A 49,784-nucleotide genomic window follows, 5' to 3' on the forward strand; every position below is an offset into this window, starting at 1 on the left:
GCCGCCACGTGGGTCGACCGGTGTGGTCGACGTACACGCCGCGCCACAGGCGAGCCCACTCCTTGCGGCGCAGCAGTCGTGCGATGTCGTGCGGCCTGAGCCCGTGGTCCTCGGCCTGGCGCCGCGTGACGACGCCGTCCTGGTGCGTCAGCAATCGCACCAGGTCGGGTGGGAGGGAGCGATCGGGCACACCCGAGAGCCTGCGCCATCGAGGCGCTGTCTCGCTGGACTCACGCTCCCTGCCTGTGGACAGCCCGTCCTGCACCGGGTTTGACCCACCTGGTGGATCAAATCCGGTGCGAGACCTGACCGATGAGTCCGGGGCGCGCCTCTGGTCGGATAGCCCGGAAGCACGGACCGCACCGGAGGAGAAGCGCATGGCCCAGATCGTCGTCACCACCTTCCTGTCGCTCGACGGGGTCATGGACTCCCCGGGCGGCGGCGAGCACCCGGCCGCCGGCTGGACGTTCAAGGACGTCGAGCTCGACGAGGCCGCCTACGCCATCAAGGGTCGCGAGACCGAGGAGGCCACCGCGCTGCTGCTCGGCCGCGTCAGCTACGACGAGTTCGCCCCGGTGTGGCCGACGATGGAGGAGTTCGCCCACTACAACGCAATCCCCAAGTACGTCGTGTCCTCCACCCTCAGCGACCCCGAGTGGAACAACACCTCGGTCCTGCGCTCCCTCGACGAGGTCGCCGCGCTGAAGGAGTCGCACGAGGGGCACATCCAGGTCCACGGCAGCGCGAGGCTCGCCCAGGGCCTCGCCGCAGCGGGACTGGTCGACCGCTACCACCTGCTGACGTTCCCGGTGGTGCTCGGCGGCGGGAAGCGCCTGTTCGGCGACGAGCACCTGCACCAGAGGCTCACCCTCGTCGAGCACGCGGCGTACGGCAACGGCGTCACCCTCGGCGTGTACGACGTGCAGCGCTAGCCCAGCCCCAGGCGCCGGTCCACGCCGATCTCGTCCAGGAACCGCTCGTCGTGGCTGACCACGATGAGCGCGCCGCGGTAGGCGGCGAGCGCCGCGACCAGCGCGTCGTACGACGCCAGGTCAAGGTTGTTCGTGGGCTCGTCGAGCAGCAGCAGCTGCGGGGGAGGCTCGGCGAGCAGCAGGGCCGCGAGGGTGGCCCGGAAGCGCTCACCGCCCGACAGCCCGCCGGCGGGGCGGTCGGCCGCGGCGCCACGGATGCCGAAGCGGGCCAGCCGCGCCCGCACCGTGTTCGCGTCCGCCTCCGGGGCGCGGTCGGCGACGTTCCGGGCCACGGACAGCGACGGGTCGAGGACGGCGTAGCGCTGGGGGAGCAGGCCGTGCGGGACGCCGATCCGCACCGAGCCGGACGCCGGCGCCACGTCCCCGACCAGCGTGTGGACCAGGGTCGACTTGCCGGACCCGTTCGGTCCGGTCACCGCGAGGCGGGTCGGCCCGTCGAGGGCGAGGTCGACCGACAGCCCCGTCCGCAGGACGAGGTCGGCGGTCTGGAGGACCACCGTGCCGCGCGGCACCGCCGTCCCGGGCAGGTCCACGCGGATGGCGTCGTCGTCGCGCAGGCGGGCCTCGGCGTCCTCCAGCCGGCCCGGGCGCCCTCGAGGCGGGCGTCGTGCAGGGCGCGGTAGTCGCCGGCGTTCCTCTCCGAGCGGTTCCGCCAGAAGTCCTGCGCACCCTTGCCCATGTTCGACCGGGCGGCGTTGCGGGCGCCCTGCCGCTTGCGCTGGGCGAGCAGGCGCTCCGCCTCGACGCGGTCCCGCTGCTGGCGTCGTACGTCGGCCCGTGCGGTCGCGACCGCCCGCGCGGCGGAGTCCTGCTCCGCCTCGACCTGGGCGCGGTAGGCGGTCCAGCCGCCGCCGTACCAGGTCACCGAGCCGGCCCGCAGGTCCCCGACGCGGTCGACGAGCTCGAGCAGGTCGCGGTCGTGGCTGACCACGAGCAGCGTGCGCGACCACCCGGCCAGCACCTCGTGCACCCGGTCGCGGGCCTCGGCGTCGAGGTTGTTGGTCGGCTCGTCGAGCAGCAGGACGTCGGGCTGGGCGAGCACAGCCCGGGCCAGGCCGAGGCGCACGACCTCGCCGCCGGACAGCTGCGTCAGCCGCCGCGACAGGACGTCGTCGGGCAGCCCGAGGCGGGCGAGCGCGGCGGTCGCGCGCTCCTCGACGTCCCAGCCGTCGCCGACGGCGTCGAAGTCCTCCGGCGCGACGGACCCGGCCTCGACGCGGCGGAGCGCGTCGAGGGTGTCGTCGACGCCGAGGAAGGCGGCGACCGAGGTGTCGTCCGCCCAGGCGAGGTCCTGGCGTAGGTGCTCGACGCGGCCGGCGACGTGCACGTGGCCCGACGTGGGCTCCAGCTCGCCGGCGAGGACGCGCAGCAGCGTGGTCTTGCCGGCACCGTTGGCGCCGACCAGGGCGCTGCGACCCGGCGGGAGCGCCAGGTCGAGGCCGGTGAGGGCGGTGGTGCCGTCGGGCCAGACGACCTCGACCGAGTCGAGGGTGGCGGCGGCAGGGGAGGACGGACGGGACGAGGGCATGGGTGCTCCAGGGAGTACGCGCGACGGACGGGCGGCGGACTCAACCGAGCAACGGGACCTCGCTGGGCAGACGGCAGGACGTCGTCCACGGTAGGGGCGGTGCGCGGCGGGCGCGACCGGTTTCCTAGCGCTCGACCCGCCCGGGTCGCGCCACGCGGTCGAGCAGTCGGACCCCCTCCCGGGCCTCGACGTCGACGCGGCGGACCACCCGGCCGGACCCCGCCGCCGGGAGGGGGACGTCGTACGCCCAGGGGCCGGCGGCGAGCCGCATCACCTGCGTCACGAGGACGGCGCTGCCGCGACGGGAGACGAGATCGACGAGCAGGACCGGGTCCGTGCCGCCGTTGGTCCGCAGCACCTGGCTGCGCAGGAGCGTCCCGCCGGGGATCCCGTCCGGGGCCCGGGGGTCTGGCGCCAGCGGCGTCAGGGTCGAGTCCGTCACCCGCAGGCCGTCGACACGGACGCAGGGTCCCTCGGAGCGGAGGCGGCGGACCCAGGCGCCGGCCGCGGCGGCGTCGCGGTGGAGCGTCAGCTCCCTGGTCACCGTCAGGCCGTCGACACGACGGAGGTCGGAGACCTGGTCGCGCACGTCGGGGTCCGTCGGGGGACTCGGTCGACCCTGCGGGCCGGTGCAGAGGGTGCCGAAGCCGATGCCGAAGCGGGCGACGACCCCCGGCCGGAGCGCGCGCGCCCGTTCCCGCACGGCGTCGTCCTCGGGCAGCACCCCGATGGTGTCGGTCGGCTCCGGCGGTCGGGCGGCGGGCTCGTCCGCCGCGGAGCAGCCACCGAGCAGCAGCACGGAGGCCGCGATGACGCCGAGCCGCCGCATGGGTCCCCCTCCGGACGAGTGCGGCGAGCATAGGCAGGCCCGTCGAACCTGTGAGGATTCACAGCAAGGTTTGGTGAGGCATACCTAAGTCCGACGGTAGATTCCTGGTCCGTGCTCGCCAACTTCCTCATCGGCCTGCGCGAGGGCCTGGAGGCCGGCCTCGTCGTGTCGGTGCTCGTCGCCTACCTCGTGCGCTCCGACCGGTCCCACCTGCTGCCGCGGGTGTGGGCCGGCGTCGGCCTCGCGGTCGCGGTGTCGCTGGGGTTCGGCGCGCTGCTGACCTTCGGGCCCCGCGGGCTGACCTTCGAGGCCCAGGAGGCGATCGGCGGCACCCTGTCGATCGTCGCCGTCGGCTTCGTGACCTGGATGGTGTTCTGGATGGCTCGCGCGGCCCGCTCGTTGTCCGGGCAGCTGCGCGGCCAGGTGGACGTCGCCGCCGAGGGCGGCTGGTTCGCCCTGGCGCTCATCGCCGCGCTGGCCGTCGGCCGCGAGGGCCTCGAGACCGCGCTGTTCCTGTGGTCGGCCAGCCAGGTCGCGACCAGCGGCGCCGGCGCCGCGACCCCCACCTGGGAGCCGCTGCTCGCCGCGCTGCTCGGCATCCTGGTCGCCGTCGGGATCGCCTACCTGCTCTACCGCGGCGCGATCCGGTTGAACCTGACGCGGTTCTTCACCGTCACCGGCGCCTTCCTCATCGTCGTCGCCGCCGGCGTGCTGTCGTACGGCGTCCACGACCTGCAGGAGGCCGGGATCCTGCCCGGGCTGAACGCCTACCTGTTCGACGTCTCCGCCCAGGTCCCCGCCGGCTCCTGGTACGGCGTCCTGCTCAAGGGCACCCTCAACTTCTCCCCGGCCACGACGTACCTCGAGGCCGCCGCCTGGGTCCTGTACGCCGTGCCGACCATGACCCTCTTCCTGCTCGCCGCCCGGCGTCGGCGTACGGCGCCCGCGCCGGTGGCCCCCGCTCCCGTCCCGTCCAGCACCTGAAGGCCCACCCATGACCCGCCGTCTCACGGCCGCCGTCGCGCTCGTCGCGCTCGCGGTCCCCGTCCTGTCGTCCTGCACCGAGAACGCCCCGGCCGCCGAGGGGAGCGACGGCGACGGCCGGACCCTCACCGTCTCGTCGTCCGCCGACGCCTGCGACGTGTCGGCCACCGAGGCGCCCGCCGGCACGCTGCGCTTCGACGTCACGAACGCCGGTGACGAGGTCACCGAGTTCTACCTGCTCGGCGAGGACGGGCTCCGCATCGTCGGCGAGGTCGAGAACGTCGGCCCCCAGCTGACCCGCCAGCTCGTCGTCAACGCCCCCGCCGGGGACTACGTGACCGCCTGCAAGCCCGGCATGGTCGGCGAGGGGATCCGCTCCGACTTCACGGTGACGCCGTCCGACGAGGAGGTGCAGGTCTCGGCCGACGAGCAGGAGCTCGTCGACGCCGCCGAGTCGTCGTACCAGACCTACGTGCAGGACCAGTCCGACCAGCTGCTGGTGAAGACCCGCGAGTTCGCGGAGGACTACACCGCCGGGGACGACGACGCCGCCCGCGCGCTCTACCCCGTCGCGCGCACGCACTGGGAGCGCATCGAGACCGTCGCGGAGTCCTTCGGCGACCTCGACCCCCGCATGGACGCCCGCGAGGCCGACCTCGAGCCCGGCCAGCGCTGGACCGGCTGGCACCGCATGGAGAAGGACCTCTGGCCGCAGCGCGCCGGCGACTACACGCCGCTGACCGACGCCCAGCGCCGCACCTTCGCCGACGGCCTGGTGGCCGACACCGAGGAGCTCGACCGCCGTATCGGCGACCTCGACTTCACCGTCGACCAGATCGCCAACGGCTCCCGCGGCCTGCTCGAGGAGGTCGCCACCGGCAAGGTGACGGGCGAGGAGGAGTACTGGTCGCGCACCGACCTGTGGGACTTCCAGGCCAACGTCGACGGCGCCCGCGTCGGGTACGACGGCGTCGCGCCCATCGTCGAGGAGAAGGACCCCGAGCTCGCCTCCCAGCTCGAGCTGCGGTTCACCGACCTCCAGGAGCTGCTCGACGCGCAGCGCGAGGGCGACGGCTTCGTGTCGTACGACGAGCTGTCGAAGCAGGAGGTCCGCGACCTCGCCGACGCCGTCAACGCGCTGTCCGAGCCGCTGTCGCGGCTGACCGCCGTCGTGGTGGCCTGACGTCGTGCCCCCGATCAGTCGCCGGGGTCTGCTCGGCGGCGGTGTCGCCGCCGCCGGGCTGGCCGGGGCGGGCGTCGTCGGCGCCTCGCTCGCGGGCGCCTCGGACGGGTCCTCGCCCTGGCCGGGTCCCGGGGTCGCCGAGACCTACCCGTTCCGGGGGGCGCACCAGGCCGGGATCGTCACGCCCGCCCAGGACCGCCTGCACTTCGCCGCCTTCGACGTCACCACCGACGACCGGGAGGCGCTCGTCGCGCTGCTGACGGCGTGGACGGCGGCCGCCGAGCGCATGACGGCCGGCGAGCCGGCCGGTCCGGTCGGGCCCGTCGAGGGCGCCGCGGACCTGCCGCCGGACGACACGGGCGAGGCCATCGGCCTGCCCGCCAGCGGGCTCACGATCACGTTCGGGTTCGGGCCGTCGCTGTTCCGCGACGCCGACGGCAGGGACCGCTTCGGGCTGGCCGGCCGACAGCCCGCCTCGCTGAGGGACCTGCCGCACTTCCCGGGCGACGTCCTCGCGCCGGGACGCAGCGGGGGAGACCTCTGCGTCCAGGCCTGCGCGCAGGACCCGCAGGTCGCCGTCCACGCGATCCGCAACCTCGTGCGGATCGGCTTCGGCACCGTCTCGGTGCGGTGGTCGCAGCTCGGGTTCGGGCGGACCTCCAGCACCAGCTCCAGCCAGGAGACCCCACGCAACCTGTTCGGCTTCAAGGACGGCACCGCGAACGTCCTGGCCGAGGAGACCCAGGCGCTCGCGGACCACGTCTGGGTGGGTGAGGACGACGACCCGGCCGGCTCCTGGCTCGCCGGTGGCTCCTACCTCGTCGCCCGCCGCATCGCCATGACGATCGAGACCTGGGACCGCCAGACCCTCGCCGAGCAGGAGTCCATCGTCGGGCGCACGAAGGGGACCGGCGCGCCGCTGTCGGGCGGCGACGAGCACACCCCGATCGACTTCGCCATGCCCGGCAGCAACGGCCAGCCCGTCGTCCCCGTCGACTCCCACGTGCGCGTCGTCCACCCGGACCACAACGGCGGGGCGCGGATGCTGCGCCGCGGCTACACCTTCGTCGACGGCACGACCGACCTCGGCGGCCTCGACGCCGGCCTGTTCTTCCTCGCCTTCGTCCGAGACCCCCTCACCGACTTCGTGCCGGTCCAGCAGGCGATGTCCCGCCACGACGCGATGACGGAGTACCTCCGCGTCACCGGCTCCGCCGTCTTCGCCGTCCCACCCGGTGCCGGTGAGGGCGAGCACGTCGGGCAGGCGCTCTTCGCCTGAGGGACCGCCGTCGGCGGTCCCGACGCGCCCGACCACCTCCGCGTGAGGTGGTCGAGCAGGCAGCGAGCCATGGCGAGCGACCGCGTCGAGACCGCGGCGCGCTCCAGTGGTCAGCGGCGGGTGGCGAGCACCGCGGAGGCGTCGGGGGCGACCATGACCTCGGCGGCGGTGAAGCGCTCGTCGGTGAGCCACTCCTCGCGCAGGTAGTCGACGCGGCCGCCGGTGATCGGCGGCCACGACTCGCACGGCACGAAGTCGTCGAGGACGACGATGCCGCCCGGGCCGACGAGGTCGGCGATCGCGTCGACGCGTACGCCGGCCGGGTCGCCGGCGTCCACGAAGAGCAGGGAGAACGGAGCGCGGTCGCGCAGGGTCGACCAGTCGGCGCCGATGACCTCGACCTGGTCGTCGCCGTCGAAGATCTCCGCGGCGGCGTCGGCGAGCTTCGCGTTCAGCTCGGCCGTCACCAGCCGCACGTCGTCCGAGCGGACGCCGGAGCGCAGCCAGGCGGTCCCCACGCCGGTGCCGGTGCCGAACTCGGCCATCGTCCCCGTCCGCGTCGCGGCCAGGGTGGCGAGCAGCCGGCCGGTCTCGTTGCGGCAGAACGACGCGTAGCCGGCTCGTCTGGAGACGTCGAAGGCGCGGCGCACGATCTCGGGAAGCTCGGGGGGCGCGCTCATCCACCGAGTCTGGCCGAGTCCCTCATCGCAAGACTCCCGTCTCGCATCGTGAACTTGCGGGAAAACCCCCGAGACAGCCGACGAGTCGCCGGGTAGCGTGCGAAGCACTATGCGCAGCGTGCTCGTACTCATCGACCGCCGCGGCGGGGCCTGACAGAGAGGCCACCTCGCCGCGGCGTTCGGCGTTGCGTCAGGCCTCTCGACCCCCTTCTCAGCTCGACCCCGATCCGCTTCCCGGATCGGCGGCTCCGTGCCGGGTCACAGGCCCACCCGTCTCCTGGCTCGGCCGAGAGCGGTGCCACGCGATCCGTGGCACGTCGTCCTCGCCTCCCCGGTGCGGAGCCCACCACCCTCGAAACCCCCGACGGACCACGCCGTGGTCCGAGACCAGGAGACGACCTGCCATGTACGACATGTATCCCGACTGGGGCCCCGCCCGTCACCACCCCGAGCACCCCTCCAGCACCGACGCGCTGCAGGAGGCGATGGACCGCCGCGACCAGGGTGGACCCCGCCCCGACGACAACTGAGGAGTCGCTAGCGTCCGGGGCATGAACGACAGCGCCGCGACCACTCCGCCGACCGTCACCCCGCCCACCGGCACCGTTGCCCTGGCGGTGATCCCCGGGGACGGGATCGGACCGGAGGTGACCTCCGAGGCCCTCAAGGTCCTGCAGGCGGTGGCGCCGAGCGGTGTCGAGTTCGCCCCGACGACGTACGACCTGGGTGCGGAGCGCTACCTCGCGACCGGCGAGGTGCTCCCGGACTCGGTCCTGGAGGAGGTCCGCGGCCACGACGCGATCCTCCTCGGCGCGGTCGGCGGCAAGCCGGGTGACACCCGGCTGCCCGCCGGCGTCCTCGAGCGGGGGCTGCTGCTGCGGCTCCGCTTCGAGCTCGACCACTACGTCAACCTGCGGCCCACCCGGCTGTTCCCCGGCGTCGTGTCGCCCCTCGCCGACCCCGGCGAGGTCGACTTCGTCGTCGTCCGCGAGGGCACCGAGGGGCCGTACACCGGCAACGGCGGCGCCCTGCGCGTCGGCACCCCGGCGGAGGTCGCCACGGAGGTCTCCGTCAACACGGCGTACGGCGTCGAGCGCGTCGTCCGCGACGCCTTCGCGCGGGCGCAGCGCCGCCCGGCCAAGAAGCTCACGCTGGTCCACAAGACCAACGTCCTCGTCCACGCCGGCGGCATCTGGAGCCGGGTCGTGAACGAGGTGGCCCGGGAGTTCCCCGAGGTGACCGTGGACTACCTCCACGTCGACGCCACGATGATCTTCCTGACCACCGACCCCGCCCGCTTCGACGTGATCGTCACCGACAACCTCTTCGGGGACATCGTCACGGACCTCGCCGCCGCCATCTCCGGCGGCATCGGGCTCGCCGCCTCCGGCAACGTCAACCCCGACCGGACGGCGCCCAGCATGTTCGAGCCGGTCCACGGCTCGGCCCCCGACATCGCCGGCCAGCAGAAGGCCGACCCCACCGCCGCGATCCTGTCGGCGGCGCTCATGCTCGACCACCTCGGCCTGCCCGAGCAGGCGGAGGCCGTCGAGCGCGCCGTCCTCGACGACCTGGCCGCCCGCACCCCGGGCGAGGCCCGTCGTACGGCGGAGGTCGGCGACGCCATCGCCGCCCGCCTCTCCCGCTGATCGCCCGCGGGAGCGGGTGAGCCCCACCACGAGAACGGATAGCGTGCCCGTCATGCAGATCAGCACCACCCCGAACCCCACGCCGGTCCCCGACGAGCGCCTGGCCGAGATCCTCGCCGCGCCCGGGTTCGGGACCCACTTCACCGACCACATGCTCACGGTCGAGTGGACCCCGGACGCCGGGTGGCACGACGCGCGGATCACGCCGTACGGCCCGCTCAGCCTCGACCCGGCCACGGCCGTCCTGCACTACGCGCAGGAGATCTTCGAGGGGATGAAGGCCTACCGCCACGACGACGGCTCGGTCTGGACCTTCCGGCCCGACGAGAACGCCCAGCGCATGGTGCGGTCGTCGCACCGCCTCGCGCTGCCAGTGCTCGACGCCGACGACTTCGTCTCCTGCGTCGACGCGCTGGTGCGCACCGACGAGCGCTGGGTCCCGGACGGCGAGGGGGAGAAGAGCCTCTACCTGCGCCCCTTCATGTTCGCCTCCGAGGCGTTCCTCGGGGTCCGTCCCGCCCAGCACGTGACGTTCATGGTCATCGCCTCGCCCGCCGGCGCCTACTTCAAGGGCGGCGTGCAGCCGGTCTCGCTGTGGCTGACCGAGGAGTACACCCGCGCGGGCCGTGGCGGCATGGGCGCGGCGAAGACGGGCGGCAACTACGCGTCGTCCCTCGTCGCCCAGCAGGAGGCCATCGCCGCCGGGTGCGACCAGGTCGTCTTCCTCGACGCCGAGCACGGGCGGTACGTCGAGGAGCTCGGCGGCATGAACATGTACTTCGTGCACCGCGACGGGCACATCTCGACCCCGGAGACCGGCACGATCCTCGAGGGCATCACCCGGGCCTCGGTCATCGAGCTCGCAGGCAAGATGGGCCACCACGTGGAGGAGCGCCGCTTCTCGATCGACGAGTGGCGCGACGGCGTGACCTCCGGCGAGATCACCGAGATCTTCGCGTGCGGCACCGCCGCGGTGATCACCCCCGTGGGCGAGCTGAAGTGGGACGGCGGGGGCGTCCCCGCCACCACGAACGGCTCGCCGGTCGCGCTGGCGATCCGCCAGGCGCTGGTGGACCTGCAGTACGGCCGCGCCGAGGACACCTTCGGCTGGATGCACCGGGTCGTCTGATCGCCACCGCCGCTCCCGACGCCCGCGTCGAGGCCGCCGGCCCCCGGGTCGGCGCGCTGCCGCTGGTGCTCGCGCTGACCTTCGCGACCGGGGTCGTCGACGCCGTGGGCTTCCTCGGGCTCGACCGCGTGTTCGTCGGCAACATGACCGGCAACGTCGTCGTGCTCGGCATGGGCCTCGCGGGCGCCGACGACCTCCCGGTCCTCGGGCCCGTGCTGGCGCTGGTCGGCTTCGCCGTCGGGGCCTTCCTCGGCGGCCGCCTCGTCCGCGGCTCGGGCTGGTCACGGCGCACCTCGGTGCTCGTGCTCGTCACCGGGCTCGTCGTCGCCGCGACGGCGGTCCTGGTGCTCGTGGCGGGCGACGAGCCGCCGTACGGCGTGACGGTCGGGACGACGACCGCGCTCGGCGCCGCCATGGGGCTGCAGGCCGCGACCGCCCGGGCGGTCGGGGTCAAGGACGTGACCACGGTGGTCGTCACCTCCACGATCACCGGCCTCTTCGCCGACGCCGGCCGCAGCGGCTCGTGGCGCGACGCCGGCCGTCGCTCGTCCGCGGTCGTCCTCATGCTCCTCGGGGCGCTGGTCGGGGCGCTGCTGCTCCTCGTGCACGCCGCGGCCGGGCTGGCCCTGGCCGCGGTGGTGACGCTCGTCGTGGCCGTGCTCGGCCTGTGGCCGGCTCGGCGAACCGACGCCGTGGCCAGGCGCTGACCGGTAGCGTCGAGCGGGTGTCGAGCCCCTTCACCCTCGTCGACTGGCGCGACCGGATGGCCGCCCTGTTCGCCGCCGTCCGCGCCGAGCAGGACCCGGCCACGGGCCACGCGCTGTGGCGCGAGGGCCGCGCGGACCTGTTCGCGCACCACCCGGACAGCCCGCTGCGCGAACAGCCGGAGCTGCGGGAGCGGGGCCTGTCCTACTGGCCCTACGACCCGGCGCTGCGCTTCGAGGTCCGCCTGGCCGAGGCCGGTCCCGACGCGACCGGCCCCGACGAGCTCGGCGTCGACACCGGGGACGACGGCGGCACCACGCTGCGTCGCGTCGGCCGGGTCGACCTGCCCGGGCTCGGCAGCCTCGACGTCTGGCGCCTCCACCAGTACGGCGGCGGGCTGTTCGTGCCGCTGCGCGACGGCACCTCGGGCGTGCCCGGCGACGACGGCGCGTCGTCGTACGGCGGGGGCAGGTACCTCGTCGACACCGCCAAGGGCGCCCACCTCGGCGTCGCCGACGGCACGCTGACGATCGACCTCAACTTCGCCTACCACCCGTCGTGCCGCTACGACCCGCGGTGGCGCTGCCCCCTCGCGCCGCCGGGCAACCGGCTCGAGGCGCGGGTCGAGGCGGGGGAGCAGTACTGAGGTGAACCCGAGCGCAGGGCTCGCCGACCTCGACTACAGGCCCGTCGAACGCGGCGCGGGCCTCGGCGAGCGCCTCCGTGCGGTCGGCAGGAGCCCGCGCCTCGTCATCGGCGGCACCGTCTCCGTGCTGACCCTCGCCGTCCCCGCGGTGGCCCTGGTCGTGATGGTCGCCCGCGGGCACACCGAGGACGGGGGACTGCTCTTCTTCCTCGGGCTGGTCGCGGCGGGCGGCCTGTACGCCATCGCCGACGTCCTCCGGCAGGCCGGTGGCCCGGGAGGCCTCGAGCGGTTCGCCGAGGTCAACGGTCTGCGACACCTCAGCGGCTCGGTCGCCACCCACTACCGAGGCAGCCGGTTCGCGGACGGCTCCCACGTGGTGGAATCCGCGGTACGCCTCGACGGCGACACCCTCGTCGAGGTCGGGGACCTGTTCCCGGTCACCCCGCTCCGTATGGGGGAGTCCGCCCGGGTCGCGACCGCCTACCTGCGGGTGGTCGTCGACGGTGCCCTCCCGGTGGGCGCTGCGGACGTGGCCCGCCGGGTCGTCGACGCCGTCGCGGAGAAGGAGCTCACGGCCCTGTTCGGCCCTGTCGCCGTCGAGGTCGGGTGGCGCGAGGTGACGGTGTACGGCACCCGTGGGTTGAGGCCGAGGGAGAAGGGCCGCCTGCGGAGCGCCCTGGTCCTCGCCGAGCGGATCGGAGTCGCCGCGACCGACGCGGCCGACCGGTCGGGTCCCGCCGCGCGGCGCACCCGTTCGGGCATCAGCATCCCGGAGCCGGCCCGCAAGGCGGCCGCCGGCGGCCGGCGGCTGCACCCCGCGGTCCTGGTGCTCGGGACGCTGGCGGCGCTGATCGTGCTCCCGCTGCTGTTCGCGGTCGTGATGTCGAGCCTCGAGCCCGTGACGCGGGGCAACGGACTCGTCGCCGCGGTCGTGGTCGGCGTCATGGTCGCCGTCGTCCTCGCCGTGGTGTCGCGGCTCGTGCGCCTCGCGCACACCCACCGACGGGCTGGCGACGGAGCGGGACGGGAGGCCCGATGACCGCTCCGACGCCCCGGGTGCGACGCCGGATCGAGGCCGATTTCGGCGAGCGGGCCGACGCCGTCGTCGACGCCGTCGCCGCGGCGGGGAGCACCGAGCGGCTGCAGGCGGCGATCGTCCTCGCCGCCCGGGCCCGGCCGGACCACCTCGAGGCCGCCCTGCGGCTCGCGGCACTCGACTGGCGCGACCTCCTCGTCGACGCCGGGCTGGAGCACGCCGACTGGCCCGCCCGACTGGACGCCGAGCTGGGTCCCTCCTGACGTGGTGAGGTCCCGACGAGCCGAGCATGCCGTGCCCGCTGAGGTGGTCCCGGCACCGCGGCGGTCGAGCTGGTCGAGGTGGTCGAGCAGCGAGGAGCTCTGGCGACGAGCGCGTCGAGACCGCCGGTCGCCGGGGGTGGTCCTGGCACTGCGGCGGTCGAGCTGGTCGAGGTGGTCGAGCAGCGAGGAGCTCTGGCGACGAGCGCGTCGAGACCGCCGGTCGCCGGCGGTGGTCCTGGCACCGCGGCGGTCGAGCTGGTCGAGACCGGGACCTCCCGGTGAGAGTCGGCATGGTCTCGACGGCCGCGCGGTTCCTGAGCCTGTCAACGGGCGCCGGGGGCTCGGTTGCTGCTCGACCAGCAAGCGGCCTCGGCGACGAGCGCGATGAGACCGCCGGTGGCGGGGTGACCGGCCGGGCCGCAGCCGACGACGCCGACGGGACCGACCGCACCGGCTCCGGGGTACCCGCACGGGCGTGGAGGTCGCCGAGCTCGTCGAGAAGCACCCGCGGGTGTTCCACGTCGCGGCCGCGGAGTCGTGGCCGTCGATCCAGCGCCACGGGCTGCTGTCCGCCGAGGCCCTGCTCGACAGGTACGGCGTCACCGGCGAGGAGCGTGACTCGCTGCTGCGCCGACCGCGTCCGCGGTCGGTGACCCTGCAGGACCCCGAGCTCGGCGTCGCCGTCGTCCGCGACCAGCTGCCCCTGAAGTTCATCGAGCGCCTCGTCGAGCCCGGCACCACCGTCGAGGACTTCTGCCTCGCCCTCAACGCCCGCACCTACCTCGCCGCCACCCGCGCGCGCCTGGACCGGCTGCTCGGCGCCCGCGCCTACCGCGGCCGTCCCCAGGTCGTGCTCACTGTCGACACCGTGGCACTGGTGGCCCGTCACGCCGACGCCGTCCGGCTCTGTCGCTTCAACAGCGGCGCCTGCACCCACCTCAGCCACCCGGTCCGCGGCCCCGGCTCGTGGTCGACGATCGCCGACTACCCGTACGACGCCCACCGCCGCCGGTACGGCGACCCGCTGGCCGAGGTGACCGTGCTGGGCGGCGTCCCGGACGTCACCGACCTGGTCACCGACCTCGAGTGGGTCACGCCGTGACGGGGCTGCGCAGCACCTTCGCCATCGGCCGGCCCTTGGCCAGCTCGTCGACCAGCTTGTCGAGGTAGCGGATCTTCTGCATCAGCGGGTCCTCCACCTCCTGGACCTTCACGCCGCAGACCGACCCGGTGATGAGGGAGGCGGAGGGGTTGAGGTCCGCGGCGTCGAAGAAGTCGACGAACGTCGTCCGCCCCTCGAGGTGCCGCTCCAGGGTGGCCTGGTCGAAGCCGGTCAGCCACCGCACGACCTCGTCGACCTCGTCCTTCGTCCGGCCCTTCCTCTCGGCCTTCGTGACGTAGTGCGGGTAGACGTCCGCGACGGCCGTGGTGAAGATCCGGTGCATGTCCGGCACGCTAGCCAGGAGCGGCGACGGCCGCCAGGAGCCCGGCTGCCCTCCCCGTCCGGTGACCGATGTCGGCGGGCTGGGGCACACTGTCGAGGCATGGCGCACGACCGCATGTACGACGACGCCGACCCTCTGCTGACGCGTCTGCGCGAGCTGGCGCTGGCCCTGCCGGAGGCCTACGAGAAGGAGGCCTGGGGGCGCCCGACGTTCCGCGCGGGCAAGATCTTCGCGATCTACGGCGGCGGGGTGAAGGTCGCGCCGGGCGACCACGAGCCGCACGACCGCGCCGTCCTGGTCAAGCCCGAGCCGGGGGAGGTCGCGGCGCTCGACGAGGACCCCCGCTTCTTCGTCCCGGCCTACTACGGGCCGTTCGGCTGGCGCGGGCTCGACCTCGACGGCGAGGACGTCGACTGGACCGAGGTCGCCGAGCTGCTCGACGCCTCCTTCCGCCAGGTCGCCAGCCGTTCGGCCGTCAAGGAGCTGGACTCCCGCTGAGCGGGGCCGGGCCGGGGCCTGAGCGCCACCTGAAGATGACACGCGGGGTCACGGGCCGGGGCGCCTCGCGCCGGTAGCGTGGGTCCGTGACCGCTACCCCCTGGGCTCGCCCTCCCGGCGAGATCGTCGTGGACGGCTACACGCTGCTGTCCAAGATCGGGGAGGGCGGCATGGGGGTCGTCCACCTCGCCCAGCGCCGCAACGGCCCGCGCGTCGCCCTGAAGGTGCTGCGGCCCCACGTGGTGGGCGGAGACGAGGGGCGCGCCCGCCTGGCCCGCGAGGTCACCTCCCTGAGCCGCGTCCGGTCTCGCCGCGTCGCGGAGATCGTGGACGCCGACCCCTGGGGCGAGATCCCGTACGTCGCGACCCGCTACGTCCCCGGTCCCGCCCTGCACGACTTCGTCGCCGACGAGGGCCCCATGACCGGGGGCACGCTGCGGCGCTTCGCCGCCGGGCTCGCCGAGGCGCTGCGCGCCGTGCACGACGTCGGGGTGCTGCACCGCGACATCAAGCCCTCCAACGTGCTCATCGAGGGCCGCGACCCCGTCCTCATCGACTTCGGGCTGGCCCGCCTCGCCGAGGAGGACCAGCGGCTGACACAGACCGGCTGGTTGCTGGGGACCCCCGGCTACCTGGCCCCCGAGATCCTCGAGGGGGACGACCCGACGTCCGCGGCCGACGTCCACTCGTGGGCGGCGACCGTCGTCTTCGCCGGCACCGGCCGCTCGCCGTTCGGCCGCGGCCCCGCGATGGCGGTGATGGACCGGGTCCGCCGCGGCGCCCACGACCTCGCCGGCCTGCCCGGGCCCGCGCGGCGGCTGCTCGAGCCCGCGCTTCACCCCGACCCGCTGGTCCGCCCCACCCTGGACGAGATCGCCGTCGAGCTGGAGGCCCCCCGGCCCCCCGCACCGGCTCCCGTGCCGGTCGTGGACGTCGAGGACACGCTCGAGGACCCCCCGCTGACGCTGCCGTACGCCGCTGTCCTCCGCGACGAGCGCGAGGCCCGCTCGGCCCAGGACGCCGACGCCGCCACCACCGTGGAGCCGCTGCCCCCGACCGCGGTCGAGACCCGCTACGACGACCGGTTCGACGACCGGTTCGACGACGACGACCTCGAGGACGTCGAGGACGGCTACGACGAGGGCGACGACGAGTACGACGGGGGCTACGACGCGTACGACGGGGGCTACGACGAGCGGCCCGTGATCGGGCTGGCTCCGCAGCGCGCGCCGTACCAGCAGCCGCCGCCGATCGACCCCCGGCTGCGACCCGCCGACCCGGACGCACCCGCGTGGGACCCGTACGACCCCCGCGACCCCTACGGTGCACGGCCCCCGTACGCACCGGACGCCCCGCCGCGGCAGAGCGCGGCGGAGCGCTTCCGCTCCTCGCTGCTCGTCGTCCTCGGCGGCGTCGGTGTCGCGGCCGGTGTCGCGGCGTACCCCTGGATCACGCTGATGGTCCTCGTCGTCGTGGTGTGGCTGCTGCGGGCCGTGTCCGCGGCGAGCAGCTCGGTGGCCGAGCGCCGCATGGTCCGCGGCCGCCGCTGGTACGACGTCCCCCGCGCGAGCGCGCTCCTGCCGTGGCACCTCGTGGCGACCGTGCCCGTGACGGTGCTGCTCTGGCTGTGGTCCCTCGGGTTCGCCGGGTGCGCCGCCGTCCTGGCGTGGGGCGTCGGGGCGGGGTCGAGCGCCGTCCTCGGCCTCTTCGGGGCCGTGCTGGCCCTCTGCCTGTGGACCGGGCCCGGTGGCGGACGCCTGCGGCGGCCCGTGCGCGGCCTGTTGCGGCCCGTCTCCGCGGAGGCCGCGTCCTGGGGCGTCGCGCTGCTGCTGGTCGGCGGCGCGGCCGTCGTCCTGGCCCTGCTGGTGTCGTCGCAGGGGACCTCGTGGCTGCCGGCCGAGGCCGCCCCGTGGGACGGCTGGCGCCTGCCGCGACTGCGTGACCTGCTCGGCGGCCGGGCCGGCGCCTGACCGCCCGCCTGACGGTCCCACCCTGGGCCGGACGACGGATCCGTGCCAGACTGCCCGACGTGCGTCACCTCATCGCCATTCTCTAGCGCGTCCGCGAACCTCTCGCCGACGCGCCGACCTCCTGCTCCCACAGGAGGTTTTTTCATGTCCCGAGTCCCACACAGAAGGCCGAACCGATGAACCTGCAGGGCGACTTCCACGTCTACGACACGACGCTGCGCGACGGCGCGCAGCAGGAGGGCCTCAACCTCTCCGTCGCCGACAAGCTGACCATCGCCCGGCGCATCGACGAGCTGGGTGTCGGCTACATCGAGGGCGGCTGGCCGGGGGCGAACCCGAAGGACACCGAGTTCTTCCGCCGCGCCCGGTCCGAGCTCGACCTGAAGCACGCCCGTCTGACCGCCTTCGGCGCCACCCGCCGGGCCGGGGCGAAGGCCGCCGACGACCCGCTGGTCGCCGCCCTGCGCGACTCGGGCGCGCAGACGATCACCCTCGTCGCCAAGTCGCACGACCGCCACGTCGAGCTGGCGCTGCGGACCACGCTGGAGGAGAACCTCGCGATGGTCCGCGACACCGTCACCCACCTGCGTGCCGAGGGCCGCCAGGTCTTCGTCGACGCCGAGCACTTCTTCGACGGCTACCGCGACAACCGCGACTACGCCCTCGAGGTGCTGCGCGCGGCCTGGGAGTCCGGCGCCGAGGTCGTCGCGCTGTGCGACACCAACGGCGGGATGCTCCCGCCCTGGGTGACCGAGGTCGTCTCCGACGTCATGACCGTCGCGAACGAGTCCGGCGGCCGCGTCGGCATGCACGCGCACAACGACACCGGCTGCGCCGTCGCGAACAGCCTCGCCGCCGTCGCCGCGGGCGCCACCCACGTCCAGGGCTGCCTCAACGGGTACGGCGAGCGCACCGGCAACGCCGACCTCGTCACCGTCGTCGCGAACCTCGAGCTGAAGACCGGTCGCCAGGCGCTCCCCGAGGGCCGACTCGCGGAGGCGACCCGCATCGCCCACGCCGTCGCGGAGAACACGAACATCCCGCCCGCGTCGCGCCAGCCGTACGTCGGGTCCTCGGCGTTCGCCCACAAGGCCGGGCTGCACGCCAGCGCCATCAAGGTCGACCCGAACCTCTACCAGCACATGGATCCCGCCGGCGTCGGCAACGACATGCGCCTGCTCGTCTCGGACATGGCCGGCCGCGCGTCCATCGAGCTCAAGGGCCGCGAGCTGGGCTTCGACCTGTCGGCGGACAAGGAGCTGCTCACCACCATCACCGACCGGGTGAAGGAGCTCGAGGCCGGCGGGATGAGCTTCGAGGCCGCCGACGCGTCGTTCGAGCTGCTGCTGGCCGACCTCGCCGGCGGCGGGCGGCCGTCGTACTTCGAGATCGAGTCGTGGCGTGTCATCACCGAGAGCGGCGGCGGGACGGCCGGTCCCGAGGCGGTCTCCGAGGCCACCGTCAAGCTCCGCGCCGGCGGCGAGCGCCACGTGGTGACGGGGGAGGGGAACGGTCCCGTCAACGCCCTCGACCAGGCCCTCCGCGGCGCCATCGGCCGGGCGTACCCCGAGGTCGCGAAGTTCGACCTCGTCGACTACAAGGTCCGCATCCTCGACCAGGGCCACGGCACCGACGCCGTCACCCGCGTGCTCATCGAGACCGCGGACGGCGAGACCACCTGGGTCACCGTCGGCGTCGGGCACAACGTGGTGGAGGCCTCCTGGGCCGCGCTGCTCGACGGCCTCACCTACGGGCTGCGCCGCCACCACGTGGCCTGACCACCGAACCCGGGCCGACCCGGGGGGCCGGTGCTACTCCCGGACGATCCGGCGGGCCAGGTCGGTCCAGGACTCGAGCACGCGGTCGACCGGGAAGTCGGCGCGGCGCAGGTCGGGGTCGAGCAGGGGGACCTCGAGCGGCGCCAGCAGGGCGGTGGCGAGCATGGGCAGGTCGCCGGTGACGCCGAGCTCACGCAGCAGGTGGCGCACGTGCAGCACGGTGAAGAGGTGGGCGGGCCCGGACCGACGTCCGAACCCGCCGGCGGCCCGGATGAGGTCGGCGTTGAGCAGGGTGGTCTCGAGGCGGGAGCGCCCCAGGGCGACGAGGCGGTCCCACGGCGGCGCCCCGGGCCCCAGCGGCGGCTCGCCCGAGATGACGGCGGCCTGCCAGGCCTTCTCCGAGTCGTCGAGGACGGCGGTCATCAGGCCCTCACGCGAGCCAAACCGGCGGAACACCGTGCCCTTGCCGACCCCGGCCTCGGTCGCGACGGCGTCGGTGGTGACCGCCTCCACCCCGCACCGGGCGACCAGGGCGTGGGCGGCGCGCAGCAGGAGCTCGCGGTTGCGCACGGCGTCGCTGCGCTCCGGGGGCGGGTCCCCGACGAGGGGGAGGAGGTCGACCATGGTGCGCCCAACGTAGTGGGGACGCCCCCGGCCAGCCCGGGAATAGAAACGGACTGCGGTCCGGTTAGGGGTGGCGACCGAGACCGACCCCCCAGAGGAGATCCCCATGACCACCACCGTCGCCGTCCTCGTCGGCAGCCTCCGCGCCGACTCCGTCAACCGCCGCGTGGCCGAGCGCCTGCGCGACACCGCCCCGGAGGGCGTCGAGCTCCGGATCGTCGAGGGCCTCGACCTGCTGCCCTTCTACAACGAGGACGTCGACGCGCCCGGCCGCACGCCCGAGGCCGCCGTCCACCTGCGCGAGCAGGTCGCCGCCGCCGACCGCGTGCTGGCGGTGACGCCGGAGTACAACGGCACGATGCCCGCCGTCCTGAACAACGCCCTGGACTGGCTGTCGCGCCCGTACGGCGCCGGCGCCGTGGTCGGCAAGCCGTTCGGCGTCGTCGGCGTCACGCCCACGCCGTACGGCGGGAAGTGGTCCCACGCGGACGCTGCCCGCTCGGCCGGGATCGCCGGTGCGACCGTCGTCGAGGACGTCACCGTCTCCCAGTCGTCGATCGACGTCGACGTGCTCGCCGACGAGCAGGTGCAGCAGCGCCTGAGCGACGCCCTGCGCACGCTGGTCGCCGCCGAGCCGCAGACCGCCGCGGCCTGAGCGAGGGGCCTCGGAGGACCCGCCGGGGGCTGGGGGAGGATGGGCGCATGTCGTCCGTGCGCACCCCCGACCCCAACCCCGGCTGGCTCTCGGAGCTGGCGTTGGAGGAGACCCGGAGCCGGGTCCCGATCCTGTACGTCGAGGCCGTGCCCGTGCGGCTGACGCCCGAGGGCGTCGTGGAGCAGGTCGGCGTCCTGCTGCGCGGGTCCAGCACCGGGGAGATCACCCGGACGCTGGTCTCCGGGCGGGTCTACCACGGGGAGTCCATCCGGACCGCGCTCATGCGGAACCTCGAGAAGGACCTCGGCCCGATGGCGTTCCCCCGGCTCCCCGCGTGCCCGGTGCCGTTCACGGTGGCCGAGTACCTGCCCATGCCCGGGGTCAGCCCGCTGCACGACCCCCGGCAGCACGCCGTCGCACTCGTGTACGTCGTCCCGGTGACCGGGGACTGCGAGCCCCGCCAGGACGCCCTCGAGCTGACCTGGCTGACGCCCGCGGAGGCGCTGAGCGCCGAGCTGCGCGGCGAGCTGGAGGGCGGTCGCGGGCTGCTGCTGACCCAGGCGATGGCCCACGTGGGCGCGAACCTGGCCTGAGGCCGCCTGTCGTGACGGTCCGGCAGAGCACCTGCGCCACCGCGGACGTCGACGCGCCCACGCTCGCCGCGGTGCGTGGCCTGCTGGTCGAGGTCTTCGGGGACGCCGGGGACGAGGGCTTCACCGACGCCGACTGGGACCACACCCTCGGTGGCCACCACGTGCTCGCCCGGGAGGCCGGCGAGGTCGTCGGCCACGCCGCGCTCGTCTGCCGCCGGGTGCTGCACGACGGCCGCACGCTGCGCTGCGGCTACGTCGAGGGCGTCGTCGTCCGCGCCGACCGGCGGCGCCGGGGCATCGCCGACGCCCTCATGGCCGAGGTCGAGCGTCTGCTGGCCGGGTTCGACGTCGGCGCATTGGGCGCGACCGACGACGGGCGCCCGCTCTACCTGCGGCGCGGCTGGGTGCCGTGGCGCGGCCGGTTGTCCGCGCTGACGCCGTCCGGCGTCGTCCCCACCCCGGACGAGGAGGGCGACGTGCTGGTCATGGCGCTGCCCGGCGTCCCGCTCGACCTCGACGGCGGCCTGACCTGCGACTGGCGCCTCGGCGACCTCTGGTGAGCCGCTGAGCCCCGGGCGCTCCGAGCGACCGCGGTGGGTGACGGGAGGGACGACGTCAGTCGTCGCCGACGCCGCGGGCGTGGAGGGCCTGGCCGGTGGCGCGGGCGTTCGCGACGGTGCGCAGGGCCAGGGGGACGAGCAGGGCGCGCAGGTTGCGCTCGAGCCCCCGGGCGCGGGCCGCGTCGCGGGTCTCGCGAGCGAGGTCGAGGGTGGCGGGGACGCCGCGCAGCATCAGCGAGAACGCCAGTGCCACGGCCTCGGGTGAGACCCCCAGGCGGCGCAGGGGGCGCAGCCCGCGGGTGATCGCGTCGAGCATCGCGTCGATCGGGGTGGTCGTGGTGAGGACCGTCGCCAGCAGCACCAGCGTCGCCACGTCCCCCATCCGCTCGACCGCGCGCTCCCACCCCTGGGCCCACGCCAGCCAGGCGCCGAGCAGGACGACGAGCAGCAGGACCCCGCGCAGCGCCCGCCACACCGGTCGGACGCCACCGGCGGTCCAGGCGAGGACGGCGGCCGCCCCGACGACCAGCGGCAGGGCGGTGACGGGTCCGCTGACCACGACGACCACGACCCCGAGCACGATCAGGCCGAGGAGCTTAGTGCCCGCCCCGAGCCGGTGCAGCACCGTGGTGCCGGGACGGTGCAGCCCGAGGAGGTCGCTCACGGGCGTCTCACGCGGTGGCCCGGTAGTGGGCGACGACCTCGTCCGCGGCGCCGTCGGCGACCACCCGGCCGCCGTCCACGAGCAGCGCCCGGTCGCAGCGCGCGGCCAGCTCCAGGTCGTGGGTGACGAGCAGCAGCTGCTGGTCCAGCGACAGCAGCAGGTCGCCGATCCGGCGGGCGTTCGCGAGGTCGAGCAGCGTGGTCGGCTCGTCGGCGACGAGCACGGTCGGGTCCGTCGCGAGCACGCCGGCGAGCGCGAGCAGCTGGCGCTGGCCGCCGGACAGCGTGTGGACGCTGCGGTCTCCCAGACCCGCCAGCCCGTACGCCGCCAGCACGTCCTGCGCCGCGCGGCGCCGGGCGGCGGCGTCGCGGTGGGTGCGTCGCAGCGACAGGGCGACGTCCTCGACCGCGGTCGGCATCACCAGCTGCGCCGCGGGGTCGGTGAACACGAACCCGACCCGCCGGCGGACCTCCCGGCCCGAGCGGACGACGTCCAGGCCGTCGACCAGGACGTGACCGGACGTCGCCTCGACGAGCCCGTTGACGAGCCGGGCGAGCGTCGACTTGCCCGACCCGTTCGGGCCGATCAGGGCGACGCGTCGCTCCGTCAGGTCCAGCGAGGTCCGTTGGAGCACCTCGAGCGGGCCGTCGACGGTGTCGACGACCACCCGTGCGGACTCCAGGCGGATGCTCACGCGGGCGCGGGGTCCTTCGCGGCCGAGGTCGCACGCCGGCGGGGCAGCAGGTCGGGGAACGCCCGGTGCACGGCGGTCGCGACCACCCCGACCGCGAGGTTCTTCACGACGTCGCCGGGCCAGAAGACGAGGTCGACGGCGAACGCCTGGCCCCAGGTCATGTCCGCCAGCAGGACCAGGCCGGCGATGCCCAGGGTGTGGATGAACGCGAAGCTCCCGGCGAGGCCGGACAGCGCGATCAGCGGCACGCTGGTGGCCGCCCGGCGTCGGGGGAGACGCTCGACGAGGAAGCCGGCCAGCGCGGCGGCGAAGGGGAAGCCGAGCAGGTAGCCCGCGGTCGGCCCGACCAGCACCGCGAAGCCCGAGGCGCCGCCGGAGAAGACGGGCAGGCCCGCGGCCCCGACGACGACGTACAGGACGACGGCGAGGAAGCCACGGCGTGCGCCGAGGCAGGCGCCGGCGAGCAGCACGGCGAACGTCTGCAGCGTGATCGGCACGGGGGTGCCGGTCGGGATCGCCGGCAGCAGCGCGCAGACGGCGATCAGGGCGGCGAAGCCGGCGACGAGGGCGACGTCGGCGGGGGTGGATCGGCGGGTGGCCATGGTGCTCCTGCGGTGAGGAGGTCGCAGCGTCAGCGACCTGAACGGCGTTCAGGTTAGGCTGGGCGTCGTCCGGGTGCAACGCGGGGTCGGCAGGAGGTGGGTCGGTGGCGCGTCACCGTCGTGCGGACGTCGTCGACCGCGCCCTCGACGTCCTGGACCGCTACGGACTGGCCGACCTCACGATGCGCCGGCTGGCCGCCGAGCTCGACGTCAGGCCCAGCGCGCTCTACCACCACTTCGCCGACAAGCAGCACCTCCTCGGCGCGGTCGCCGACGCGCTGCTCGCCCGGGGCGGTGTCGGTGCGGCCCCGGACGACGACGTCGCCGCGGCCTGCCGTCGCCTGCGCGACGCGCTGCTGGCCTACCGCGACGGCGCCGAGGTCGTCGCCGCCGCGCTGGCGTTCGGGCTGGGCGGGACGGCGGCCTCCGAGGCCCTGGCGGCCGCGGTGGCTCGCGAGCAGGTCGCCGACGACCTCGCGCGGACGGCGACCGGCGCCCTGCTCCACCTCGTGCTCGGTCAGACCGCGCAGGAGCAGACCCACCTGCAGGCCCACTCCGCCGGCGCGATCACCGGCGACCCCCGCCCCGCGCCGGACGTCGACGCCGCCGTGGGTCTCGTCCTCGCCGGTCTGCGGGCCCGTGACGCGAGTGACGCGGGGGCCGGCGGCTGAGCCGGGACGGCCGGACCCAGCGGCCTCACTCGAGGACGAAGACCACGGCCGGGCTCTCCGGTCCGCTGTCGGGGCGCAGCCCGTGGTCCGGGGTGGCGGCCAGCAGCCCCGCCACGGTGCGGATGTTCACCTGACCGCGCCGGTCGAGCACCCTCACGGTGAGGGCCTGGCCCGCCACGGAGTCGTCGCACTCCTGCAGCCCGAGGCTGCCCTCGCGGCGCGCGGTCAGGCAGTGGGGCGCACCGTCGGTGGTGGCCACCGTGGCCAGACGGGTGGCGCCGTCGTCCCGTGTCTCCAGCCGCCACCCGGTCGGCAACGGCGAGCGGCTCAGGGAGACGACGCTGCTGATGCCGCCCTCGACGTCGGGGACGACCCAGCGGTCCGCGTAGGTCCTGATGTCGACGACCCGGGTCGCGGGGTCGGTCGTCGGGTCGGTCGCGGGGTCGGACGCCACCGGTGCCGAGGGCCCGGTCCCCGTCGTCCGCGGGGCGCCCAGCCCGCCGACCGTCGGGGCCAGGACGACGGCGGCCACCGCGACCGCCACACCCCCGGCCACGCGGCGGTTCCGCCGACGACGGTCGGCCCGTGCGCGCACGGTGGCGGGGCTCGGCAGGTGGGCGGAGGCGGTGCCGTGGTGGGCGAGGTCGCGGAGGGCCTCGGGGCCGGTCTCGGTCGGTGTGGTCATCGGGTCAGCTCCTCGGTGCCGGTGCGGGGGGCGCGGTCGGTGGGCCCGTCGGGTGGTGGCTCGGGGTCGAGCAGGCGTGCGAGGGCCGTGCGGCCCCGGGACAGGCGGGCCTTGACCGTCCCGGCCGGTGCGCCGACCTCGTCGGCGATCTCGGCGACGCTCAGCCCGACGAGGTGGTGCAGGACGACGGCCACGCGCTGCGCCGCCGGGATCTGCTGCAGCGCCGCGACGAGCGCCACGTGGTCCGGCCCGACCGTCTCGGCGACCGACCGCGTGGCGTCGCTCGCCGCGCGGTCGTGGGCACGCAGGCGGTTGCGCCAGACCCGCCAGCGGCTCACCGCGTCACGGGTGGCGACGCAGCGCACCCAGGCCTCCGGGCTGCGCATGCCCCGGACGGTCGACCAGCGCGCCCACGCCTTGAGGTAGGCCTCGGCGACGGCGTCCTCCGCCGCCGCCAGGTCCCCGGTGACGGCGTAGACGTGGCCCACGACCCGGTAGGCCGTCCCGGCGTAGAAGTCGTCGAACTCCGCGGTCTCCCGCATCGCACCACCCCTGTTCGTCGGCCCCGGCGGTGCCGGGGTCTCCGAGGATGACGCCTGGGCAGCGCGGCCGGTTGCACGCGGGTCGGTGGGTCGCTCTGGTGGGGTCACCGGGGTCTCCAGGCTCGCTGCGCTCGCACCCTTCGACAAGCTCAGGACACCGCCTCGACCAGCGGTGGGACCGCTGCGTCACCGGGGTCTCGAGGCTCGCTGCGCTCGCACCTCGACCAGCGGTGGGACCGCCGCGTCACTGGGGTCTCGAGGCTCGCTGCGCTCGCACCTCGACCAGCGGTGGGACCGCCGGGTCACCGGGGTCTCGACACGCCCGTCACGACCTCGTTCCTCGGTCGTGGGGCTGCTCGACCCGATCGCGCTACGCCGACGACTCGTGCCTCGTCGCTGGTTGCGCGATCGGGTTCTCGATCTGGCCGGCGTAGGCCAGGGAGCCCGCCTGGTCGGCGAGGTCCACCATCTGCAGCGTGTTGCGCAGCTGGAGCCGGTTGAGGCAGGAGTGGCGGAACGTGGAGCGGCGCAGGTCGTAGCGGGCGGCGGCCGCGGCCAGCTCCGGGTGGTCGGCGGCGTGGCGGTCGACGACCTCGGCGACCAGGCCCCAGAACGACCCGGCGTCCAGGAGCCCGTCGGCGTGGAGGATCCCGGCGAGGTGGCGCAGGAAGCCGTCCATCACGTCGGTGTGGAGGGACAGCGCGCGGACGTCCATCTCCACCTCCGCCGACACCCGGTCGACGCCCTCGGGCACCGGGCGGCCGTCCATCACCAGCACCTCCTCGCCGATGTCCTTAATGACGACACGGTCGACGACGTGGTCGCGCAGTACCAGGACCAGGTTCTCCCCGTGCGGCATGAACGCCAGCTCGTGCGCGAGCAGGCAGTGCACCAGCGGGCGGACGTAGGCCTCGAGGTACCGGCCGACCCAGTCCGCCGGTGCCAGCCCGGAGGCCCTGATCAGCGCGGCGACGACCGAGTCGCCGGCCGCGTCGCGGTGCACCAGCGACGTCATCGTCGCGAGCCGCTCCCCGGAGCCGGCGACGCCGGCGGGGGACTCCCGCCACAGCGCCGCGAGCATCTTGCGCTGCGGGGAGCGCTCCTCGACGTGGTGGTAGACGTCGCCGGTCCAGCCGATCGCGGCGTGCTCGCGCAGCACGGTGAAGCCGCACCCCTTGAGCTCCGGGTCGGACTCGACCAGCTGCGCCACCCAGTCGTTGATCGCCGGGGTCGCCGCCATGTACGCCGGCGACAGGCCCCGGACGAAGCCCATGTTCTGCACCGACAGCGCCGTCTTCACGTAGTCCCGGTCGGGGCGCGACACGTTGTAGAAGGTGCGGATCGACTGCTGCGGCCGGTAGGTGTCCGGGCCCTCGCCGAGCAGCACGAGGTCCTCGCGGGCGAGGTCGGGCGCGAACGTGATGGCGACCTTCCGCCACTGCCACGGGTGCAGCGGCAGCCAGAGGTAGTCCGCGGGGTCAAGCCCCCGGTCGGACAGCACCCGGGAGAACGCCGCGCGGGTCGCCTGGTCCAGCTCGGCGTCGTACAGGCGCGCCTCGGTGAGGCCCGCCCCGAGCGACAGCCGGGCGCCGCTGCGCCGGGCGGCCAGCCAGAGCAGGTGGACGTCGGGCCCCGCCTCCGGCGCGAACGCCGCGTGGTCGTCGGGGGAGAACCCGATGCGGCCGTTGTTGGCGACGAAGCCCGGGTGGCCCTCGGTCATCGCCGCCTCGATCGTCTGCAGGTCGGCGTCGACGAGCTCGGCGGCGGTCTCGGTGCGGTGGGCGAGCTTCCAGCACGCCGCGGCCAGGGTGGCGGCCAGCTCCTCGACGTACAGCGGCTGCATGCGCGGCGGGATGCCGAGCGCCTCGGCGTGCTCGACGACGAACGCCTGGACGTCGAGCTCAGCGGGCTCGCCGTCGACGGTGCGGGCCAGCGAGGCCTCGTCGACCAGCCAGTGCTCCAGCGGCAGCACCTCGGCGCGGAACCGCAGCACCGACCGGCCGTCGGGGGAGGTCAGGCGCCAGTCGTCACCGTCCGGGACGGGCGACAGCAGCCGCTCGTGGGTGTACTCCGCGACGGCCTTCGCGACGAGGTGGCGCTGCGCGCGGGCGAGCAGGTCGGGGGTGTAGTGCGCGGGGTGCCTCACGGGCGCACCCCCGCCAGCGTCGAGTCGAGCCAGCCGTCGCGGTCGCAGACCGACAGGGCGGCGGTCTTCGAGCCCAGCGGCACCTCGCCGAGGACGACGAACCCCGCCTCGGCGTTCAGGCGTCGGATGGCGTCGTTGCGGGCGTCGGGCTCGACGACGACCCGCTCGACGGCGGGGTCGTCGAAGCAGTGCGTCATGACGGCCGCGAAGCAGCGGCGGGTGAACCCCGGTACCGGGGCCTCGCCGTCGCCCGGCGGCGCGACGAGGACGTGCATCCCGAGGTCGCCGGGGCGGAGCTCGGGGCGGTCCCGGACCTCCGAGGCCTTCGCGGTCGCCGGGTCGTAGGTCTCGGTCAGGAACGCCTGCCGCCCGTCCACCCACCCGAGCCAGCAGTCGTGGCCGGCATCGGCGGCGAGCTCGTCGTACGCCGCGACCACCTCGGCCCGGCTCAGGCCCTGCATCTGCCAGTACACCGACCGCGGATGGGTGACCCAGGCGTGCAGGAGGTCCGCGTGGGCGTGGTGGTCGAGGGGTTCGATCGAGGTCACGAGGCCTCCTGGCTCGAGGTCGGAGGGGTGCGCAGGTGGTCGGGCACGCCGAAGCTCTGGACGGCGACCCGCTTCTCGACGGCGTACACCTCGCGGCCGGTCATCGTGTTGAGGAGCACGGAGCTGCGGTGGGCGCCCATGCCGAGGTCGGGTGCGACGAAGCCGTGGGTGTGCTCCTCGGCGTTCTGGACGAAGACCTCGCGCTGCGCGTGGTCGACGGCGTACGTCGGGCCGGCGAGGAACCGCCCCTGCTCGTCGAGGCGCAGCCGGTCGCGGACACCGTCGAGGAAGGCGGGCGCGGGCCCTGCGGCGTACCCGGTGGCGAGGACGAGCCCCTGCGTGCGCAGGCCGAACGACTCGCCGGTCTCGGTGTGGTGCAGCCCGAGGTCGTACGCCGTGCCGTCCCACGCCGCGTCGGCGAGTGCCGTCGCGGCGACCATCGTGGAGCGCGGACCCTGCCCGGTGGCCCGCAGCCGGTAGTGCAGCGCGGCGATGGCGTCGATCGTGTGGGTGCTGATGCCCTTGTAGAGCATCGGCTGCTCGGCGAGCAGCCGTTCGCGGGTGGCGGCGTCGAGGCCCTGGAAGTACGCCGTGTACTCCGGTGAGGTCATCTCGAGCGTGAGCCGGGAGTCGTCCATCGCCCAGAACCGCGGGCTGCGGGTGAGCCAGGTGAGCTCCGGCCCGCCGGCTCCGGGCTCGGACGCCGCGGTCAGCAGGTCGAGGTAGACCTCGGCGGCGGACTGCCCGCTGCCGACCACGGTCACCGAGTCGAGCGCCAGCAGCTCCTCGCGGCGCGCGAGGTACTGCGCCGAGTGCAGCGCGGGCCCGCCGGCGGCGGTGACGCACCGGGGCATCCGCGGCGTCGTCCCGACGCCGAGCACGAGGCGGCGGCCGCGGAACACCTCCCCGGTGGCGGTCGTGACGACGTAGACGCCGTCGGCGTGGTCGACGGCGACGACCTCCTGCCCCAGGTGCACGGAGTCGAGCCCGTCCGCGGCCCACCGGAGGTAGTCGCTGTACTCGCGGCGCAGCGGGTGGAAGTCCTCGCGGATGTAGAACGGGTAGAGCCCGCCGGTCTGCTTCAGCCAGTTCAGGTACGACCACCGGTTCGTCGGGTCGGCCATCGAGACCAGGTCGCCCAGGAACGGGACCTGCAGCGTCGAGTCGGGCAGCAGCATCCCGGGGTGCCAGGTCACCTCGTCGCGGGCCTCGAGGACGACGCCGTCGAGGTCGTCGACGGGGTCGGCGAGCGCCGCGAGGCCGAGGTTGAAGGGCCCGGCGCCGACGGCGACGAAGTCGTGCACGGCGGCGTGCGAGGTCGCGGGGGCGCTCATGCCGACCACCGGCTCCCGGTGGCCAGGAGCTCGCGGCCGACGGCGCCGACGAGGTCGAGGACGCCGGTGACGTCGGCGTCGGTGGCGGCCGGGTTCAGCAGGGTGAGCTTGAGGAAGTCGCGGCCGTCGACCTTCGTGGCGGCGACGAGGGCCTGGCCCCGGTCGTAGAGGGTCTGGCGGATCCGCGGCACGAGCTCGTCGGCGTCGTCCTCGGTCAGGGACGGGGGCCGGAACCGGAACACCAGGGTCGACAGGTGCGGCGCGAGGGCCGGTTCGAGGTCCGGGTGCGCGAGGACGTGGCGGTGGCTGCGGGTGGCGAGGTCGACGACGGCCTCGAGGTGCGAGCCGATGAGGTCGGGGCCGAGCGTCCGCAGCGTCAGCCACAGCTTCAGCGCGTCGAAGCGCCGGGTCGTCTGCAGGCTCTTGTCGACCTGGTGGGGCCGGTCGTCGTCCGCGGGGTTGAGGTAGTCGGCGTGCCACGCCGTGTGCGTGAGCCGCGCCTTCTCCCGCACCAGCAGCGCGCTGGACGAGACGGGCTGGAACCAGGTCTTGTGGTAGTCGACGGTCACCGAGTCGGCCCGCTCGATGCCGTCGAGGCGGTGCCGCAGGGCGGGGGAGACGAGCAGGCCCCCGCCGTACGCCGCGTCGACGTGCATCCAGGTGCCGTGCGCCGCGCAGGCGTCGGCGACCGCGGGCAGCGGGTCGATGGCGCCGAAGTCGGTCGTGCCGGCGGTGGCGACGACCGCCATCGGCACCAGCCCGACATCGCCGAGCCCGGCCAGCATCCGCTCGAGGGCGACGGGGTCGAGGCGTCGGTCGGCGTCGATCGGCACGGCGAGCACGGCGTCCGCGCCGAGCCCGAGGAGCCGGGCGGCCTTCTGGACGCTGAAGTGGCCGTCCGCGCTCGCCAGCACCCGCAGCCGGTGCAGGTGACCGGCGGCCGGGCCCGCCAGGGCCGCGTCGCGCGCCAGGTGGAGCGCCTGCAGGTTCGAGGCCGAGCCGCCGGAGGTGAACACGCCGTCCGCCCCGGGCCCGAACCCGATGCGGGCGCACGTCCAGTCCACGAGGTGGCGCTCGACGAAGGTGCCGCCGACGGACTGGTCGAAGGTGTCCATCGACGAGTTCACCGCGGACACGAACACCTCCGCGGCCAGCGCCGGGACGACGACCGGCGGGTTCAGGTGCGCGGCGTACGACGGCTCGTGGAACCAGACCGCGTCGTCCAGGTAGACGCGGCTCATCTCGGCCAGGGCGGCGCCGAGGTCGCCGACCGGGCGGTCGAGGTCGACGTCCGTGACGAGCTTGGCCGCCTGCTCGGGCGACGTGCCCGTCGCCGGCCCGTCGACGTGGCGGACCGTCGTCGCCAGGTGGTCGACGCTGGCCCGCATCGCCGCGACGTAGTCGTCGAGCGAGTCGGGGCCGAACAGGTGGTGGGAGGGGGAGAGCGACACCGAGAACGCTCCTCGCGTGGGGGATTAGGTGAGGCTTACCTTACCGACATCCGTTCACCGAGTGTCACGGCGTCCACGCGCGCCCGCGGGCCGCGAGGGCCGGCAGGCTCAGCGCAGCACCGAGTTCTTCGTCTCCGGCAGCGACAGGGTGACGAGGAACGTGATCGCGGCGCCCGCGGCGACGTAGATGAAGAACCAGTCGCTGCGGCCCGCGTCGCCGAGGTACTGGATGACCAGGGGAGCGGTGCCGCCGAAGACCGCGACGGTGAGGTTGTACCAGGCGCCGATGCCCAGCCCGCGCAGCTCGGTGGGGAACAGCTCGCTCATGATGGCCGGCGCGATCGAGGCCATCATCGCGTAGAGCCCGAGGCCGAAGCAGAAGACGACGAGCATGCTGCCGAAGCCCGCACCGGGGCTCACCAGCGTGGAGACCGGCACGATCAGGACCGCCATCGCGCCCGACCACACGAGCATCTGGGGCTTGCGACCGAACCGGTCGGCCGCCCAGCCGAAGGGGTACTGCAGCACCACGAACAACGCCGTCCCGGCGGACAGCGCCCAGAAGACGACGCTGTCGTCGATGCCGTTCGCGTTCACGGCGTACGGCGTCATCGCGGAGAAGAACACGTAGTACGACAGCGTGTTGAGCAGCGTGAAGCCGATGAGCTGGCCGACCGCCTTCGGGTGCTCCCGGACGGTGGTGAGCAGGGGGTTCTTCAGCGCGCGCGCCTTCTCGGCGTTCTCCTCGTACTGCTCGGTCTCCGCCATGTCGCGGCGCAGCCAGATGCCGACTACGCCGAGGAGCGCGCCGATGAGGAACGGGATGCGCCAGCCCCAGCTCGACAGCTGTTCGTCGGTCAGGCTCACGGCGAGCAGGGCGCCGAGCAGGGAGGCGATCAGGACCGCCGTGCCGGTGGAGATGTAGAAGAACGAGGAGTAGCGACCGCGACGCGCCGGCGGGGCGATCTCGGCGAGGTACGCCGAGGCGTTGGAGACCTCGCCGCCGAGCGACATGCCCTGGGCGATGCGCGCCAGCAGCAGGAGGATCGGGGCGAGCCAGCCGACCGTCTCGTACGTCGGGAGGATCGCGATGACGAGCGAGCCGCCCGCCATGAGGGTGATCGTGAGCAGCATGGCCTGCTTGCGGCCCCGGAGGTCGGCGTACCGGCCGAGCAGGACGCCGCCGAGCGGGCGGAAGAAGAACGCCAGCGCGTACGTCGCGAAGGTGCCGATGAAGGCCAGCGACTCGTTCTCGGCCGAGAAGATCTGGGTGGCGAAGTAGATGGAGAACGTCGCGTAGACGGTCCAGTCGAACCACTCGACCGCGTTCCCGACGCTGGCAGCGATGAGCGTGCGGATCGGCAGCTTGTGCGGTTCCTCCGCGGTCGTGCCCCCCGTCGGTCCGGGGGACGTGTCGTGCCTGCGCTCGCTCATGGGTGCTCCTCCGAGGGGGATCCGGGCCTTCGCTGGTCTACCGGTCCCGCGACCCCCCTGTCGAGGGCCGTGTCGGCGAGGGGTCAGTGCGAGGCGGCCACGGCGGCCTCCGACCCGGTCCGCTCGCGCGGGCCCGGCCGGGTGTCGGCCACCTGCGCCGCCAGGAGGAGGGAGAACGCGGCGACGGCCAGGACGATGCGCACGGTGTGGAGCCTGCGCCAGGCGTCGAGGGTGCTCGACCAGTCGGCGGGCAGTCGGTCCGGGTTCCAGCCGTCCGCCGCCCGGTTGAACGGCTCGAGCTGCGTCACCGTCAGCACGATCGTGGCCACGAGGAGGACCGCGGCGAGGGCGGTGGGTCCGAGGACGAGTGCCCCGCTGGACCGGGACAGCGCCGCCGTCAGGACGAGCGCGGCGAGCCCGGCTAGGAGCAGCACGGGCATCGTGGCGCCGTAGTCGTGGTTCTGGGCCTGCCAGAGGCGGACGTAGGCGCTGCCCGGGAGGCGGTAGACGCTCGGAGCGAGCGCTGAGAAGACGACGCCGCCGGCGTACACGCCGACCAGCAGCAGCGCCAGAGCGCGGACGGCTGCGAGGACCATCGGGCCTCCCTCGTGGCGCCACGGTGGACGCCGTGCCGAGCATCCTTTTGGATAGAGGGCGTTCCAGTCAATACCTCGGGCGGGTCTGGAACAGTGCGGGTGGTGACGAAGCGGAGCTACGACAGTCCCGCGCGCCGCGAGGCCGCGGAGGCGACCCGTCGCCGGGTCGTGGACGCCGCCCGTGAGGTGATGCTCGAGCGCGGCTACGCGAGGGCGTCCGTGAGCGCCATCGCCGCCCGCGCCGGCGTGGCCGTCCAGACCGTCTACGCCGCCGCGCCGGGAGGCAAGGCCGGTCTGGGGCGGCTGGTGTACGACGTCACGCTCGCCGGCGACCACGAGCCGGTCCCGCAGGCCGAGCGGCCCGCCGTCCTCGCGATCGTCGACGAGCCGGACCCCGTGCGAAAGCTGGAACTCTTCGCGGCGATGGCGCGGGAGGTCAACGTCCGGATCGCACCCGTCCACGCCCTGCTCCGCGCCGCCGCGGTCTCGCACGACGACGCCCAGGAGCTGCTGGACCGTGCCGAGCAGCAGCGCCGGACCGGGAGTCGCGGCCCGGCCGCGCACCTCGCCGAGCTCGGGCTCCTGCGGCCCGGGCTGACGGTGGAGAGGGCGGCTGACGGGTTCTACGTCCTGACCTCGGCGACGGTCTTCGCCGACCTGGTCGAGCGGTGCGGCTGGAGCGGGGACGAGTACGAGCGCTGGCTCGCGGACACGCTGGTGGCCACGATGCTGGCGCCGGACGTCGCCTAGGCCAGGCCCAGCAGCAGCTCGCACGCGTCGGCGACCCGCGCGCGCAGCGGCGCGGCCCGTTCGGCGAACGTGGCCTGGGCGGCGGCGTACTCCCGCTTGCCCGCGGCCGTCTCGATGCGCACGGGCGTCGTGTCGACGCCCGGCACCCCCGTGAGGTCGTAGGGCGAGGCGCGCATGTCGAGGACCCGGACGTCCGCCGCGAGCTCGAAGCAGTCGAGCACCAAGTCGGAGTCGACGAGCGGGCTGAGGCGGTAGGCGTGCTTGTAGAGGTCCATGCCGGCGTGCAGGCAGCCGGGCTGCTCGAAGTCGGGCCGGTCGTCGGAGGCGGGCCGCAGCGTGTTCAGCGGCCGGGCGGTGTCGGTGAAGAACCGGAAGGCGTCGAAGTGCGAGCAGGCGATCCGGTGGCCCTCGACGACGCGGTCGGTGCCCGCGGCGCCGAGGCGCAGCGGCAGGGCGTGGCGGACGTCGCCGTCCGCCTGCCCGTGCACCATCGCCCACTCGTGCAGCCCGAAGCAGCGGGTGTGCGCGGGACGGCGCTGGGTCGCCCGCAGCAGCCGGTGCAGCGTCTCGACGAGCAGGCGGCGCTCGGCGAGGAAGTCCGCCGACACGGCGACCCGGCCGCTCGCGGCGTCGGTGGTGTAGCCGCGCCACCCCGCGTGTGGCACCCCGGGCGGCAGCGCGACGCCGTAGCCGGGGTGCCAGCGGCGCAGCCGCCCCGGCCGCTCGGCGTAGTAGGTGAACAGGAAGTCGTGGACGGGGTGCTTCTCCCCACGCGCCCGGCGCTCGGCGTACGGCCCGACCAGCCGCTCCCACCGCGCCTCGTGCATCGCGGTCCGCTCGGCGACCTCGGCCTCGTCGAGGACGACGAGCGGGGGAGCGGCGAGCACCCCAGGAGCCTACGAGGCCGCCGACCGGCGGTCATCGGAGTGGATCACTGTCCGTGAGAGACAGTGATCCCCTCCGTTGTCGACGTGTGGTCGTCCCGGCACGGCCGGCGCCCGCCCGCCACCGTGCTCGCGGCCGGTCGACGTGCCGCGCCGCGGCGGCGACCCGTCGGCCTCGGTAGGGTCGTGGGGTGCGTATCGCGAGGTTCACGACGGGCGAGGAGCCGGCGTACGGCGTCGTCACCGGAGAGGTCGACGACTTCGGTCAGCCGGCCGACGGCACGGTGGTGGTGCCCCTGTCGGGGGATCCCTTCTACGTCGGCATCAAGCCGACGGGCGAGGAGATCCCCTTCGAGCGAGTGAGGCTGCTCGCGCCCGTGATCCCGCGCAGCAAGGTCGTCGGCATCGGCCGCAACTACGCCGCCCACGCCGCCGAGATGGGCAACGACCTGCCCACGGAGCCGCTGATGTTCATCAAGCCGAACACCAGCGTCATCGGCCCGGGCGACCCGATCTTCTACCCGCGCCAGACGGGCAACCTGCACTTCGAGGGCGAGGTCGCCGTCGTCATCGGCCGCATCTGCCGCGACGTGCCGGCCGACCAGGCGACCGACGTGATCTTCGGCTACACCCTCGGCAACGACGTCACCGCCCGCGACCTGCAGCGCAAGGACGTCCAGTTCACCCGTGGCAAGGGGTTCGACTCCTTCTGCCCGCTCGGGCCGTGGATCGAGACCGACCTCGACCCGAACGACTTCGCCGAGGGGCGGTCGATCCAGACCCACCTCAACGGCGACCTCAAGCAGGACGGCAACACCAAGGACCTCATCTTCGACATCCCGACCCTCGTCGAGCACGTCACCTCCGTGATGACGCTGCTGCCCGGCGACGTCATCCTCACCGGCACCCCCGACGGCGTCGGCCCGATGGAGGTCGGCGACGAGGTCGAGGTGTCCGTCCAGGGCCTCGGCGCCCTGACCAACCCGGTCGCCGTCCGCGACTGACCCGAACCGCCCACCGAGCAGCACCAGGAGCAGGTCCCCGCATGAGTGACGTCCGCGTCCGCTTCCCCCCGAGCCCCACCGGCTTCATCCACGTCGGCAACATCCGCAGCGCACTGTTCAACTGGGCGTTCGCGCGGCACCACGGCGGCACCTTCGTGCTGCGCGTCGAGGACACCGACCTCGCCCGCAACACCGACGAGGGCTACGACTCCATCCTCGACTCGCTGCGCTGGATGGGCCTCGACTGGGACGAGGGTCCCGAGGTCGGCGGCCCTTACGGCCCCTACCGCCAGTCCGAGCGGTTCGACGTCTACGCGGACGTCGCCAGCCGCCTGCGCGAGGCGGGCGAGGCCTACGACTGCTTCTGCACCACCGAGGAGGTCGACGCCCGCCGCAAGGCCTCCGGCTCCAAGGTCCAGGGGTACGACGGCCACTGCCGCGAGCTGAGCGCCGAGCAGCGCGCAGCGTTCGAGGCCGAGGGACGCACGCCCGTGCTGCGCCTGCGCATGCCCGACGAGCCGATCGACTTCGACGACCTGGTCCGCGGCACGGTCACGTTCCAGGCCAAGGACGTCCCCGACTTCGCGCTCCTGCGCGCCAACGGCGCCCCGCTCTACACGCTCGTCAACCCGGTCGACGACGCGATGATGAAGATCACCCACGTGCTGCGCGGTGAGGACCTGCTGTCGTCCACACCCCGCCAGATCGCCCTCTACCGGGCGCTGGAGCGCATCGGCGTCGGGCAGGGCGTGCCCGAGTTCGGTCACCTGCCGATCGTCATGGGCGAGGGCAACAAGCGACTCTCCAAGCGCGACGCCGGCTCCGGCCTCGCGGAGTGGGTGGACGCCGGCTACCTCCCCGAGGGCCTCATCAACTACCTCGCCCTCCTGGGGTGGGGCATCGCGGAGGACCGCGACGTCTTCACCCTCGAGGAGATGGTCGAGGCCTTCGACATCCGCCGGGTGAACCCCAACCCCGCTCGCTTCGACCGCAAGAAGCTGGCCGCGATCAACGCCGCCCACATGCGACGGCTGTCCGTCGACGAGATCACCTCCCGCGCGCTGCCGTTCCTCCAGCGCGCCGGCGTGGTCGGCGACCCGATGAGCCCGGGCGACGCCCAGCTGCTCGAGCAGGCCATGCCGCTCGTCGCCGAGCGGATCAACACGCTCGGCGAGGCGCCGGACCTGCTGGCCTTCCTGTTCGTCGACGAGGCCGACTTCACGCTCGACCCCGTCGACGCCGAGAGGCTCCTGGACGCTGACGGGCTCCGCGTCGTCGACGCGGCGTACACGGCGCTCGAGGCGGTCGAGACCTGGTCGACCGACGCCATCCAGGAGGCGCTCCAGGCGGCGCTCGTCAACGGCCTCGGGCTGAAGCCCCGCGTGGCGTTCGGCCCCGTGCGCGTCGCGGTGACGGGCAAGCGGGTCAGCCCGCCGCTGTTCGAGTCGCTCGAGCTGCTCGGACGCGCGCGCGGTCTCGCGCGACTGGACGCCGCGCGCACACGCGCCTGACAGACTCGTCCCCACCGAACGAGGGGACGACATGAGCGAGCAGGTGCAGCCCGCCCGGCCGACGCCGTACGACGAGCGACCGGCGTACGACGCGCCCACCCCACCGACGTACGAGCCGTCACCGCCCGAGGGGGCGGTCGACCCGCTGGCGCTCAGCGACGAGGAGTTCGACGCCCGCTACGGCCAGGCCTACCCGTCGCTGCGCTTCCACCAGCTGCTGCGCAGCGGACCCCGGTTCGGCTTCTGGTGGAGCCTCCTCGGGGCGCTGACCATGGCGTTCGTCATGCTCGTCCTGGCGCCGGTCGTGTGGCTCGTGCCGTTCGTGGTGTGGCTGGTCGCGACCGGTCAGGACTGGCTCGCGTGGCTCTCGGCGCTCGGGACGCTCAGCGACCCGTCGCCGTCGATGCTGGCCTACCTCATGCTGACGTTGGCGTCGTTGATCCCGGCCGCGTGGTTCGTCGCCCGGGTGATCCACGGCGTGAGGCCACGGTGGCTGACCTCGGTCGGCCCGCGCATGCGCTGGGGGTTCTTCGCCGTGTGCCTCGGCCTGTCGGTCGTCGCGCTGGTCGCGACGGTCGTCGTCGGCGCCCTCCTGCCCGGCGGCGACACCGCGGGCATGGACACGACCGGCGGGGCCAACCCGTTCACGACCACCACCCTGTGGTTCCTGCTGATCGTGCTCTTCCTGGTCCCGTTCCAGGCGGCGGGGGAGGAGTACCTGTTCCGCGGCTACCTGACGCAGGCCCTCGGCGGCGTCTTCGGGCGGGTGTGGGTCGCCGTCCTGGTCCCCGCCTTCCTGTTCGCCCTCGCGCACGGCAGCCAGAGCGTCCCGGTGTTCTTCGACCGGTTCGCCTTCGGGGTCGTCGCCGGCCTGCTCGTGGTCTGGACCGGTGGGCTCGAGGCGGCGATCGCCATGCACGTGCTGAACAACTTCCTGGCCTTCGGCCTGGCGCTCGCGTTCGGCGACATCGGCAGCTCGCTGACCCCCACGGGTGGCAGCTGGTGGATGATCCCGAGCACCCTCACGCAGTCCCTCGTCTACCTCGGTCTGGCCGTCCTCGTGGCCCGCCGGATGGGGGTCGCGACCCGGGCGAGCGGACGCGCTTTGGTGGCCTCGCAGCGGCGCGTGTAAGGTCATCTCTCGGCTGAGGGCCTCGCGCGAGCGACGGTCCGGAGGCTGCAGCAGTGGGATATGGTGTAATTGGCAGCACGACTGATTCTGGTTCAGTTAGTCTTGGTTCGAGTCCAGGTATCCCAGCGAGATCGCCCTCCGAGGCAGCAAGTCGGGGGCGATTTGGTGCGTCAGGGGCTGGTTGACTAGGGTTCCTGATCGTCAAGCCCCCGTTGTGTAGCGGCCTAGCACGCCGCCCTCTCAAGGCGGTAGCGCCGGTTCGAATCCGGTCGGGGGTACACCACCGGGAGGCCCCGGATCGCGATGCGGTCCGGGGCCCTCGTCATTTCCGGGGCCTGTCGGCCTGGGGCGACGGCCGTGTCCGAAACCCGCCGGAGACCGTCGGTGGCGCGGGGCAGGATGGGGCCATGAGCACCGCCCCCGCCGCGACCCGCGACCTCGACCCCGAGGCCTGCTACCGCGCCGCGGCCAGCCGCGACCGCCGCTTCGACGGCGTGTTCTGGGTCGGGGTGACCACCACCGGCATCTACTGCCGGCCCTCGTGCCCGGCGCGCACGCCGGCGCCGGCGAACATGACCTTCCACCGCAGCGCCGCGGCTGCGCAGACGGCGGGCTTCCGGGCCTGCAAGCGGTGCCTGCCGGACGCCGTCCCCGGTGACCCGGAGTGGGACCTCGCCGGCGACGTCGCCGGTCGCGCCATGCGCCTGATCGCGGACGGCGTCGTCGACCGGGAGGGCGTCGAGGGCCTCGCCGACCGCCTGGGGTTCACCCCGCGTCACCTGGGTCGGCTGCTCGGCGACCGCCTCGGCGCCGGACCGCTCGCGCTCGCGCGGGCGCGCCGCGCCCAGACCGCGCGGACCCTGCTCGAGACCACCGACCTGGCCCTCGCCGACGTGGCGTTCGCGGCCGGGTTCGCCAGCGTGCGGCAGTTCAACGACACCGTGCGCGCCGTGTACGACGCCACCCCGGGGGAGCTCCGGCGACGCCGGGCGTCCGCGACGGGCGCCGCGTCGCCGGGCGAGGTGCGACTGCGGGTGCCCGTGCGCACGCCGTACGCCGGTCTGGCCGTGTGGCGCTTCCTGGCCGCCCACGTCGTCGCCGGGGTCGAGACGGCCACCGACGGGCCCGGAGGGGCCGTCTACGCCCGCACGCTCCGCCTGCCGCACGGGCCCGGGACGCTCCGGGTCCGGCTGGCCGACCTGCCGGGCCCCGGCGTCGGCCACCTGGAGGCGTGGGTCCGGCTCAGCGACGTCCGCGACCTCCCCGCCGCCACCGCGCGGACCCGGCGCCTCCTCGACGCGGACGCCGACCCGCTGGCCGCGGACGCCACCCTCGGCGCCGACCCGGTGCTCGGACCCCTGGTCGCCCGTCAGCCCGGGCTCCGGGTGCCCGGTCAGGTCGACGGCGCCGAGACCGCCCTGCGGACCGTCGTCGGCCAGCAGGTCAGCCTCGCCGGCGCACGCACCGTCCTGGGCCGTCTCGTCGCCGAGCACGGCGAGGAGGTCCCGACCGACGAGCCGGGTCTCACGCACCTGTTCCCGACCCCGGCCGCCCTGGCCGCGGTGGACCCCGAGACCCTGCCCATGCCTCGCGCCCGCGGCCGGGCGCTCGTCGGCCTCGCAACCGCCCTCGCCGACGGGAGCCTCGACCTCGACGGTGGGACGGCGCGCGGGGAGGTGCGCGCCGCCCTGGTCGCGCTGCCCGGCATCGGGCCGTGGACCGCCGACTACGTCGCGATCCGCGCGCTCGGCGACCCCGACGTCTTCCTGCCCGGGGACCTCGCGGTGCGCAACGCGCTGCGGGACCTCGGCCACCCCTGCGACGCGAAGCAGGCGGCGGCGATCGCCGAGGCCTGGTCGCCCTGGCGCTCCGTCGCGCTGCTCCACCTCTGGCACACCGTCGTCGACCCGCTCTTCCCACCCGTCAGCACGTCCGAGCGTCCCGAGGAGGACCCGTGTGGACCGTGATCGAGACCCCCATCGACCCCCTGCGGATCGTCGCGTCCGACGACGCCGTGCGCGCGATCGAGTTCAGCCCCTTCGGTGACCCGCCCGGCGGGCTCGCGCTCGGCGAGCGCGCCGACGACCACCCCGTGCTCGTCGAGGCCGCCCGCCAGCTGCACGCCTACTTCGCGGGCGACCTGAAGGAGTTCGACCTGCCGCTCGACCCGGTCGGCACCGACTTCCAGCGTCGCGTGTGGGGCGAGCTGAGCCGGATCGGCTACGGCGAGACCGCGTCGTACGGCGAGGTCGCGAAGCGGCTGGGTCTCGTCCACGGCGCCTCCCGGGCCGTCGGCGCCGCCAACGGCCGCAACCCGATCCCGGTCGTGGTGCCGTGCCACCGCGTGATCGGCGCGAACGGCACGCTCACGGGCTTCGCCGGCGGGGTCGAACGCAAGCGGACCCTGCTCGACCTCGAGTCGCGCGCCCTGTTCTGAGGCGCCACCGGCCGGACCCGCGGCTCACCACGCTAGGAAGGCGAGCCCTCGGGTAGCCCGGTGAGCCCGCCGCGCCTGGCGTCGGTTCGCCTGCCTGGCGTGGTGAGCGACGGGCAGTCCCGACGGGCCGCGCGCCCACGACAGACAGACGCGCCCGGGCGCGCCTACTCCGCCTGGCGGCGCAGGGACTCGCTGAGGCGCTCGGCGGCCGCGAGGACGGCGGGGGCGTGCATGCGGCCCGGCTGGCGCGAGAGGCGCTCGAGCGGACCGGAGACGGAGACGGCGGCGATGGTCTTGCCGCCGGGGGAGCGGACCGGGGCCGACACGGAGGCCACGCCCTGCTCGCGCTCGCCCACGGACTGCGCCCAGCCGCGCCGACGGATGCCCGACAGGGCGGTCGCCGAGTACGCCGCGTTCTGCAGGCCGCGGTGCATGCGCTCGGGGTCCTCCCACGCGAGGAGCACCTGCGCGGCCGAGCCGGCGCGCATCGTGAGCTGGGAGCCCACGGGGATGGTGTCGCGCAGCCCGCTGGGTCGCTCGGCGGCGGCGACGCAGACGCGCTGCTCGCCCTGGCGACGCCACAGCTGGGCCGACTCGCCGGTGATGTCGCGCAGGCGGGCGAGCACCGGGCCCGCCGCGGCGAGCAGACGGTCCTCGCCCGCGGCGGCCGACAGCTCCGCGAGTCGCGGGCCGAGGACGAACCGCCCCTGCATGTCGCGCGCCACCAGGCGGTGGTGCTCCAGGGCCACCGCCAGGCGGTGCGCCGTCGGTCGGGCCAGGCCCGTCCCCGCCACGAGACCCGCCAGGGTCGCCGGTCCGCTCTCGAGCGCCGCGAGCACCACGGCCGCCTTGTCGAGGACCCCCACGCCACTTCCGCTGTCCATATGGCAATACTGCAGTCTCAGATCCTGGGACGCAAGCGTACGGTGATGCGCGAGGCCGGCCGCGCACCCGGTGCGTGGTCCAGCAGCACGAGTCGACACGAGCAGCATGGAGGAAGCATGGGCAGGACACTGGCCGAGAAGGTCTGGGACGAGCACGTCGTCCGCACGGCACCGGGGGAGCCCGACCTGCTCTACATCGACCTCCACCTCATCCACGAGGTCACCTCGCCCCAGGCCTTCGAGGGCCTCCGGCTCAGCGACCGGACGGTGCGCCGTCCGGACCTGACGCTGGCCACCGAGGACCACAACGTCCCCACCGTCGACTGGGACAAGCCGATCGCCGACCCGGTCTCGCGGACCCAGGTCGAGACGCTGCGGAGGAACGCGGAGGAGTTCGGCATCCGCCTGCACGCCCTGGGCGATAAGGACCAGGGCATCGTCCACATCATCGGCCCGCAGCTGGGCCTGACCCAGCCCGGCATGACGATCGTCTGCGGCGACTCCCACACCTCGACGCACGGCGCGTTCGGGGCGCTCGCGTTCGGCATCGGCACCTCCGAGGTCGAGCACGTCCTGGCCACGCAGACGCTGACGCAGAAGCGCCCGCGGACGATGGCGGTGACCGTCAACGGCTCGCTCCCGGACGGCGTCACCGCGAAGGACCTCGTCCTCACCCTCATCACCCACACCGGCACCGGCGGTGGGCAGGGCTACATCGTCGAGTACCGCGGACCGGCCATCGAGGAGCTCTCCATGGAGGGCCGGATGACCATCTGCAACATGTCGATCGAGTGGGGCGCCAAGGCCGGGATGATCGCCCCCGACCAGACCACCTTCGACTACCTCGCCGACAAGCCCGAGGCGCCGAAGGGCGCGGACTGGGACGCCGCCGTCGAGCACTGGCGCGGCCTCGTCACGGACGACGACGCGACGTACGACAAGGAGATCGTCCTCGACGCCTCCACCATGACGCCGTTCGTCACCTGGGGCACCAACCCGGGCCAGGGCGTCCCGCTGGGCGAGGCCGTCCCGGACCCCGCGTCCTTCGACGAGCCGAGCGACCGGGTCGCCGCGGAGAAGGCGCTGGAGTACATGGCGCTGACCGCCGGCACCCCGATGCGCGAGGTCAAGGTCGACACCGTGTTCGTCGGCTCGTGCACCAACGGCCGCATCGAGGACCTGCGCCTCGCCGCCGAGGTCATCAAGGGCCGCACCGTCGACCCCGACACCCGTCTGCTCGTCGTCCCCGGCTCGGCCAAGGTCCGTCTCCAGGCGGAGGACGAGGGCCTCGACGTGGTCTTCAAGGAGGCCGGCGCCGAGTGGCGCGGCGCGGGCTGCTCGATGTGCCTCGGCATGAACCCCGACCAGCTCGCCCCCGGCGAGCGCAGCGCGTCGACGTCCAACCGCAACTTCGAGGGCCGCCAGGGCAAGGGCGGGCGCACCCACCTCGTCTCGGTGCCCGTCGCCGCCGCCACCGCCGTCCGCGGGACGCTCTCCAGCCCTGCTGACCTGCCCGCGCTCGACTGACCCGACGGCCCGAGAGGACACCGACATGGACGCGTTCACCACCCACACCGGCGTCGGCGTGCCGCTGCGCCGCAGCAACGTCGACACCGATCAGATCATCCCCGCGCATTACCTGAAGCGGGTCAGCCGCACCGGCTTCGAGGACGGCCTGTTCGCCGCCTGGCGCGACAACCCCGACTTCGTGCTCAACCGCCCCGAGTACTCGAACGGCTCGGTGCTCGTCGCCGGACCCGACTTCGGCACCGGCTCGTCGCGCGAGCACGCGGTGTGGGCGCTGATGAACTACGGGTTCCGCGCCGTCATCGCCCCCCGCTTCGGCGATATCTTCCGCGGCAACTCCGGCAAGGCCGGCCTCGTCGCGGCCCAGGTGGACGACAAGGTCGTCAGCCGGCTGTGGGACTTCCTCGAGGACAACCCCGGCGGCGTCGTCACCGTCGACCTCGAGTCGCGCACCGTCAAGGCGGGCGAGGGGGCCGACGCGATCGAGGACTCCTTCGACATCGACGACTACACCCGCTGGCGCCTGCTGGAGGGCCTCGACGACATCGGCATCACCCTCGGGCACGCCGACGACATCACGGCGTACGAGCAGGGGCGGCCGAGCTTCAAGCCGGCCACCCTCTGAGACGCGTTCCCGTCATGTGAGACGCGGGGAAGGCCGCATGGTCCGCGGCGGTTCTGGTGACTGTCTTGCACACGAGACACACCCGACTAGAAAGGCGGACCATGCCCGAGATCGAGACCAACGGCATCACCCTCAACTACGAGGACACCGGCGGGAACGGCCGACCCGTCGTGCTGATCCACGGCTGGCCGCTGTCCGGCGCGTCCTGGTCCGAGCAGGTGCCGGCGCTGACCTCCGCCGGCTACCGCGTCATCTCGTACGACCGCCGCGGTTTCGGCGCCTCGGAGAAGCCCGAGGCGGGGTACGACTACGACACCTTCGCCGCGGACCTCGACGGGCTGCTCACCGGCCTCGACGTCTCCGACGCGACGCTGGTCGGCTTCTCCATGGGTGGCGGTGAGGTGGTCCGCTACCTCTCGACCTACGGCGAGGGTCGCGTGCGCTCGGCCGTGCTCGCCGGCGCGGTGCCGCCGTACCTGCTCAAGAGCGACGAGAACCCCGACGGCGCGCTGCCCGAGGAGGGCATCCACGACTTCGAGCAGTCGGTGACCACCGACCGCGAGGGCTTCCTCGACGAGTTCATCACCACCTTCTTCACCGCCGGCGACGAGCTCAAGGTCACCGAGGAGCAGCGCCAGGAGGCCCTCGAGCTGGCCAAGCCCGCGCGGGACGAGGCCGTCCTGCTCTGCATCAACGCCTTCGGCCGCACCGACTTCCGCGGCGACCTCGAGAAGATCACCGTCCCGGTGCTCGTGCTCCACGGCGACTCCGACGCCGTCGTGCCCTTCGAGGCGTCCGGCGAGCGGTCCGTCGCCGCGCTGAGCAACGCCTCCGTGCACGTGGTCAAGGACGGCCCGCACGGCTTCAACGTCAGCCACTCCGACGAGTTCAACGAGGCGCTGGTGGGCTTCCTGGGCTGACGCCCGCCCTCACACCTCGAGTCGCGCGACGGCCGCGGCCGTGTCGACGTCGCGGCGCAGCGTCGCCAGGTCCCCGGGGACGGCCCGGGCGCCGGCGTCGACGTGCGCGGTGGCCGACCGGTGCCCGAATCGCGGCACGAACGCGTCGTACGACGACGCGGCGTAGAGCGTGGTGCCGACGCCGTCGGCGTCCGCGACGTACGACGACCCGTCCACCGCCTCGGCCGCCGCGAGGGCGGCGTCCAGGTCGGCGGGCCGCAACGCGGGCAGGTCCGCGCACAGCGCGACGGGTCGGAGACCGGGCCAGCGTCGGCGGGCCTCGGCCGCGGCCTGCACGAGGGAGCCGTTGAGGTCGGCGCCGACGCCGTCCGGGACGACCTCGCACCCCAGCACCGACAGCCGGTCGGCGAACCGCGCGTCGTCGGTCACGGCGAGGACGACGGCGACGCGGACGGCGAGGCGCGCCGCCGTCGCGGTGTCGAGCGCGAACGCGGCGGCGAGCTCGCGGCGCGTCGCGTCGGGGACGTCGAGACGGCTCTTGCCGACGGACGGCGGCTTCGTCGGGAGCAGGCAGACCCAGCCGCCCTCTCCCCGGTTGCTCACCGGGCACAGTCTTGCAGTACCGACCAGTAGGCTGCTGCCGGCGTCGACGCATCGCGCGTGACGCCCGAGGGACGGTGGTCGAGCGGGAGGAGCGAGGTGGCGGTCCGGCCGAAGTACCAGCGCAAGGGCTGGGCGCTCCTCGTGGGCGGCGCGATCATCAAGGCGGGGCTGGTCACGCTCACCCGGCGCACCTGGATCGACGCGGAGCGGATCCCCGCCCGCGGTGGCTGCGTGATCGTGCTGAACCACCTCAGCCACGTCGACCCCCTGATCGCGGCGCACGTCGTGTGGGACCACGGCCGCCTGCCGCGCTACCTCGCGAAGGACGCGCTGTGGCACAACCGGTTCCTCGGGGCGCTGCTGCGCAACGCCCAGCAGATCCCCGTGAGCCGGGACGGCGCCGCGGCCTCCACCGCCTTCGACGCCGCGGTGAGGGCCGTCGAGGCCGGTGAGTGCGTCATCGTCTACCCGGAGGGCACGCTGACCCGCGACCCCGGTCTGTGGCCCATGCTCGGCCGCACCGGGGCGGCCCGGATCGCGCTGCGCACCGGCTGCCCGGTCATCCCGATCGGTCAGTGGGGGGCGCAGGACCTGCTGGCGCCGTACGCGAAGAAGCCGAACCTGCTGCCCCGCACGCACGTCACGCTCAAGGTCGGGGAGCCCGTCGACCTGTCGGCCTACGCCGAGCGGCCGCTGACCACGGCGGTGCTCCTCGAGGCGACCGAGACGATCATGACCGCGATCACCGACCTCGTGGCCGAGATCCGCGGCGAGCGACCACCGGCCGAGCGGTACGACCCGCGCCGGAGGGCTCGCCCCGCCCCCGGCGACGCGGGGGGCGACGGACTCGGCACGACCCAGGACACCCGGCAGGAGGGCGAGGCGCGATGAGCACGGTGGCGGTCTTCGGGGCGGGCTCGTGGGGCACGGCGTTCTCCGTCGTCCTCGCGGACGCCGGGAACGACGTGCGCATCTGGGGACGCCGTGAGGAGCTGTGCGCCGAGATCAACGAGCGCCGCGAGAACGCCGAGTACATGCCCGGCGTCGAGCTCCCGCCCAGCATCGAGGCGACCCACGACCCCGAGAAGGCCGCGGCCGGGGCGGACGTCGTCGTCCTCGCCGTGCCCTCGCAGCGGCTGCGCGAGAACCTCGTGGACTGGGCCGGGGCGCTGCCCGGCGACGCCGTCCTCGTCTCGCTGATGAAGGGCGTCGAGCTCGGCAGCCTGCGCCGGATGAGCGAGGTGATCACCGAGGTGACCGGCGCCGGACCAGAGCGCATCGCCGTCGTCTCCGGGCCGAACCTCGCCCGTCCGATCGCCTCGCGTGAGCCGGCAGCGTCCGTCGTGGCCTGCGAGGACGAGTCGGTGGCCCGTGGCCTGCAGGGACTGGTGCACACCCGGGCCTTCCGTCCCTACACCTCGACCGACGTCGTCGGCTGCGAGGTCGGCGGCGCCTACAAGAACGTGGTGGCGCTCAGCGTCGGCATGGCGGTCGGGCTCGGCTTCGGCGACAACACCACGGCGTCCGTCATCACCCGGGGCCTCGCCGAGACCGCACGCCTCGCCGGCGCGCTCGGCGCCCAGCAGCTGACCCTGATGGGCCTGGCCGGCCTCGGCGACCTCGTCGCCACGTGCTCCTCGCCGCTGTCACGCAACCGCACCTTCGGCGAGAAGCTCGGCCAGGGCATGACGGTCGACGAGATCGTCGCCTCGACGCGGCAGGTCGCCGAGGGCGCGAAGTCCTGCGACTCGATCCTCGCCCTCGCCCGCGAGCACGGCGTCGACGCCCCGATCGCCGAGGCGGTGAGCGCCGTCCTCGCCGGCCACATCACCCCGATCGACATGGTCAACGCCTTCATCGCCCGCGACACCAAGGCCGAGACCGACTAGCGCCGAGTCGGCACGTCTGCGCAGGTGTACGGCGCCGAGTCGGCACGTCTGCGCAGGTGTACGGCGTCGAGTCGGCACGTCTGCGCAGGTGTACGGCGTCGAGTCGGCACGTCTGCGCAGGCGTACGGCGTCGAGCGACGGCCGCGATGCTGCGTCACGACGTCCACCGCGCAGGGCGGGCAGGGTCGGAGCCGATCGAGCTCGCTGGCCGTGCGCGGGCCGCGCAGACGTGCCGACTCGACCCCTGTGGGGTGCGCAGACGTGCCGACTCGACCCCTGTGGGGTGCGCAGACGTGCCGACTCGACCCCTGTGGGGTGCGCAGACGTGCCGACTCGACGTCCTACAGGCGGGCGGAGTCGAGGGCCTGGACGAGGTCGTCCCACAGGTCGTCGACGTCCTCGACGCCCACCGACAGCCGCAGCAGGCCCTCGGGGATCGTCTCGGGCTCCGAGCGCCAGCGCCGGCGGCGCTCGAGGGTGGACTCGAGGCCGCCGAGGGACGTCGCGTAGACCCACAGGCGGGTCGAGTGCTGGACGAGGTCGGCGCGGGGCCCGGAGTCGAGCACGAGCGCGAGCATGCCGCCGAAGCCCGGGTAGCGGACCTCGACCACGTCGTCGCGCTCGGCGAGCCGCCGGACGAGCTCCTGCGCGGAGGCCTGGGCGCGCTCGACGCGCAGCGGCAGGGTCCGCAGGCCGCGCAGCGCGAGCCACGCCTCCAGGGTGCCGGGCACGTTGCCGAACGAGTCCCGGCGCTGCTTGAGCACGGTCCACAGCTGCTCGTCGGCGACGACGACGGCGCCCATCAGCAGGTCGGAGTGCCCTCCGATGTACTTGGTCACCGAGTGCAGCACGATGTCGGCGCCGAGCTCGAGCGGACGCTGCAGCACCGGGGTCGCGAACGTGTTGTCCACGACGAGGCGCGCGCCGGCGTCGTGAGCCGCGGCGGCGATCGCGGGCAGGTCGGCGACCTCCATGGCGGGGTTGGTGGGGGACTCCATCCAGACCAGCGCGGCGTCCTCGCAGGCGGCGACGACGGCGGCGGTGTCGGTGACGTCCACGAGCCGGACCTTGAGCCGGCCCCGGAGCTCGAGGTCGCCGAGCTGGGTCAGGGACCCGAGGTAGGCGTGCTTGGGGGCGACGACGACCTCGCCGTGCCCGACGAGGTCGAGCAGCGTCGCGACGGCCGACAACCCGCTGGGGTAGGCCAGGCAACGGCCGCCCTCGAGGCCGCCCAGGGCCTCCTCGAACGCCGACCACGTGGGGTTGGCGTAGCGGCCGTACTCCAGCTCACCACCGGCGGCGTACACCGACGCCATCGTGATGGGCTCGTTGAACGGCTGGTCCGGCCGGTGCGGCGGGCGGCCCAGCCGCGCGGCCCGGGTCGCCATCCGGGTGCGGGCCAGGTCGACGGGCTCAGGGTGTCCGGATCCATCCACGACGTCCATGCGGGCCAGCCTCCCACGGCGGCCGATAGGGTCCCGACGATGCCTGCCGACGACGCGACCACCGCCACCGACCAGCCGGGGGACCGGCCGACGGGACGCCGTACCCGCGTCGCCGTCGTCTTCGGCGGCCGCTCCGGCGAGCACTCCATCTCGTGCATCTCGGCGGGCTCCGTCATCGCCGCGCTCGATCCCGCCCGGTACGACGTCGTCCCGGTCGGCATCGCCACCGACGGCCGCTGGGTGCTGGAGTCCGCCGACCCCGCCCGCCTCGCCCTCGGCCCGGGCGGTGAGCTGCCCGTGGTGAGCAGCGACCGGGAGGTCGCCCTCGTGCCCGGCCAGGGCCTGGTCGCCGCGGAGCCGTCGCAGGTGCCGGACGTCCTCGGTCAGGTGGACGTCGTCATCCCCGTCATGCACGGCCCCTGGGGCCAGGACGGCACCCTGCAGGGCCTCCTCGAGATGGCCGGCGTGCGGTACGTCGGCGCGGGGGTGCTCTCCAGCGCCGTCGGCACCGACAAGCACGTGATGAAGCAGCTCTTCCGCGCCGCGGGCCTGCCCGTGCTGCCGTGGGTCGTCGTCCGACCCCGCGCGTGGGAGCGAGACGCGGACGCCGTCCGCGCCGAGGTCGCCGCGCTGGGCTACCCGGTCTTCGTCAAGCCGGCCCGCGCCGGCTCGAGCCACGGCATCACCCGCGTCAACTCGCCCGCCGAGCTCGACGCGGCCGTCGACGAGGCGGCCCGCCACGACCCGAAGGTCCTCGTCGAGGCCGCCGCGCAGGACGCCCGCGAGATCGAGGTCGGCGTACTCGACGCCCTCGACGGCAGCGTGCCGCAGGTCAGCGTCCCCGCCGAGATCCTGGTGGGGGAGGGCCACGAGTTCTACGACTTCGAGGCGAAGTACCTCGAGGAGAGCTTCGCCGTCCCCGCCGACGTGGACGACGACCTCCGCGCCGAGATCACCTCCCTCGCCCAGCGGGCGTTCGAGGCCCTCGAGGTCGAGGGCCTGGCCCGCGTCGACTTCTTCGTCCTGCCCGACGGCCGGGTCATCGTCAACGAGGTCGAGACCATGCCCGGCTTCACGTCGCTGTCGATGTTCCCGCGCATGTGGGCCGCCACCGGCCTCGACTACCCGGCGCTCCTCGACCGCCTCGTCGACCTGGCGCTCACGCGGTCGACCGGCCTGCGCTGAGGCGGGCGTCCGCCGACCGGCGGTCGCGACGCGGTCGCGCGCCGGTGCGCTCCCTGCTCGTCCACCGTGGTGGTCGACGTCAGGGGGTGATGACGAGCCGGACGCCGGCGGCGCCCGACGCCTGCGCGGCCCACGCGTCGGCGGCGCCGTCGAGACCGACGACGTTGTGGGCGACGCGGACCTCGTCGCGGGAGGCGTGGGCGAGCATCGTCCGCAGGCCCTCGTCGCGCTCGGCGGCGCTCAGGGCGTTGTTCGTGTGACCGAGGACGGCGGCCGAGCGGCTGCGCAGCAGTGCCGACGAGAGCGAGGCGGTCTCCCCGGCGGCGCTGCCCAGGTTGACCAGCCGCCCGCCCGGCGACAGCACCGACAGCGCCGCCTCGGCCGGCGCACCCCACACCGGGTCGACCACCACGTCGACCCTCCCGCCGCAGGCCTCCCCGAGGCGGGCAGCCACCTCGGTCAGCGACCCGCTGGTGTCGACGACGGCGTCCGCCCCGGCGGCGGTGGCGCGCTCGGCCGCGGGGCCCGGGCGGCACCCCGCGACCACGCGTGCGGCGCCGAGCGGCCGGGCCGCCCCCAGAGCGGCCTGGCCGAC

General features: G+C 74.2%; 54 protein-coding genes and 2 tRNA genes (1 of these 56 running past the window's edge). 33 read left to right on the forward strand and 23 right to left on the reverse strand.

The genetic code is table 11. From position 1 onward, the window contains the following. Positions 1 to 265: the beginning of a type IV toxin-antitoxin system AbiEi family antitoxin domain-containing protein gene (locus MJ876_RS12350; RefSeq protein WP_240236583.1), read on the reverse strand. 824 nt of this gene lie to the left of the window's left edge; 265 of the gene's 1,089 nt are visible here — the first part of the coding sequence; it begins with the start codon at positions 263 to 265; its stop codon lies off the left edge, out of view. 112 nt (positions 266 to 377) lie between these two features. Between MJ876_RS12350 and MJ876_RS12355 the strand changes: the two genes are divergently transcribed. Next, entirely contained in the window at positions 378 to 932 is a 555-nt protein-coding gene (locus tag MJ876_RS12355; RefSeq protein ID WP_240236584.1) for a dihydrofolate reductase family protein, read from the forward strand. Here the strand turns inward: MJ876_RS12355 and MJ876_RS12360 are convergent. The 3 genes from MJ876_RS12360 to MJ876_RS12370 form a co-directional block, all read right to left on the reverse strand. Continuing rightward, positions 929 to 1,408, reverse strand: coding sequence for an ATP-binding cassette domain-containing protein (locus MJ876_RS12360; protein ID WP_240236585.1), 480 nt, complete (start codon positions 1,406 to 1,408; stop codon positions 929 to 931). The two genes, MJ876_RS12355 and MJ876_RS12360, sit on opposite strands and share 4 nt — an antisense overlap. Further along, complete coding sequence (locus tag MJ876_RS12365; protein ID WP_240236586.1) at positions 1,405 to 2,520, reverse strand: ATP-binding cassette domain-containing protein; 1,116 nt, start codon at positions 2,518 to 2,520, stop codon at positions 1,405 to 1,407. The genes MJ876_RS12360 and MJ876_RS12365 overlap by 4 nt, the downstream gene beginning before the upstream one ends. Before the next feature lie 124 nt (positions 2,521 to 2,644). Further along, positions 2,645 to 3,349 (reverse strand): hypothetical protein, encoded by a 705-nt coding sequence (locus tag MJ876_RS12370; protein WP_240236587.1) that lies wholly within the window; start codon positions 3,347 to 3,349, stop codon positions 2,645 to 2,647. A gap of 111 nt (positions 3,350 to 3,460) precedes the next feature. Between MJ876_RS12370 and efeU the strand changes: the two genes are divergently transcribed. Genes efeU through efeB form a run of 3 tightly spaced genes read left to right on the forward strand, consistent with a single transcriptional unit; the run spans position 3,461 to position 6,795 of the window. Beyond that, positions 3,461 to 4,333, forward strand: coding sequence for an iron uptake transporter permease EfeU (gene efeU, locus MJ876_RS12375; protein ID WP_240236588.1), 873 nt, complete (start codon positions 3,461 to 3,463; stop codon positions 4,331 to 4,333). 10 nt (positions 4,334 to 4,343) lie between these two features. Then, positions 4,344 to 5,516 carry an iron uptake system protein EfeO gene (gene efeO / locus MJ876_RS12380; protein WP_240236589.1) on the forward strand — a complete coding sequence of 391 codons (1,173 nt, stop codon included), beginning with the start codon at positions 4,344 to 4,346 and terminating at the stop codon, positions 5,514 to 5,516. A 4-nt stretch (positions 5,517 to 5,520) separates the two neighbouring features. Then, a complete protein-coding gene (gene efeB, locus MJ876_RS12385; RefSeq protein WP_240236590.1) occupies positions 5,521 to 6,795 on the forward strand; it encodes an iron uptake transporter deferrochelatase/peroxidase subunit in 1,275 nt (424 codons plus the stop codon). A 110-nt stretch (positions 6,796 to 6,905) separates the two neighbouring features. On the opposite strand, the gene MJ876_RS12390 is transcribed toward efeB, so the two are convergent. Continuing rightward, a complete protein-coding gene (locus tag MJ876_RS12390) occupies positions 6,906 to 7,475 on the reverse strand; it encodes an O-methyltransferase (protein WP_240236591.1) in 570 nt (189 codons plus the stop codon). A gap of 404 nt (positions 7,476 to 7,879) precedes the next feature. Between MJ876_RS12390 and MJ876_RS21760 the strand changes: the two genes are divergently transcribed. From MJ876_RS21760 to MJ876_RS12425, 8 genes are all read left to right on the forward strand, one after another. After that, positions 7,880 to 8,005, forward strand: a complete 126-nt coding sequence (locus MJ876_RS21760; RefSeq protein ID WP_275694858.1) for a hypothetical protein — start codon at positions 7,880 to 7,882, stop codon at positions 8,003 to 8,005. 21 nt (positions 8,006 to 8,026) lie between these two features. Then, a complete protein-coding gene (locus MJ876_RS12395; protein WP_240236592.1) occupies positions 8,027 to 9,124 on the forward strand; it encodes a 3-isopropylmalate dehydrogenase in 1,098 nt (365 codons plus the stop codon). 52 nt (positions 9,125 to 9,176) lie between these two features. After that, a complete protein-coding gene (locus tag MJ876_RS12400) occupies positions 9,177 to 10,253 on the forward strand; it encodes a branched-chain amino acid aminotransferase (protein ID WP_240236593.1) in 1,077 nt (358 codons plus the stop codon). Positions 10,254 to 10,318: 65 nt separating this feature from the next. Continuing rightward, positions 10,319 to 10,960 carry a YoaK family protein gene (locus MJ876_RS12405; protein ID WP_240236594.1) on the forward strand — a complete coding sequence of 214 codons (642 nt, stop codon included), beginning with the start codon at positions 10,319 to 10,321 and terminating at the stop codon, positions 10,958 to 10,960. Between the two features lie 17 nt (positions 10,961 to 10,977). Next, entirely contained in the window at positions 10,978 to 11,604 is a 627-nt protein-coding gene (locus MJ876_RS12410; protein ID WP_240236595.1) for a DUF1684 domain-containing protein, read from the forward strand. Between the two features lies 1 nt (position 11,605). Then, entirely contained in the window at positions 11,606 to 12,643 is a 1,038-nt protein-coding gene (locus tag MJ876_RS12415) for a hypothetical protein (RefSeq protein WP_240236596.1), read from the forward strand. Next, positions 12,640 to 12,903: a hypothetical protein gene (locus MJ876_RS12420; RefSeq protein WP_240236598.1), complete on the forward strand. Its 264-nt coding sequence runs from the start codon at positions 12,640 to 12,642 to the stop codon at positions 12,901 to 12,903. Before MJ876_RS12415 ends, MJ876_RS12420 begins: the two co-directional genes overlap by 4 nt. Positions 12,904 to 13,378: 475 nt before the next feature. Further along, positions 13,379 to 14,005, forward strand: a complete 627-nt coding sequence (locus MJ876_RS12425) for a hypothetical protein (protein WP_240236600.1) — start codon at positions 13,379 to 13,381, stop codon at positions 14,003 to 14,005. Here the strand turns inward: MJ876_RS12425 and MJ876_RS12430 are convergent. Beyond that, a complete protein-coding gene (locus MJ876_RS12430; RefSeq protein ID WP_240236601.1) occupies positions 13,995 to 14,348 on the reverse strand; it encodes a DUF2200 domain-containing protein in 354 nt (117 codons plus the stop codon). The genes MJ876_RS12425 and MJ876_RS12430 overlap by 11 nt on opposite strands. 99 nt (positions 14,349 to 14,447) lie before the next feature. On the opposite strand from MJ876_RS12430, the gene MJ876_RS12435 reads away from it, so the two are divergent. From MJ876_RS12435 to cimA, 3 genes are all read left to right on the forward strand, one after another. After that, on the forward strand, positions 14,448 to 14,846 hold the full coding sequence (locus MJ876_RS12435) for an MmcQ/YjbR family DNA-binding protein (protein ID WP_240236603.1): 399 nt from the start codon (positions 14,448 to 14,450) through the stop codon (positions 14,844 to 14,846). A gap of 86 nt (positions 14,847 to 14,932) precedes the next feature. Further along, the gene (locus tag MJ876_RS12440; RefSeq protein ID WP_240236604.1) at positions 14,933 to 16,816 is read left to right on the forward strand and encodes a serine/threonine-protein kinase; all 1,884 of its coding nucleotides are present in this window, start codon (positions 14,933 to 14,935) and stop codon (positions 16,814 to 16,816) included. Between the two features lie 176 nt (positions 16,817 to 16,992). Then, a complete protein-coding gene (gene cimA, locus MJ876_RS12445) occupies positions 16,993 to 18,594 on the forward strand; it encodes a citramalate synthase (protein ID WP_240236605.1) in 1,602 nt (533 codons plus the stop codon). Between the two features lie 33 nt (positions 18,595 to 18,627). Here cimA and MJ876_RS12450 read toward each other — a convergent pair whose 3' ends face one another. After that, positions 18,628 to 19,218 carry a TetR/AcrR family transcriptional regulator gene (locus MJ876_RS12450; RefSeq protein ID WP_240236606.1) on the reverse strand — a complete coding sequence of 197 codons (591 nt, stop codon included), beginning with the start codon at positions 19,216 to 19,218 and terminating at the stop codon, positions 18,628 to 18,630. A gap of 106 nt (positions 19,219 to 19,324) precedes the next feature. Here MJ876_RS12450 and MJ876_RS12455 point away from each other — a divergent pair, with 106 nt between their 5' ends. The 3 genes from MJ876_RS12455 to MJ876_RS12465 are packed head-to-tail and all read left to right on the forward strand — an operon-like array spanning position 19,325 to position 21,026. Continuing rightward, positions 19,325 to 19,873: an NAD(P)H-dependent oxidoreductase gene (locus MJ876_RS12455; RefSeq protein WP_240236607.1), complete on the forward strand. Its 549-nt coding sequence runs from the start codon at positions 19,325 to 19,327 to the stop codon at positions 19,871 to 19,873. A gap of 47 nt (positions 19,874 to 19,920) precedes the next feature. After that, the gene (locus MJ876_RS12460; RefSeq protein ID WP_240236608.1) at positions 19,921 to 20,466 is read left to right on the forward strand and encodes an NUDIX hydrolase family protein; all 546 of its coding nucleotides are present in this window, start codon (positions 19,921 to 19,923) and stop codon (positions 20,464 to 20,466) included. Positions 20,467 to 20,477: 11 nt separating this feature from the next. Then, positions 20,478 to 21,026: a GNAT family N-acetyltransferase gene (locus MJ876_RS12465; RefSeq protein ID WP_240236609.1), complete on the forward strand. Its 549-nt coding sequence runs from the start codon at positions 20,478 to 20,480 to the stop codon at positions 21,024 to 21,026. 55 nt (positions 21,027 to 21,081) lie between these two features. Here MJ876_RS12465 and MJ876_RS12470 read toward each other — a convergent pair whose 3' ends face one another. Genes MJ876_RS12470 through MJ876_RS12480 form a run of 3 tightly spaced genes read right to left on the reverse strand, consistent with a single transcriptional unit; the run spans position 21,082 to position 22,986 of the window. Next, positions 21,082 to 21,690, reverse strand: coding sequence for an energy-coupling factor transporter transmembrane component T (locus MJ876_RS12470; RefSeq protein ID WP_240236610.1), 609 nt, complete (start codon positions 21,688 to 21,690; stop codon positions 21,082 to 21,084). 7 nt (positions 21,691 to 21,697) lie between these two features. Continuing rightward, positions 21,698 to 22,384, reverse strand: coding sequence for an energy-coupling factor ABC transporter ATP-binding protein (locus MJ876_RS12475; RefSeq protein ID WP_240236611.1), 687 nt, complete (start codon positions 22,382 to 22,384; stop codon positions 21,698 to 21,700). Continuing rightward, positions 22,381 to 22,986 carry a biotin transporter BioY gene (locus tag MJ876_RS12480; protein ID WP_240236612.1) on the reverse strand — a complete coding sequence of 202 codons (606 nt, stop codon included), beginning with the start codon at positions 22,984 to 22,986 and terminating at the stop codon, positions 22,381 to 22,383. The genes MJ876_RS12475 and MJ876_RS12480 overlap by 4 nt, the downstream gene beginning before the upstream one ends. 104 nt (positions 22,987 to 23,090) lie before the next feature. On the opposite strand from MJ876_RS12480, the gene MJ876_RS12485 reads away from it, so the two are divergent. Beyond that, complete coding sequence (locus MJ876_RS12485) at positions 23,091 to 23,657, forward strand: TetR family transcriptional regulator (RefSeq protein WP_240236613.1); 567 nt, start codon at positions 23,091 to 23,093, stop codon at positions 23,655 to 23,657. A 25-nt stretch (positions 23,658 to 23,682) separates the two neighbouring features. On the opposite strand, the gene MJ876_RS12490 is transcribed toward MJ876_RS12485, so the two are convergent. The 8 genes from MJ876_RS12490 to MJ876_RS12525 all read right to left on the reverse strand — a co-directional run bounded on the left by MJ876_RS12490 (position 23,683) and on the right by MJ876_RS12525 (position 32,393). Further along, positions 23,683 to 24,342, reverse strand: a complete 660-nt coding sequence (locus tag MJ876_RS12490) for a hypothetical protein (RefSeq protein ID WP_240236614.1) — start codon at positions 24,340 to 24,342, stop codon at positions 23,683 to 23,685. Next, on the reverse strand, positions 24,339 to 24,884 hold the full coding sequence (locus tag MJ876_RS12495; protein ID WP_240236615.1) for a sigma-70 family RNA polymerase sigma factor: 546 nt from the start codon (positions 24,882 to 24,884) through the stop codon (positions 24,339 to 24,341). The genes MJ876_RS12490 and MJ876_RS12495 overlap by 4 nt, the downstream gene beginning before the upstream one ends. A 370-nt stretch (positions 24,885 to 25,254) precedes the next feature. Then, positions 25,255 to 27,030 (reverse strand): IucA/IucC family siderophore biosynthesis protein, encoded by a 1,776-nt coding sequence (locus MJ876_RS12500; RefSeq protein WP_240236616.1) that lies wholly within the window; start codon positions 27,028 to 27,030, stop codon positions 25,255 to 25,257. Beyond that, entirely contained in the window at positions 27,027 to 27,578 is a 552-nt protein-coding gene (locus MJ876_RS12505) for a GNAT family N-acetyltransferase (RefSeq protein WP_240236617.1), read from the reverse strand. The genes MJ876_RS12500 and MJ876_RS12505 overlap by 4 nt, the downstream gene beginning before the upstream one ends. After that, positions 27,575 to 28,912 (reverse strand): lysine N(6)-hydroxylase/L-ornithine N(5)-oxygenase family protein, encoded by a 1,338-nt coding sequence (locus tag MJ876_RS12510; RefSeq protein WP_240236618.1) that lies wholly within the window; start codon positions 28,910 to 28,912, stop codon positions 27,575 to 27,577. The genes MJ876_RS12505 and MJ876_RS12510 overlap by 4 nt, the downstream gene beginning before the upstream one ends. Beyond that, positions 28,909 to 30,363 carry an aspartate aminotransferase family protein gene (locus tag MJ876_RS12515; protein ID WP_240236619.1) on the reverse strand — a complete coding sequence of 485 codons (1,455 nt, stop codon included), beginning with the start codon at positions 30,361 to 30,363 and terminating at the stop codon, positions 28,909 to 28,911. Before MJ876_RS12515 ends, MJ876_RS12510 begins: the two co-directional genes overlap by 4 nt. A gap of 108 nt (positions 30,364 to 30,471) precedes the next feature. Beyond that, positions 30,472 to 31,797, reverse strand: a complete 1,326-nt coding sequence (locus MJ876_RS12520; RefSeq protein WP_240236620.1) for an MFS transporter — start codon at positions 31,795 to 31,797, stop codon at positions 30,472 to 30,474. Positions 31,798 to 31,880: 83 nt separating this feature from the next. Next, complete coding sequence (locus MJ876_RS12525; protein ID WP_240236621.1) at positions 31,881 to 32,393, reverse strand: DUF1772 domain-containing protein; 513 nt, start codon at positions 32,391 to 32,393, stop codon at positions 31,881 to 31,883. Positions 32,394 to 32,495: 102 nt separating this feature from the next. On the opposite strand from MJ876_RS12525, the gene MJ876_RS12530 reads away from it, so the two are divergent. Further along, complete coding sequence (locus tag MJ876_RS12530) at positions 32,496 to 33,143, forward strand: TetR/AcrR family transcriptional regulator (RefSeq protein ID WP_240236622.1); 648 nt, start codon at positions 32,496 to 32,498, stop codon at positions 33,141 to 33,143. On the opposite strand, the gene MJ876_RS12535 is transcribed toward MJ876_RS12530, so the two are convergent. Next, the gene (locus MJ876_RS12535) at positions 33,140 to 34,030 is read right to left on the reverse strand and encodes a 3-methyladenine DNA glycosylase (protein ID WP_240236623.1); all 891 of its coding nucleotides are present in this window, start codon (positions 34,028 to 34,030) and stop codon (positions 33,140 to 33,142) included. The two genes, MJ876_RS12530 and MJ876_RS12535, sit on opposite strands and share 4 nt — an antisense overlap. Before the next feature lie 188 nt (positions 34,031 to 34,218). On the opposite strand from MJ876_RS12535, the gene MJ876_RS12540 reads away from it, so the two are divergent. From MJ876_RS12540 to MJ876_RS12570, 7 genes are all read left to right on the forward strand, one after another. Beyond that, positions 34,219 to 35,031: a fumarylacetoacetate hydrolase family protein gene (locus tag MJ876_RS12540; RefSeq protein WP_240236624.1), complete on the forward strand. Its 813-nt coding sequence runs from the start codon at positions 34,219 to 34,221 to the stop codon at positions 35,029 to 35,031. Positions 35,032 to 35,072: 41 nt separating this feature from the next. Beyond that, entirely contained in the window at positions 35,073 to 36,542 is a 1,470-nt protein-coding gene (gene gltX / locus MJ876_RS12545; RefSeq protein WP_240236625.1) for a glutamate--tRNA ligase, read from the forward strand. 31 nt (positions 36,543 to 36,573) lie between these two features. Further along, positions 36,574 to 37,674, forward strand: a complete 1,101-nt coding sequence (locus tag MJ876_RS12550; protein ID WP_240236626.1) for a CPBP family intramembrane glutamic endopeptidase — start codon at positions 36,574 to 36,576, stop codon at positions 37,672 to 37,674. Positions 37,675 to 37,728: 54 nt separating this feature from the next. Continuing rightward, a tRNA-Gln gene (locus MJ876_RS12555) sits at positions 37,729 to 37,800 on the forward strand. A 79-nt stretch (positions 37,801 to 37,879) separates the two neighbouring features. Beyond that, positions 37,880 to 37,952: transfer RNA gene (locus tag MJ876_RS12560), tRNA-Glu, on the forward strand. Positions 37,953 to 38,081: 129 nt separating this feature from the next. Continuing rightward, entirely contained in the window at positions 38,082 to 39,641 is a 1,560-nt protein-coding gene (locus MJ876_RS12565) for an AlkA N-terminal domain-containing protein (protein ID WP_240236627.1), read from the forward strand. Then, complete coding sequence (locus MJ876_RS12570) at positions 39,629 to 40,111, forward strand: methylated-DNA--[protein]-cysteine S-methyltransferase (RefSeq protein ID WP_240236628.1); 483 nt, start codon at positions 39,629 to 39,631, stop codon at positions 40,109 to 40,111. Before MJ876_RS12565 ends, MJ876_RS12570 begins: the two co-directional genes overlap by 13 nt. A 164-nt stretch (positions 40,112 to 40,275) precedes the next feature. Here the strand turns inward: MJ876_RS12570 and MJ876_RS12575 are convergent, their stop codons facing one another. Continuing rightward, the gene (locus MJ876_RS12575) at positions 40,276 to 40,995 is read right to left on the reverse strand and encodes an IclR family transcriptional regulator (protein ID WP_240236629.1); all 720 of its coding nucleotides are present in this window, start codon (positions 40,993 to 40,995) and stop codon (positions 40,276 to 40,278) included. Positions 40,996 to 41,112: 117 nt separating this feature from the next. Between MJ876_RS12575 and leuC the strand changes: the two genes are divergently transcribed. The 3 genes from leuC to MJ876_RS12590 all read left to right on the forward strand — a co-directional run bounded on the left by leuC (position 41,113) and on the right by MJ876_RS12590 (position 44,067). Further along, complete coding sequence (gene leuC / locus MJ876_RS12580) at positions 41,113 to 42,522, forward strand: 3-isopropylmalate dehydratase large subunit (protein ID WP_240236630.1); 1,410 nt, start codon at positions 41,113 to 41,115, stop codon at positions 42,520 to 42,522. A gap of 25 nt (positions 42,523 to 42,547) precedes the next feature. Continuing rightward, positions 42,548 to 43,147 carry a 3-isopropylmalate dehydratase small subunit gene (gene leuD / locus MJ876_RS12585; protein ID WP_240236631.1) on the forward strand — a complete coding sequence of 200 codons (600 nt, stop codon included), beginning with the start codon at positions 42,548 to 42,550 and terminating at the stop codon, positions 43,145 to 43,147. Positions 43,148 to 43,248: 101 nt separating this feature from the next. Next, positions 43,249 to 44,067 carry an alpha/beta fold hydrolase gene (locus MJ876_RS12590; RefSeq protein WP_240236632.1) on the forward strand — a complete coding sequence of 273 codons (819 nt, stop codon included), beginning with the start codon at positions 43,249 to 43,251 and terminating at the stop codon, positions 44,065 to 44,067. A gap of 9 nt (positions 44,068 to 44,076) precedes the next feature. On the opposite strand, the gene MJ876_RS12595 is transcribed toward MJ876_RS12590, so the two are convergent. Beyond that, positions 44,077 to 44,670, reverse strand: coding sequence for a 2-phospho-L-lactate guanylyltransferase (locus MJ876_RS12595; RefSeq protein ID WP_240236633.1), 594 nt, complete (start codon positions 44,668 to 44,670; stop codon positions 44,077 to 44,079). 96 nt (positions 44,671 to 44,766) lie between these two features. Here MJ876_RS12595 and MJ876_RS12600 point away from each other — a divergent pair, with 96 nt between their 5' ends. Together MJ876_RS12600 and MJ876_RS12605 are read left to right on the forward strand one after the other, a co-directional pair. After that, positions 44,767 to 45,561, forward strand: coding sequence for a 1-acyl-sn-glycerol-3-phosphate acyltransferase (locus MJ876_RS12600; RefSeq protein ID WP_240236634.1), 795 nt, complete (start codon positions 44,767 to 44,769; stop codon positions 45,559 to 45,561). Beyond that, positions 45,558 to 46,559 (forward strand): NAD(P)H-dependent glycerol-3-phosphate dehydrogenase, encoded by a 1,002-nt coding sequence (locus MJ876_RS12605; RefSeq protein WP_240236635.1) that lies wholly within the window; start codon positions 45,558 to 45,560, stop codon positions 46,557 to 46,559. Before MJ876_RS12600 ends, MJ876_RS12605 begins: the two co-directional genes overlap by 4 nt. A 341-nt stretch (positions 46,560 to 46,900) precedes the next feature. On the opposite strand, the gene MJ876_RS12610 is transcribed toward MJ876_RS12605, so the two are convergent. Then, positions 46,901 to 48,004, reverse strand: a complete 1,104-nt coding sequence (locus tag MJ876_RS12610; RefSeq protein WP_240236636.1) for a PLP-dependent aspartate aminotransferase family protein — start codon at positions 48,002 to 48,004, stop codon at positions 46,901 to 46,903. 39 nt (positions 48,005 to 48,043) lie between these two features. Between MJ876_RS12610 and MJ876_RS12615 the strand changes: the two genes are divergently transcribed. Continuing rightward, entirely contained in the window at positions 48,044 to 49,189 is a 1,146-nt protein-coding gene (locus tag MJ876_RS12615) for a D-alanine--D-alanine ligase family protein (protein WP_240236637.1), read from the forward strand. Positions 49,190 to 49,268: 79 nt separating this feature from the next. On the opposite strand, the gene MJ876_RS12620 is transcribed toward MJ876_RS12615, so the two are convergent. Then, on the reverse strand, positions 49,269 to 49,784 hold a 516-nt coding region (locus tag MJ876_RS12620; RefSeq protein ID WP_240236638.1), incomplete at its 5' end, for a zinc-binding dehydrogenase.

The sequence above is a fragment of the Nocardioides sp. CFH 31398 genome, from assembly GCF_022436705.1.
GTDB lineage: Bacteria > Actinomycetota > Actinomycetes > Propionibacteriales > Nocardioidaceae > Nocardioides.

Bases quoted from the DNA above. Each gene is read 5' to 3' on its own strand.
- MJ876_RS12610 (WP_240236636.1), bottom strand. From the start codon at position 48,004: ATGGACGTCGTGGATGGATCCGGACACCCTGAGCCCGTCGACCTGGCC.
- MJ876_RS12550 (WP_240236626.1), top strand. From the start codon at position 36,574: ATGAGCGAGCAGGTGCAGCCCGCCCGGCCGACGCCGTACGACGAGCGA.
- MJ876_RS12605 (WP_240236635.1), top strand. From the start codon at position 45,558: ATGAGCACGGTGGCGGTCTTCGGGGCGGGCTCGTGGGGCACGGCGTTC.
- MJ876_RS12590 (WP_240236632.1), top strand. From the start codon at position 43,249: ATGCCCGAGATCGAGACCAACGGCATCACCCTCAACTACGAGGACACC.
- MJ876_RS12365 (WP_240236586.1), bottom strand. From the start codon at position 2,520: ATGCCCTCGTCCCGTCCGTCCTCCCCTGCCGCCGCCACCCTCGACTCG.
- cimA (WP_240236605.1), top strand. From the start codon at position 16,993: ATGAACCTGCAGGGCGACTTCCACGTCTACGACACGACGCTGCGCGAC.
- MJ876_RS12480 (WP_240236612.1), bottom strand. From the start codon at position 22,986: ATGGCCACCCGCCGATCCACCCCCGCCGACGTCGCCCTCGTCGCCGGC.
- MJ876_RS12460 (WP_240236608.1), top strand. From the start codon at position 19,921: ATGTCGTCCGTGCGCACCCCCGACCCCAACCCCGGCTGGCTCTCGGAG.
- efeO (WP_240236589.1), top strand. From the start codon at position 4,344: ATGACCCGCCGTCTCACGGCCGCCGTCGCGCTCGTCGCGCTCGCGGTC.
- leuD (WP_240236631.1), top strand. From the start codon at position 42,548: ATGGACGCGTTCACCACCCACACCGGCGTCGGCGTGCCGCTGCGCCGC.
- MJ876_RS12525 (WP_240236621.1), bottom strand. From the start codon at position 32,393: ATGGTCCTCGCAGCCGTCCGCGCTCTGGCGCTGCTGCTGGTCGGCGTG.
- MJ876_RS12430 (WP_240236601.1), bottom strand. From the start codon at position 14,348: ATGCACCGGATCTTCACCACGGCCGTCGCGGACGTCTACCCGCACTAC.
- MJ876_RS12370 (WP_240236587.1), bottom strand. From the start codon at position 3,349: ATGCGGCGGCTCGGCGTCATCGCGGCCTCCGTGCTGCTGCTCGGTGGC.
- MJ876_RS12435 (WP_240236603.1), top strand. From the start codon at position 14,448: ATGGCGCACGACCGCATGTACGACGACGCCGACCCTCTGCTGACGCGT.
- MJ876_RS12400 (WP_240236593.1), top strand. From the start codon at position 9,177: ATGCAGATCAGCACCACCCCGAACCCCACGCCGGTCCCCGACGAGCGC.
- MJ876_RS12390 (WP_240236591.1), bottom strand. From the start codon at position 7,475: ATGAGCGCGCCCCCCGAGCTTCCCGAGATCGTGCGCCGCGCCTTCGAC.
- MJ876_RS12565 (WP_240236627.1), top strand. From the start codon at position 38,082: ATGAGCACCGCCCCCGCCGCGACCCGCGACCTCGACCCCGAGGCCTGC.
- MJ876_RS12355 (WP_240236584.1), top strand. From the start codon at position 378: ATGGCCCAGATCGTCGTCACCACCTTCCTGTCGCTCGACGGGGTCATG.
- MJ876_RS12420 (WP_240236598.1), top strand. From the start codon at position 12,640: ATGACCGCTCCGACGCCCCGGGTGCGACGCCGGATCGAGGCCGATTTC.
- MJ876_RS12615 (WP_240236637.1), top strand. From the start codon at position 48,044: ATGCCTGCCGACGACGCGACCACCGCCACCGACCAGCCGGGGGACCGG.
- leuC (WP_240236630.1), top strand. From the start codon at position 41,113: ATGGGCAGGACACTGGCCGAGAAGGTCTGGGACGAGCACGTCGTCCGC.
- MJ876_RS12575 (WP_240236629.1), bottom strand. From the start codon at position 40,995: ATGGACAGCGGAAGTGGCGTGGGGGTCCTCGACAAGGCGGCCGTGGTG.
- MJ876_RS12520 (WP_240236620.1), bottom strand. From the start codon at position 31,797: ATGAGCGAGCGCAGGCACGACACGTCCCCCGGACCGACGGGGGGCACG.
- MJ876_RS12450 (WP_240236606.1), bottom strand. From the start codon at position 19,218: ATGGTCGACCTCCTCCCCCTCGTCGGGGACCCGCCCCCGGAGCGCAGC.
- gltX (WP_240236625.1), top strand. From the start codon at position 35,073: ATGAGTGACGTCCGCGTCCGCTTCCCCCCGAGCCCCACCGGCTTCATC.
- MJ876_RS21760 (WP_275694858.1), top strand. From the start codon at position 7,880: ATGTACGACATGTATCCCGACTGGGGCCCCGCCCGTCACCACCCCGAG.
- MJ876_RS12455 (WP_240236607.1), top strand. From the start codon at position 19,325: ATGACCACCACCGTCGCCGTCCTCGTCGGCAGCCTCCGCGCCGACTCC.
- MJ876_RS12510 (WP_240236618.1), bottom strand. From the start codon at position 28,912: ATGAGCGCCCCCGCGACCTCGCACGCCGCCGTGCACGACTTCGTCGCC.
- MJ876_RS12395 (WP_240236592.1), top strand. From the start codon at position 8,027: ATGAACGACAGCGCCGCGACCACTCCGCCGACCGTCACCCCGCCCACC.
- MJ876_RS12490 (WP_240236614.1), bottom strand. From the start codon at position 24,342: ATGACCACACCGACCGAGACCGGCCCCGAGGCCCTCCGCGACCTCGCC.
- MJ876_RS12495 (WP_240236615.1), bottom strand. From the start codon at position 24,884: ATGCGGGAGACCGCGGAGTTCGACGACTTCTACGCCGGGACGGCCTAC.